The following is a 42,466-nucleotide window of genomic DNA, read 5'->3' on the forward strand; positions in this document are numbered from 1 at the left end:
CGTTTATTTGGCACAACAACATTATCTACATAATATTGTTGGTTTGTGGGAGTAGAGACGTTGCATACAACGTCCCTACGTTTATTTGGCACAACAACATTATCTACATAATATTGTTGGTTTGTGGGAGTAGAGACGTTGCATACAACGTCCCTAGAAACTTTCAATTTTCTCTTCCTATATTCTTACCCCTTCCTTCGTTTAAAGATTTTACCATCAACATAGACTCAGACCGAAAACCTAACTTCTGGTAAAGATTAAGAGCGGGTTGGTTAGAGACAAACACTTGCAAACCAATTTGCCGATCGCCCCTAGCTTTTGCCCAATTTTCTGCATGGGTAACTAAAGCTGTACCGATACCAAGTCGTCTATGGGATGGGGAGACATACAGCAGAAATATATGAGTTACCCGATCGCCCTCTACCTGGTCTATGGCATTCCCCAACCACAGACAACCTATTGGTGAAGTTACAGGTTTATCTATGACCTCAACCCACCAAATAGGAGTTTGAGTTGATAAATAGCGATCGACTGTTTTAGCAAGATGGCTAAAATTTTGCTCTGGGAAAAGTTCTTGATAAGTCCAATGCATAAATTTAACCAGAATTGCTCTGTCTATACCGGAACCCTTACGAAGTTGGTAATTTGGAATTAACTTGCTAACCACTGAATATTACGAGAAATGAACATTGGGTGTGGATAGCATTGCCTCTTCTTGAGGATAACTTAATTCCTCTGTGGGAGCGGGTGCTGCTAGATCCCCTGGTAAAAAGATACGAGCGCTGACTGCTACCATAGCAATTAAAAATATGACGACTACGAGAAATGGAGCAATATATTGACGAAAAATTTGCATGGTTTTTGTATTAAATAGGGAGTAGGCAGTAGGCAGTAGGCAGTAGGGGAAAAGAATTGATAATTTTTGTAAGAGGGAGTAGGCAGTAGGCAGTCATTTCAGTTATCAGTTATCAGTTATCAGTACCTCTAGCTGTTTCGCAGCATTCCGTAGGAAAGCAAGAGGCTTGAAATACGGAATTCTATTTTCTCTTGGTCGATTAGATATGGCGAGGAAACCTCACCATCTCTCGACCGCTTTTTATCCCCTTAAAAGGGGAGGCGCCTATACCACGATTTTTCGGTAACTGCGCTTGATCTGTCGCTCCGCGACAAAAACTTTCTCCTCCTCTTCTCTCCCGACTCCTGGCTCCTGACTCCTGACTCCTGACTCCTGACTCCTGACTCCTCCCTAGACAAAATCGTCATCATCTAATCCTGGTCTTGGCATTGGCAAAATTTTTGATTTATTGAGCTGTTGCAACCAAACCCAACCGAGAACTCCAATAATTAGGAAGATCCAGCCAATGTTTGGCTTGAGCAACAGAAAGCCACCAGTTGCCAAAAGTGCCCCAAATAATAATAGTATAGATGCGAGTACCTTTTGTAAATCTTTACCTAAATCCTGTGCTGGAGATAAACCTGTTTTCATCCTTTGCTGTTTCCAACCAGGGCCACCGGGAAGTGTTCGTCGATAAAATTCGTCTAAAGTTGTATCAGACTCTCGTGGGGTTAAAAACATTGCTGTTACCCAGAGTAATGTTACGGTGCCAGTAATAAACATAATTCGCAAACCAAAGTCTTCAATTTTGAAAGCGGGAACTAAACTTGTTGTCATCCCTACGAAAAAACTAGCGACAATAGCGGTTAATTCTGCTGCTGCATTCACCCGACACCAAAACCAACGTAATATTAATACTAATCCTGAACCTGTTCCGATGGCTATTACTAATCTAAATACTGTTGCTACATCTGTTGCTAAAAATGCGGCAATTGCTCCTAAAACTGTTACTAATAGAGAAGAAAGTCGCCCCACTAAAACTAATTGTGGTTGAGTTGCATCAGGTTTAATAAATCTTCTATATAGGTCGTTAGTAATAAAAGAAGCACCCCAATTAATTGAGGTAGAAACTGTACTCATAAATGCGGCGACTAAAGAGGCAACAACTATACCTAAAATTCCTGGGGAAAGAAAGTCAATCATTAATTTGGGATAACCCAATTCTCGGTCTTCTAAATTAGGGTAAATTACAATGGATGCTAGAGCTACTAAAATCCAAGGCCAAGTTCTAATAACATAGTGCATGATATTAAATAACCAGGCTGCTTTTTCTGCTTCTGTTTCATTTTTCGCTGCTGCAAATCTTTGTACAAATTCTCCACCTCCATCACTTCGTCGCCAAGACCACCATTGAAGGGCAATATAAGCAAAAAATGTACTGGCAGTTATGCCTGCTGTTTTACTAAAATTAATCAAAGTATCGCCATTTTTACCAATAGTTAAAGGTGAAAGGGATAAAATATCTTTGTCTGGCATTACTTCAGGAACTTTTGTTATTAATTCTTGGATGCCACCGACACTATTAACAGCAAAAAAAGCGACAATAATTGCTCCAAATAGTGCTAAGAAAAATTGGAAAAAGTCTGTGGCAACTACTCCCCATAAACCGGATAAACCTGCATAAATTAATACAAATATACTGACACCTATAACACTTAGTAATTTGAGATTATTTTCACTAGCATCAATGCCTAAATTTTGCCAAATTTCTAATGCTTCGACAACTTTAACCATGGCTAACATAGCATAACCAATGGCAATACAATTCATGGGAATAGCAAAGATAAAAGCTTTAACTCCCCGGAGAATAGCAGCCATATTTCCACCGTAACGAAGTTCAGTTAATTCCGCATCAGTAATAACTTCCGAACGTCGCCACATTCTGGCAAAAATATAAATCATTATTACATGGGAAATACCAAAAATCCACCATTCCCAATTACCAGCAATTCCTCGGTTAGCTACAACTCCAGTAATATAGAGAGGAGTATCTATAGAGAAAGTTGTCGCTGCCATACTTGTGCCAGCTAACCACCAAGGAAGCGATCGCCCAGAAACAAAGAAGTCTGCTAAACTTTTTGAACCTTTGCGAGAAAGATATAGTCCCATCCACATTGTTAAGATGAGGTATATTAAAACAATCAGCCAATCAATTAGTTGCATAAATTTGTGTTTAATTGGGAGTCTGTGTGTGTGTGACTGTTTTTTGAGCACATAGTTTCAAACTTAAGAATATCATGGATTTTATAGATTAATTTACTGTTTATATTATTTATAGCAATCCTAAATAAAAAGATTAGAAAAAAAGGAAGGGGTTAGTATCATATAAAAAAATGCTAAAAAGCCAAGCTGAACCTAAATTATATAGCAGAATAAAGAAGGAAAAATATTGCTTTGTCTGAGTTTTAAGCTTTTTATATGTCCGCGCCCTTTGCTTCTACTGCTATATGAGTAAAAAAAACGCAATTAAGGGAATAATAGATTTATATTATGTGGATGAAAGCGGATTTAGTTTAGTGCTATATTTACTTTAACCACAGCAAAAAAAAGGATAAAAAGTATAAAGTAATATGAGTATAAGGTTAAATATTTTATAATTTATCAAAAAAAATAATCAATTTAAAAGTTATGTATTTGAAGGTTTTTTTAATAATATAATGATGATATTCTGCATATAAAAATTAAGTAATAACCTCTAAAAATTAACATTATTAGTAATAAATAATGCTTCTTTTTAGCATGTTCAAAAACTCTATAAGTGACAAACAGAATAGAAAAATAAGGATGAATAATATTATTTTTATCTACAGCTTAAAACTCAGACAACGCCAGATTTTTCCTTCTGCCTTTCCTAGGTCATGCTGGGCAAACAGCATAGCTGCTTTCTTCCTTCTTTCTTCTTTCTTCTTTCTTCTTCCTTCTTCCTTCTGCTATATCTTTACATCTGTAAAACTGGTGGGGACTTTCCATGAAAAGTCCCTACTACTTTGCCAGTTGGTAAACTCTAATCACTACCTAAAAGACTTACTAATAAAGCTTTTTGAGCGTGCATCCTGTTTTCTGCTTGATCCCAAACTCGCGATCGCTCTCCTTCTATCACTCCATCAGTAATTTCTTCATCCCGATGAGCTGGTAAACAATGCAACACGATCGCATCATCTGCTGCACTTTCTACCAACTTTTCATTAACCTGATAAGGCTGAAAAATAGGTATTCGACTATTAGCTTCCTCTTCTTGTCCCATACTTGCCCAAACATCAGTATAAAGTACCTGAGCACCCTTAACTGCCACTTGGGGATCTTCAGTAACTATAACTTCACTCTTACCATTAGTAATAGCTTTTGCTTGCTCCACAATTTCCACATTTGGTAAATAATTTGGTGGAGTTGCTATCCTGACATTCATCCCTACCATTGCACAACCTAACAGTAAAGAATTTGCCATATTATTACCATCACCAAAATAACTTAAAGTTAATCCATCTAGTTTGCCAAAACATTCTTGAATGGTCAATAAATCAGCCATTACCTGACAAGGATGTTCCCTATCTGTGAGAGCGTTAATTACAGGAATTTTTGTATAACTTGCAAAAGTTTCTAAATCTTTTTGCTCAAAAGTACGAATAGCTAAAATATCCAAATATCGGTCTAAAACTCTAGCAGTATCAGCCAAAGGTTCCCCACGACTAACTTGAGTAACATTAGGATTCAAATCAATAACTTGACCTCCCAATTGATACATTGCCACGGTAAAACTTACCCTAGTTCGTGTCGAAGCTTTAGAAAATAATAACCCCAAGACTTTATTACATTTGAGATTTATTTTACCTGATTTAAGTTTGCTTGCCAGTTGTAAAATTTCTTTTAATTCATCAGAACTCAAGTCTGCTAAACTTAATAAATTTCGTCCTTTTAAACTATCCATAATTTATCACTAATGTCAGGTTACCACTTATATTGTTTCAGTTAACATTGGAATTATTCAAAAAGTTGAAGCAGGTTTCATAACTGGGGTGAAAATTTTTACACCAAATTATTTATATTTCAAACCCGCCATGACAAATTCCAAAGCTACTAGAATTAATACTATTTCTTGATAAGTATAGTTTTACATTTACCAACTATTTAGAGCTAAGACTTTATAATGTCTTTACTCTAGTAAGTTAAAAGTTAATTTGGTTCAATCTATAACAATTTTTCCTCAAGTCCCAAAACAGCCGTCGAAGCATAAAGGCCACAGTCAGATACCTAATACCAATTTGATCAGTGTTTGTTACAAATAGTATCGGCAAAGAAGAAGTAAGAAGTAATAAACAAATCATAAAAAATCTAAATAGGTAGCTTAAAGGATTGGAGAGGTTCTTTTTAGGCATAATTTTCAGCCTTTTTTTTGTAGCATTCTATTTTTAAATTGGTATAACTAGGTTCATAAATTTTTGACTATTGGTTGAGTCTTGATGTAGCTGCTATTTGTCCTGCTAAAATTTGGCCACTATCTTCATACCTACTCTGGATGTTAGTCTTTTTCCAGCCACCAGAGGTATAGTTCTAAATTTGCTAATGGTTAACTAGCAGTAAATAAGAATGTATGAAATTAACTATGCAGAATATTTACTTGTCGGTATTCCTGATGTTTCAGTGCTGTAAAAAAAGCCAAATTAAGGATCAAATTTTACAGAATCTTAAGTTGTAGTCACAGCAACTCCTATAAAATCTAAAAAAATAAATTTACATTTTCAAAGACCATAAAAAATATTTACCAAGGACTACTAATAAGAGTAAAACCTGACCAATAGAAAGGATGAGAAAAATCTGTTTCTCCCAATATTTGTAAACTCTGAGGTAAAGAAATTTATACTCTAGAAAATTTCAATTTTTTATTTGTTAAATACACATCTCCTTGAATCATTTTAATTTGAGTTTTCCTAATTGTTTCGGCTTTCGTTGCTGCTGTTTTTAACTGTTCATAAAATTCACTCATTAAAGCTAAAGTACCAAGATCGTTAACATACCACAAACTTGCTAATGCAGATTGAACTCCCGCTTGTAAAGCTAATCCAGCAAAACCTAACTCCACATCTCGATCTCCAACGGCTGTTTTACAAGCACTTAAAACTAATAATTCTGCAGGAGGATTGTTCCAATTAATCTCTTGAATTTCGTCTAAATGGAGTTGAGTATCCCACAATTGAATATAAGAATTTTCGGGTTTTCCGGGTTTAAATTCTGCATGAGTTGCTAAGTGAATAATATTAAAAGATTGATAAGAAAGTTGATTTTTTAAGTTTTTTAAGGTGAAGTCTTGATTAAGAAATAATTTTCCAGGCCAACCTCTAGAAATATTTTTAGCTGAGATATTTTTTATGAGGTTTCTATTAACAATTGTTGATAGTTCAATTGGAACAGCAGGTAAGGGATTTTGGGCAGGAAATTCTGAAGCACCCATTGCCAAAATTCTGGCTTTTTGAATGGGAGTATAATTGGAATCGATTAAATTAAATGCAGGAATAATTGCTAGGCTATATTTCTCTACTAAAAATTGTTTTCCATCATGTAATGCTGCTATTGGTAGAGTACGCAAACCTGTTCCGAAACAAAACAATATTGTGTCTATTCTTTCTTCTTGAAGATTGGCTTCAAAGGGTTTAATTATCGATTTATAAAGTTGTTGGGTCAGACTTAAGTAAGAATTTGTGAAAAGCATCTGAGGATTAGTAATTTCATTATTAAATAATTTGACTTTACGAATGAGGCTTTCACGTTTGAGGGAGTCAATATCTTGAACTAAAGGTTTTTTTCCAGGATAAATTCAAAACAAAATGTAAATATTTTGATTCAGGAATTGCCCAAAATACGGCAGGTCTTATATTACTTTTTTGGCTAATTTCTAACAATTTTTGAGCAATGTCATTACCCGTTTTTGAAACTTCTGAAATTTCTCGGTCAAAATAATCTTCAAATTCTTTTTCTAGTCTTTGTTCCATTTTCATGACTTTTTCTGACAGGGTGAGATTAGAACTGATATTGTATCTATCTGTCTGACTTATATTGACATCTTCAGAAAGGATTTTGTCTGAATTAAAACTAAGCATAATAATTAGGGAAAGAATTAACCAAAAAATTGTTAGACTAACTTTGTATTTGCTCTTAGGAGAGAAGAATTTTCGGAACATATAATACTTGGTTTAATGAATTGAAGATTTAAAACTAGATTTAAGGTATTTGTCTACCCTTGGAAAATAATATAGCAATTCCCAAGAAGAGTGAGGTACAAAATTCCTTGATTTTAGGGAGTAGGGAGTAGGGAGTAGGGAGTAGAGAGTAGTAGTTCTAGTTCCGTAGGAATCTATAAAGAAGAAAAACAACTGTACCTCATTAGTTTGGGAAACGCTATATTAGCCAAGTAGGAAAGTATATTTGATGGCACATTCCGGATATTGCATAGATGATTAAATTCCTACTCTATCTACTCTCCTCTCTCCATATTTTACTAAACCCATCTACGACAAATAAAGATAAATTACTACATAAAAAATGGTATCACACCTATTCCCATAGGACTCCTGACTCCTGTCTTCCCCTCCTGAGAGGGGGAGGGGCGAGGGGTGGGTTGACTCCTAAGCAGTAACCTAAATATTTGTAGCAAAGATTTATCAAACTGGTAGAACTCAGTTTATATTTCTCTTTACTAATACCAAATTCAAAAAAGGCAGTTATACCAATTTTATATGAGGTTGCATAGAATGATGAAATTTATTAAATCGATCTATCTTTATCTACGCTTACCTACGGTCTATTCTGCTTGAAATATTATTCTATGCAGCTTCATCTCAATTTGGTATTACATCTTAATTTGTGATTTCTTCCTAAAAGAAAAAATTATAAATTCCATAAATTATAAAATTTCCTCTTTTTTCCTCTTTAATATTTATGTTTTTCTTTCCCTGTTCCCTGTTCCCTGTTCCCTGTGTCGTCACTGTAGCAATATTTTATGAAATTGGTATAACGATAATTTGGTTTGTTTTTACTGTGGATACTTCAGCCTGGTTAAAGTTGATCAACGTGGTATTCTATTTAAGACAAAATAAATATTTATATAAAAGAATGACAAACATTACTCCCACAGAAACTACTCCTAAATTGCTAGTTGTCGCTACTGGTAATCCGGGGAAATTTCAAGAAATGCAGGAATATCTAGCAGATTTGAATTTACAATTACAACTAAAACCAAAAGATTTAGAAGTTGAGGAAACTGAGGAAACTTTTCTAGCTAATGCTCGCCTCAAAGCTAGTGTTGTGGCCAAAGCTACTGGAAAATGGGCGATCGCTGATGATTCCGGATTGGCAGTAGATGCTTTGGATGGCAGACCAGGTATTTATTCTGCTCGTTATGCTCCTACTGTTGCCGAACAAATAGAGCGAGTATTAACAGAATTGGGAGATAATTCTAATCGTCAGGCACAGTTTGTCTGCGCTCTTGTCATTGCCAGACCTGACGGCACAATTGCATTAGAAACAGAGGGAATTTGCCGTGGAGAAATTCTATATAGTCTCCGTGGAAATGATGGGTTTGGTTACGACCCCATTTTTTATGTTCCTTCACAAGAAAAGACTTTTGCGGAAATGTCTGCTGAAATGAAGCGATCGCTATCTCATCGCGGTCAAGCTTTTCAAGTATTACTACCTAAGATGAAAGCTATTTTTGCCTAGTTTTCTGGGATACTATTTCTTTGATTAGCAGGGAACAGGGAAAAGTGGGAAAAAAAATTTCCCTGTCTTGCGGTTCATAATCAGTCTATACCAATCGCCTATCTTAAGACCATTTCACAATCCACCATCAGGTGATTTTTCTGAATATACCCAATTTTCTTCCCTATTCCCTGCTTGTAGTGCTATGCTTTCTAATAAGTATCGACGAACCGTATCAGCCTCTGTCACCGAACCAGCTAACGCCTTAATCAAAGCTGCTTGAGGGCGATAACGAAGTAACTCGGAAGTTGATGTAACCCAAATAGGTATAGGTCTAAACGTTCCTTGGGCTTTATCTAGAAGAATATTCATTGCCTCTACATTACCCATTTTGTAGAAAGGTCGCTTGGACATCACCTGAGATAAATCATCAAGGACGGTGTATTCTAAGGTTTCTCCTTCACGTTCAACCGCAAAATGTTCGCCACGAGCGAACTTCTTATTAACAAGAAAGGAATATTCTGGGTGAGCATAGGCAAATAACTGTAGACTCTCTTTAGTAAAAGAGGCATCACTCCGAAACCACTTCCCATCTAAATTTACCAAACAAAAATAGTGCCGAATATTTTTAGTAACCTTAAACCGATAAGCAGGTGGTAGAAATGGTATCAAGTATTTCGCTGCCACATTAGCTTCACCGTACTTAGCTTCAATTCCTAGTGCCCGTAATAATGCTACCTGTAAATTAGCTTTAGTCGTACACATTCCAAAACCAAATTCAAACGTTTGGGAAGCTTTGACAAACCAAAAGCCAAATCGGTAAGGCATTGTTCTCACATAATCCCAAATATTGATAGCTGATTCCCAATCATCCTTACCTTTCAATAGGTTAGCTACATAACGAATAGAAGGATGGTCAAAATCGCAATGATTAGTAACAATATCCTTTGCTACTTTAATCTCCTCGGTAAATTCCATCATTCTAATTTCCATATAAGGAGCAATTCCAATTAAGAGGTGAGACATCAAAATAGTTGTTTCTACATCATCTTTTTGAAATAATTTATCTCGAGTAACACACCACAAAGTGCAGCCATTTTCTCCGGCTTTTACTGTGCCTACACGCTCAGTTCCCAAAATAAAACCATTTTCGCCAATAAAATCTCCTGGGCCAATCCAAATTTCCGTGTCACCATAGTATAAAAAGACTTCACCTTCAAGTGTTATGTAGAGATGTTCTGATTTATCCCCATGAGTATACAAAACTTCATTTGGTCCTAAAACTACTTTTTTACCTAACCACTGTATTTTAAAAAGGACTTGTGGGGAAATCATCGTCGATAACTTTGTATCTGATAGCATTTTTAATTTTTGTACTAAACTATAACGTCTTAGTTTTTGTATATAATTTTCTAGTTTAAATTATAGCAAGTTTTTAGTTAAAATGAATTTATACTTAGGGCTTGATTTTGGCACTTCGGGAGCGCGTGCTGTGGTTATTGACTCTAACTTTCAAGTTAAAGCACAAACACAATATGTCTGGGAAAATACTCAACAAAATAAATTGCCTCATGTTTGGCAAACGGCTTTATTTAATCTAATTTCCCATATTCCCCAAGAAATGCGAGGGGAAATTCGAGCGATCGCTATTGATGGTACTTCGGCAACTGTACTATTGTGCAATAGTTATGGTGAACCTGTGACTGAAGCGCTTCTTTACAATGACAGTAGGGGAGTGGCAATGATGGATAAGTTGAAAAGTATTGCTCCTTCTAATCATCCTGTTATTAGTGCGACTTCTAGTTTTGCAAAGTTGTTATGGTTGATTGAAAATATTTCTCTGTCAAATCAAACTTATTATTTTTTGCATCAAGCTGACTGGTTAGGGTTTTTGCTGCATAGAAAACTAGGAGTGAGCGACTATAACAATGTTTTGAAACTAGGTTATGATGTCGGCGACTTATCTTATCCAGACTGGTTGACTGATTTTGTTAATTCTGAAGTTGGGGGAAATATTCTTTTACCTGAAGTCGTCACACCAGGTGCAATAGTGGGGAATGTTACTCCAGAAGTTGTTAATAGTCTTGGTCTCTCTCCTGAATGTGTTGTCTGTGGGGGTACAACAGATAGCATTGCTGCTTTTATCGCTAGTGGTGCTAATACTCCGGGAGAAGCAGTAACTTCTTTGGGTTCGACTCTGGTGCTAAAACTGTTGAGTCGCACTAGGGTTGATGATGCTAAATATGGAATTTATAGTCATCGTCTTGGAGATTTGTGGTTAGTCGGTGGTGCTTCTAATACTGGAGGTGCTGTTTTGCGACATTTTTTTACTGATGCTGAGTTGTCAAGTTTGAGTAGTCAAATAGACCCTAATACTGAAAGTGGGTTAGATTATTATCCCTTGCTACAAAAGGGCGATCGCTTTCCGATCAATGACCCAGAATTACTGCCAAGATTAGCGCCTAGACCAGAAAATTCTGTAAAATTTATTCATGGTTTGCTTGAAGGTATTGCTAAAATTGAATTACGAGGCTATGAATTGTTGCAAGCATTAAGCGCAGCTACACTCACCAATGTCTATACTGCTGGGGGCGGCGCTAAAAATCCTATTTTTACAGCGATTCGGGGACGGTATTTACAAGTACCTATTACGAAAGCTGTTTATACAGATGCAGCCTATGGTAGTGCTGTTTTAGCAAGTCGTCAGTTTATTGCACAATAGTTTTGAAATTTTTAACCGACCCACAAAAGCGATCGCCTTGGGGAATGGAATTTTACTTACACAGAGGGTAAATTAAGGTTTTTGCCTGATTCTAGCAATAGAATAGATAAATCAAAAAAAACTCCAACGTTATAGTTTTTCAACGGAATTCTTACCCACAAAAGCGATCGCCTTGGGGAATGGAATTATTGCACCGACGGTAAATTAAGACTTTTGCCAGACTCTAGCAATAGAATAGATAAATCAAAAAAACTTCAACGTTATAGTTTTTCAAAGGGGTTCTTATTTATCTATTGTACAATAGTTTTGAGATGTTTAACCGACTCACAAAAGCGATCGCCTTGGGGAATGGAATTTTACTTACACAGAGGGTAAATTAAGGTTTTTGCCTGATTCTAGCAATAGAATAGATAAATCAAAAAAAACTCCAACGTTATAGTTTTTCAACGGAATTCTTACCCACAAAAGCGATCGCCTTGGGGAATGGAATTATTGCACCGACGGTAAATTAAGACTTTTGCCAGACTCTAGCAATAGAATAGATAAATCAAAAAAACTTCAACGTTATAGTTTTTCAAAGGGGTTCTTATTTATCTATTGTACAATAGTTTTGAGATGTTTAACCGACCCACAAAAGCGATCGCCTTGGGGAATGGAATTATTGTACCGACGGTAAATTAAGGTTTTTGCCAGACTCTAGCAATAAAATAGATAAATCAAAAAAAACTCCAACGTTATAGTTTTTCAAGGGGGTTCTTATTTATCTATTGTACAATAGTTTTGAGATGTTTAACCGACCCACAAAAGCGATCGCCTTGGGGAATGGAATTATTGTACCGACGGTAAATTAAGGCTTTTGCCAGACTCTAGCAATAGAATAGAGCCATCAAAAAAACTCCAACGTTATAGTTTTTCGAGCTATCTTTGATATCAAATCCATTTAATTAGGTATAAAAATAATGTAGCAAACATTTATCACACTTGGTATAACATCATATCCGGATGATTAAGTATCATAAAAATATTCTCCCCTAAATATTGAAGAAATATCTCACATTTTCGCTCCGTTTCCAGTGTTCCCTCTTGAATTTACACCTATAGCAATGTTCGCTGGCATATTTACAAATTGCAGGAGTTGTCCAATAGCTAAAATTCTTATATTATCAGCTTTTTATTCCCCCTTCCGGAGCTGTTCCCAAATGAGCTGTTGCCTGCGCGCAGCGCTATACCATCGCGCCACCTAAGAATTTTATGTTCGCAGCGCGGAACGGAGTTCTATCGCGCTACCCGAGCTGACATGATATAACATGGTCATAACCTACACTCAAAAAGACCGTAATTTATCTTCATATTTTAGGAAGGTCTTGCTAAGATTTAAGTCCAGGTAGTTATTGCTAAAGTTTGTACTTTTACAAGTTGATCGGGAAAGTATTGATAGATTATTTCTTACTAATTTACTAATTAAATTAGAATTTATAGTATTTTATTAGGACTTATTAGTTATTTATACTTATTGAATTTTCTTGAAGAATTATTGAGAAATTGCTGGCAATATTAGGTCAGGATCAATTTTAAGCTTCAAACTCACCCATCTGGATGAGGCAAAAATCATCTAAATGAATGGGTTACTTTTTGAGTAATTTTAGGAGATAATAAAAAGTATCGAGTTGAGATGAACTTTATGAACAATGTTGTACTTTGCGAAAACAACAAACTCGTTGCTCAGGTTGCTAAATTAAGCGGAATGAGTTCTATTGAAGCAGCAAAATCATTATCCGCACTTGAAAGATTTACTACTTCAGATTTTCGTAAAATTAGACGGGCAGATAAAGAAGGAAAAAACGAAGGGAATGTTAAAATTCTTAACAATTTTATGCACAAAATGCCCGCTTATGATGGTGATATTTATCGGGGTATGTCTTTTAGTGAAAAATCAATAAAATCTTTTATTAAACAATTAAAACCCCACGGAGATTATACTTTAGATTCAGTCACCAGTTTTACTTGCGATCCAAAGATTGCTGAGACTTATTCCGGTCATTGTTACCAAGTAGTGATTCGGGTAAAGCATAATCATTCGGGAGTGTCTATTAGTGATTTTTCTGCAATGTATAGTGAAAGCGAAGTTTTAGTTCCCAAAGGTACTAAATATGAGGTAACTAATGTGCCCAAGGAAGTTAAATTAGGGAAAGTAAATTATGTTGACCTAGAAGAAATTTCCATTGAAGGGAATAATTTTGAGCATAATTAACCTTTGACATCCTCCCCGGCCTAAAGGCAGGGGGATTCCTACCGAGCCGTAGCTCCTCGGCGGGTTGACGTTTTGCTGGCGCAAAGCTCCGCTAACACAGGCTGCTGCACCCACCCCTCTTGCTCCCCTCCCGGGAGGGGATGGGGGTAGGTTACGCTTGCCTCCGCGTCCGTTTTTTGTCTCGGACTGCCCGCCCGCAACCAATATATTGATTGCTGCATTTTCATCACGGTCGTGTTTTGTACCACAGTTGAGACATTCCCACTCCCTTACTGAAAGGTCTAACTTTCCACCCTTGAATCCACAACATGAACACTTTTGTGATGTTGGTTCCCACTTGCTAATTACTCTAAAATCACGACCGTATTTTTCAGTTTTTCCTTCTAACAGTGTCCTAAATTGTCTCCAACCTAAATCTGATATGGCTCTGGATAATTTACGGTCTCTTGGTGCGCGTTCCGCAAGCGAGCTGTCGTCGTCGCGGGGTCGCACCGCTTTTTCACCATACCAGAAACGTTTAAATCTTCTAAAACAACTGTTTGGTTTTCACGAATTATTTTAGTAGATAATTTATGCAGAAAATCTGTCAAGCGTATCTTTTAGTTTGGCATGTTTGCGTAGCATTCTGTAGGAAAATTTGGCAACTCTTACTCTCGCTTTCTCATACCTTCTAGACCCCTTAGTTTTATGAGATAATGACTTACTTAACTTTCGATGCTTCTTAATTCTTTTCTTAAGTGGCTTAGGAGCATCAACTTTTGTACCGTCACTAAATGTAGCAAAGGTTGAAATGCCTAAATCTATACCTACTGAATTATCAGTTTTAGGTAAAGTTTCTGGTTGTATTTCTACTACAAAACTCAAGAAATATCTATGAGCTGAATCTTTGATTACTGTTACTGATGATGGGGCAGCGGGTAACTCTCTTGACCAGACTATTTTCAGCTTTCCAATCTTAGCCAAATAAACTTTATGTTGACCAACTTTAAATCCTCCTTTTGTAAACCTAGCAGTTTGCTTTGACTTTCTACTTTTAAATTTAGGAGGTTTTATAGGTCTACCTTTCTGTTGACCTTTTGTCGATTTGAAAAAATTTTGATAAGCCTGGTTTTAATCATTTAAAGATTGCTGCAATGGTATAGCAGAAACTTCTGATAACCATTCTCTGTCTTCAGTCTTTTTCGATTGAGTGATAAACTGTTTTTGTAGTTGAGAATTTGTGGGTTTCTTTTCTCCCGATCTATATTTTTCTTGACAACAAGCTAGGCTATCATTCCAAACCACACGGACACAACCAAATAGCTTTGCTAATCGGTATTTTTGTCCCGGTGTTGGATAGATACGATACTTAAATCTAGCTTTCATAATTCCTATCTAAACTAAACAGCACGATAACATATTTATTAAAAAAAAACAACTAAAAAGTCGCCCGCTTATGGGCGAGGCGTTAAACCCAATTTTTTGGTAAAAGTTATTTTTTCTTACTGTCTAAACCCCATAAATAAATTTAGGATAAACATTACTAGCAACTTAGATTCATATATGGATTTTTAGTAGTCATATTAATCTGATTTTTATCTATGATTTTCTCATATAGTTGGGAAAATTACTGGATTCATATCAGTTCCTAAGATGAGTTCCTTACCTTAGCGAGCAAGATGCCCGCACTAGAAACATTTAATTGTTAATATCTGTACTTCATCTACTTGGAATCTGCTGTATCAATTACTCCAATAAAAGTTTAGAAGTGTATTGTTGCATCCATTGCTAATGCTAAAATATCGGATGAATAAGAGCGAATATCACAAGCAAAAAAAGCAAGAATCATTAATACTTTTTCCTCGATTATCATAGGAATAGCAAAGCCAGTTATAACTCCAAAAGCTTTAGCAATTTGATTTCTCAAAAAATATCCTTCCGATTCAACCGAGACATTTAGTATCCATTCCGGCTGTTTGTATAACCAAACTCGTCCAGGTAATCCTTCACCTTCAGATATGATAAAGTCTTGACTACAGAGGTGAAATTTTTCTAAATTATCTTGGTAATTACCCCCAACAATATGGTAATAAGGGCTAAGTTCTAATAAATTATTTTCCCGGTTAGGCAACCAAATTTCACCATAATGAAAATCCGTCAATTTGCATATTTTACTTAGAGTATCTTCCAGATGAGTTACAGGTATTTGCCTGATTGATTTCTCCATATTTTAAATTATCAATTAACCTCAATTAGCAACTAATTTCAGCATTTTTTCTGGCATAAAACCACCAATTAACAATTAAACAACTGAGGTAATAAACCGCAAAACCATACAGTGCATATTCAGGATGACCAGCTTTGATTTGACCACCAAAAACTTTAGGAATAATAAACGCACCATAAGCAGCAACCGCTGAAGTCCAGCCTAAAACTGGTCCGGCTTGATTTGGTTCAAAAATAATGGGAATCATCCGAAAAGTTGAACCATTACCTATACCAGTAGTAATGAAAAGAATGAGAAAAAGGATGAGAAATGGCATGAAATAAACTTCAGGAGTTTGAGAAACACTTGCTTGTTTAACATAATAAGCTACTCCCAAAGCTGAACCAATCATCACAATTGTATCCCAATGGGTAACATTTGCACCTCCTAGTTTGTCAGACAACCAACCACCTAAAGGTCGAATCAATGAACCTACTAAAGGACCTAACCAAGCATAAGCAAAAGGATTAATAGCATTGGGATTTACTGTACCATCTGGTAACTCTCCAAATACAATTCTAATTAATAAAGGAAAGGCTGCTGAATAACCAATAAATGAACCGAATGTCATGGTATATAACCAAGTCATAATCCAATTATGCTTATTCTTAAAAATCCGGTATTGGGGAGTGAGGGAAATTTGGAAAGGCTTTTGCACCATACCCATAATTACCACAGTCAAGGCAATTGTGATTGGTAAAACAATCCACATATTAATATTTACTACCAGAAGCATATATAACCCGATTGCTGCACTAACAAAAGCACAGAAAATTAGGGCAAGAGACTTTAATAAAGCTGTTAAAGTCTCTTTTATTGTTGAACCAACATCGGGACTAGCTGTTACTAAATTATTCATGTTAAACCAAGCATTAATCACTAGGATGACCAAAATAGGAACCCAAACCAGTCCACAGTTTTGTATCCAAACTAATGTTCCGGCAGTTTTATCTCCTATGTCTGTAGGTAAGGGAATTCCCTGTCCACTCAAGGTTCCGAATAATGGAATTGTCATTACAAAAGGTAATAAAACCTGCATGACGCTAACACCCACATTCCCCAAACCTGCATTTAAACCTAAAGCTGCTCCTTGATTTTTCTTGGGAAAGAAGAAGCTGATGTTAGACATGGAGGAAGCAAAATTTCCACCTCCAAAACCAGACAAGGCAGCTAAGATAATGAAAAGACTATAGGGAGTATTAGAGTTTTGTAGAGCTATCCCTGTACCTAATGACGGAATAATTAGTAATGTTGTGGTGATAACGATTACATTTCTTCCCCCGGATATAGCAACTAAGAAGGAATTTGGAATGCGTAAAGTTGCACCAGTAAGTCCAGCAACTGCACTCAAGTTGAAAAGTTGAGCTGTCTCAAATGGAAAACCTAAGTTCTTCATTTGTACGGTAATAATACTCCAATAGAGCCATATAGCAAAAGCACATAATAAACAAGGGATAGAAGACCAAAGATTACGATTTGCTATTTTCGATCCTTGTTGTTGCCAAAAATCTATATTTTCTGGATTCCAATTAGCTATTTTACTCATCAATAATTTACCAATAATTATGGTCTAATAGAATAGAAAGGAGATAGTAGGTTATGTTAAATAAGTCAGGTTATTTCTGTATGAAAACTCCGAACTGTGACTGCTTGTAAAACTTTAATATCTCTCAAGAGACTTATAACCATCAGTCTCAACTTTATTCAGCCCTTCCTACTTAGCTCCTAATTGATTATTAGTTTATTACCTTAAATTTCTTGGAAATGCAATGGCTTAAAAACATTTCTTTACTAAAACAAATATATGTTTAGAAATATATATAAATCTTATATAGCAATATGAAATCATTCGTGAGAAAAAATTGTAGGGGTTTGGTCTCTAAACCAAAGCGCCAAGGGATTTGGAGACCAAACCCTGCATTTAGAAAATCTGACAACATAAGCGCGGATTGCTATACCAATTACTGAATAATTAACAATTAAATAATTCATGTTTAAAGCTTCCCTTTTCAAGGGAAGAAACGGTAGTTTTGCTGGCGCATAATATCAAATCCGGTAGCATTGGTGTAATTTGTGGGGAGTTTGGGGAGTTTGGGGAAATAAGCTTCATATTTGGCAATAGCTGAAGATGGAACATTTTTTATACCGAACCCGAGCGGATTTGATATAACCCTCTTAATAGCTATCGCCGACATACAAAGGGGAAGTACTCTGTAAGAGCGAGCGTGTTATACTTTATTAACAAAAAAGATTCTAAGCATTTAGTTATTCGTGGTCAACTCTTCCTGCTGAATGCTTACTAAAGATTAGCTATAAATTATTGAACTGGCAAGAAAATAGTCATTATTTCTCCTTCTAAAGATTAGCTATAAATTATTGAACTGGTAAGAAAATAGTCATAATTTCCCCTTTTGTTGGTCGTTGTCGCACTACTAATTTTCCTCCCATTGCTTGAAAAAGATTTTTAGTCACCTTTAAATTTAAACTAAGATTACCTGTTTCTGGTTGAAACATTAATAAAGGACCGATAGATTTAAAGGGTGTTTTTGTGCAACTTGTAAAAGGTGAGTGACTTTTTCCACCCATATTAGAATCAGATTTAAGCTGTAATTTTAACTGACTTCCAGCTAACATTACTTCTACCTGAATAAGACTGCCAGGAGGTAAATTTCGCGAAAAGTTTTCAATCAAATTTCCTAATACTTGGTCAAGCATAACAGGGTCACTAACAACCGTTGGCATATTAGGAGGTAAAATAACTTTTAGAGTGTGATTTCTTTGAGTTGCCTTTTGTTGCCAATGAGGTATACTATTTTCAAATACTTGAGCTAGAGGAATAGTTGTTAATTGTAGGTATGAATGTTTTTCTTTTAAGAGTTGCTGAGTTTCTAATTCTGTCGCTCTAAAAATTAGATTAAAGCGGTTTATTTGGGAAGTACATTCAGCATCAATCATTTGTAAACGCTTTTTTATTACTTCTTGATTTAGATGAGGACGTTTTAATAATAGGCGAGTTAAAGTCTGAATTGTGGCTAAAGGAGTTTTGACTTCATGAGCGATCGCTTGTAACAATTCTACATCAGGAGATTTGAAATTTTCAATGGGAGATTTTAGCGATACAGTAATTTCCCGGTCTTTTAGACTTTGGTCATCAGTATTGAGTTCTAATATTTTATTTTTACTATCTACAGTTGGTAAATTATCTAATAATAAACGACTAAATTTCATAACTATTTTATAGTCTGGTTCGCGGGGTGTAAATTTATCAAAAACACCGTCTAAAATTGCTAAATTTTGAGAATATTGATCGATTATTTTTTGATGTTTATCGACATTTTGAGAATAAAAATGGGTAGGTAATACTATTCGTTGACGTAAGATAATCCATGCTCTTTCAACTACTTCTGGGTCAAAAGAAAATTGAAAAGCTGGTGTATTATTTATGCTTTTTCCTAAGACCATAACTAAACTAAACTCAGCAGTTAAAACCAAACAAAACTGCTCATTTGTTATTGGGTCTTTAGTTGATAAAGGTAGTATTGGTATAACAGTAGATAAGGAATTAATACTATCTGCTGCTGGTAATAGAGGCAAACTTTGTCTTCTAAAAATGGATAACCAGTCTGAATTTTCCTGTATTTTACTGGTAAAAACTGAAGTATAAAAATTATTAGTTAAAGCAGGATTTGTTAAGATAGGAGTAGGACTAGATAATACTAATCCACGATATGATTTGATATCAGAGAATAACGAATTAGGAGTAGATTTTTTTGAATTGTCGATAAAATCTCTCTCATTTAATGAATAAATAGTTTTTGTCATCTCTTGATTTTGAAAATCTTGAGAACCAGACTTTTTTGATGAATTTTCCAATAATTGATTAACAGTAGCGATCGCACTATACCATTCCTTTTGAGCCTTTGAATACAAATTTTGATTTCTCTGTCTCATAGAAGGAGGAGAATTTTCTTTTGCCAGTTCCATTGTTTTTTTAGGCAAATCATCACTTGACATTTCGAGGGCAAAAATGTCACTTACAGTTGGTAATATATAGTTATAGTTGTCCATTTTTTTCATAATATAAATAAATAATCTTAATTTATTAACTGTTGAAGAAGGAAGAAGGAAGAAGGAAGAAAAAATGGATGGGGATAGTCTTCGACAAGCCGCTCCGCGTCTACAACCTCCAACCAATTGTAAACACCCCCGTTGACGGTGGGGTATTAAACCCAAAATAAAAAGATAAATTTAAACTTCTACAGAAACTTTAACTAGCTTTGCTAAAAAAAATAGTAAAATAAAATGCAAAACTTTCAATATTTTTTTCTTGTCTTATATCTTAAATTTTGTGTATTAAGTTTTCCGCACAAGAAGAAAAAATTGGATCATATTTAATTAATGGGAAAATTGCTCCTCTTCCTTAGTTATAGTCTTTCCCAAGCTAATGAGGTACAGTTGTTTTTCTTTTTTATCGATCCCTACAGAACCAGAATTACTACTCCCTACTCCCTAATGCCTAAAACCAAGGAATTTTGTACCTCACTCTTTTTGCGAATTGCTATAGATTGAAGCATTCCCCGATTAGTTGTCCAAAAAATAAGTAAATCATTAATACTTAGGGTATCGGTATTTATCCGTTACTGATGTTGGTAGAACCGAACTAAATAACCGCAATCTCCGCTTATTATGAAAAAAGTCAATAATTTGATTGTTGAATTGATAGAAAACTTTAACTAATAGCAATTCAATTGAAAGATTTCACAAATAATTTTGCTTCTGACTATCTGAAATAATTATTTGAAATTACTATAATATTAAAGTTTTTAGCTGAATCGGCAGCAAATTGAATAAGTTCGATGCCCATTCAATTTGTCAACATCCCACCTTTTTTAACTTATCAAAACCTCTAATGCCTGTATTACTGACTGACGCAAAAAATATGTTATCCGACTTGCTCGCTAATTATAGTTCTCAAGTGGATTATTTGGCCATTCGCCTAGAAGAATCTCAAGGAACAGATATTCTCTTGCGAGGCAACAAAATAGAAACCTTAAGCGAAGGTCTTTCCATAGGTGGTCAAGTTCGAGCTTGTTACCGAGGAGGTTGGGGTTTTGCCAGCTTTAATCAACTCTCAACCTTGAAAAACAGAATAGAAGAGGCGATCGCTGTGGCCAAATTGATTGGAGAAGAAGAAACAATTCTAGCTCCCATCCCCATAATTCAAGCAACTCATGCAGTTCATCTCACAGGTACAGATCCACGCCATATATCTTTGGCCAACAAAAAAGAACTATGCGAACATTATGGCCAAATATTGCGGAGTGTTGATGGTCGAATTGCCACCGTATCTGTTCGTTATGGGGATAGTACCCAAAAAGTAATTCTCGCTACTTCCGAAGGCACTATGCTAGAAAAATCTTGGGTAGATATGGAAATACGTTTTGCTGCCACCGCCAGGGATGGGGAAACCGTACAAACAGGTAGGGAAACTACTGGTTCCCGCAAAGCTTATGAAGATTTAACTAATTTAGATAATTATGTTCGCAGTGCTGCGGAAAGAGCTGTAAATTCTCTAGCTTTACCAATTGTTCAAGGTAATACTTACACTGTAGTTATTGACCCAATTCTTACAGGTCTATTTGTTCATGAAGCTTTTGGTCATCTCTCGGAAGCAGATATGGTCTACGAAAATCCTGATTTATTGGAAGTAATGACAATTGGTCGGAGGTTTGGTCCAGAAAATTTACAAATATTTGATGGTGCTAAGGTGTCGCCCTTCCTAAATAATAATGTAGAAGAAGAAGTACATCGGGGTAGTTATATATATGATGATGAAGGTACTCCAGCAACTACTACCCAGTTGATTCAAGATGGCGTTTTGGTAGGACGTTTACACTCGCGGGAGACTGCGGGAAAATTGGGAGAAGCACCGACGGGTAATGCACGCTGTCTTGACTATCATTATCCACCTATAGTCAGGATGACTAATACTTGGATAGCACCAGGAAATACTCCTACTTCAGATTTATTTACTGATATTAAGGAGGGAGTTTATGCTCGCAACTGGTTGGGTGGAATGACTAATGGGGAAATGTTTACTTTCAGTGCTGGAGAAGCTTGGATGATTAGAAATGGTAAGTTAGCTGAACCCGTGCGGGATGTGACTCTTTCTGGAAATGTGTTTGAGACTTTGGCTGATATTGAGGCGATCGGCGATGATTTTTATTGGGATGAGTCAGGGGGTTGTGGTAAGGGTGGGCAAGATGGTTTACCTGTTGGTTGTGGCGGTCCGAGTTTGCGTATTAGGAATGTTGTTGTTGGTGGAGATGCTTCTGAAGTCTGAAGTCTGAAGGAAGAGGGAAGAAGGAAGAAGTCTGAAGTCTGAAGGAAGAAGGAAGAAGGAAGAAAGAGGGTGGGAAGTGTGGGGAGTGTGGGGAGTGTGGGGAGTGTGGGGAGATGGGGAGATGGAGAGGTGGGGATATCGAGAAAGATGTGGCAATGGCGCTCAGATGGAACATTTTTTTATACCGAACCCGAAAGGATTTGATATAACCCCTACTGAAATGACTCCTTTGCCAAAAACCCGTACCCCGTGCAAAGATACCATAAGGATTCTATAGCAATCGAAGCAAAGGGGGCGGACATATCAAATGCTTAAAATTCAGACAACGCCAGATTTTTCCTTCTGCTATATAAAAAACAAAAATATAGCAATCACCGAATCAGATGTGAGAATTGAGGTGTTCCTTTAAAGGAAGGAATATAGCAGTTATCTTATTGATATATTTTATTTTTTTCTTCTTCCCTGTTCCCTGTTCCCTGTTCCCTGTTCCCTGTTCCCTGTTCTCTAAAAGTATCCAATATCTCACAACTAAAATCATATTACTATACTAAGGATAAAAATCTCATGACATCTCCGCCTTTACTTCGACGAGAAATTGGTGTGTTCGGCGCTACCCTCATGGGTTTAGGTTCAATTGTGGGTACTGGAGTATTTGTCAGTATTGGTATTGCTGCTGGTATTTCGGGTCCATCGGTAATTATTGCGGTGGCAATAGGTGCTGTTGTTGCTATCTGCAATGGTTTTAATAGCGCCCAGTTAGCAGCAAATCATCCTGTGAGTGGTGGTACTTATGAATATGGTTATAAATATCTGAATCATTGGTTGGGTTTTATTGCGGGGTGGATGTTTCTGTTGGCGAAAAGTGCTTCTGCTGCAACTGCTGCTTTGGGTTTTGCTGGTTATTTGCTGAATGCTTTTGGTATCAATAATCAAACTTGGTTGGTGTTGACTGCTTTAACTGCTGTGGTTGTATTAACAATAGTTGTGTTAAGTGGAATTCGTCGTTCTAATTTTACTAATATTATTATTGTTTCGATTACGTTATTTTCTCTGGTTATGTTTATCTTGGTAGGGGTGCCTCAAGTAGTATGGTCTGCTGGGGAAAATTTAATGCCTTTTTTTCCTGGGGATAAACCTATAGCATCTTTACTTCAAGCTGCTGCTTTAATGTTTGTTGCTTATACTGGTTACGGTCGTATTGCAACTTTGGGGGAGGAGGTTAAGGAACCACGACGTACTATTCCGAGAGCGATCGCTTTAACTATGATAGTTACTTGTTTGTTATATATGTCGATCGCTGTGGTTACTGTGGTGGTTGGTCAGGAAGTTATTAATAAATTGTCTCAAGCAGATGTTAGTTTAGCTGCTCCTCTGGAAGTTATTGCTAGAGTGGGAGGTTTAGGTGTTCCTGTGATTCCGAAGTTAATTGCTATTGGTGCTGTGACGGCAATGTTGGGAGTGTTGTTAAATTTAATTTTGGGTTTGTCCAGGGTTTTGTTAGCAATGGGGCGTCGTCGAGATGTACCGAAAGTTATTGCTAGATTGAATAGTGAGCAAACCACGCCTTATATAGCTGTGATAGTGGTGGGAGTAGCGATCGCTTTTTTGGTTTTAATTGGTGATGTGAAAACTACTTGGTCTTTTAGTGCTTTTAATGTTCTGATTTATTATGCTATTACTAATTTTGCTGCTCTGAAACTTTCTTCGGAAGAAAGACTTTATCCTAAGTGGTTAGGTTGGTTAGGTTTAGCTGCTTGTTTGTTTTTAGCTTTTTGGGTAGAACAGCAAATTTGGTTAGTTGGTTTAGCGTTAATTCTTGTTGGTTTAATTTGGCATAGTTTAATTCATAGATTAATTAACGAATAACTTAAATTTTCCTCATTAACATCTACTTCCAAATTGATAATCTCTTGTCAATTATTAATTTCTTGAATCAATCCTATTTTCGTCTTTTTCTACTCGTTCATAACTCACCGAAAAATTGGGTAGTTACACCTCCTCGTTTTAAGAGGATAAAAAAAATAATATTCCGTAGTTCAATCCTAATACTTAAGCTAGAGGTACTGATAACTGATAACTGATAACTGATAACTGAAATTACCCTTGTCCTAAAATCTTGTAAAGCTGACAAAAAATCACTTACCTTTTTAATTTCTACTAAAACCTCTTGATTATCAGGAAAATCTACCTCCTCCAATAACTCAATAATTTTACCTTTTTTGATTCCTTTGACAAACATAAATTTACTCCATTTTTCTTAAAAATTGCTGATTAAATCTTGCTCGACAATAATAATTTAGGCTTCTATAGTTATTTTAAGTCTTCTTAGCTCTTTTTTTATTTCTTCTTTTGAAAATAATAAAAGCTTACAGAATTTGGAATCATAATTTCTCCTCCCTCCAGTTTTTGCGAATTGCTGCTCAAATAATCCAGCAGTACTTGTAATTGGGAAGGAGAAAAATATGTCGTATTAGCACCAACTATAAAATCTAGTAAATGTTTACCCAACTGAGAATCTTTCTGAAAACATTTTGTAATATTAACTGAAAACTCTATAATTTCTTGACTAAAAGGAATTTTTTGTTCGGAAAAGAATTGATATAAATCCTCGCTAAAAAATCTTGGTCTTTGATAAAGTCGCTGACTTATATAGTGGTAAGGTTCGTTTAATTTTGTTTTTACAGCTATGGCAATAATTGTCATTCCTTCTGCTCCCATAAGTTCGTAAACCTTATTAACAGAGGATTCAATTTTTGGAAAATAATAAAATGAATGAATTAATAAGATAATGTCAAAAGTTTGAAGCGGTTTAAATTCTTCTAAGCTCACAGGATGAATTTCAAACCCAAATTTATTTGGTGTAAATGTGCTAAGTTTCTGACACCATTCTTGTGTTATTAAACATTCTGCCTTCTTTGGATCTATTCCAACAAAATGAATAGATTTGTTCAACTCAAGCAGCTTTGTTAAAAAAGGTTTCTCCAAAAGTCCACTGCCACAACCTATACTCAAGATAGTGTAACTTTCTTGTGAAGACTTATATTTTTGTATCGACTGAACTGTAGCGTCAATAATCATCTCTTGTTCATTTTGTTGACTGCGATAAGCAATTAGTCCCTCCATATATTCTTGCTCATTAAGTTTAACAAGCTTGAGTTTTGGGTCTGAGATAAAGTTAGTGATCGCAGACTTTTGTGAACTATCTATCATCATTTTGTTTCTTTTTTTCCTCTGGCTTTGATTATTGATTAGATTCAAAATTTTTCATTAGTTCCCTTTTTTTTATTTCTTCTTCCTTCTGCTTTTGAAAATAATAAAAGCTTACAGAATTTGGAATCATAATTTCTCCACCCTCCAACTTTTGTGAATTGCTGCTCAAATAATCCAGCAATACTTGTAATTGCTCAGGAGAAAAATATGTCGTATTAGCACCAATTATAAAATCTAGTAAATGTTTACCTAACTGAGAATCTTTTTGAAAGCATTCTGTAATATTCACTGGAAACTCTATAATTTTTTGATTAAAAGAAATATTTTTTTCAGAAAGTACTTGATATAAATCTTCACTATAAAACCTTTGTCTTTGATAAAATCGCTGATTTATATAGTAGTAAGGTTCACTTATTTCTCTTTTTATACCTATTGCGATAATTGCTATCCCTTCTTCCCCAATAAGTTCGTAAACTTTCTCAACAGAGGATTTAATTTCTGAAAAATAGTAAAATGAATGAATTAATAGGATAATGTCAAAAGTTTGAAAATATTCAAATTTTTCTAAGGTCACGGGATGAATTTCAAACACAAATTTATCAAGTTTAAGTGTGCTAAGTTTCTGACACCATTCTTCTGTTTTTAGACATTCTACTTTGTTTGGATCTACTCCAACAAAATGAATAGATTTGTTTAGCTCAATCAGCTTTTTCAAAAAAGGTTGCTCAAAAAGTCCACTGCCACAACCTATACTAAGGATACTGTAGCTTTCTTGTAAAGACTTATGTTTTTCTATTGCCTGAAATGTAGTTTCAAGCATCATCTCTTGTTCATTATGCTGACTGCGATAAACAGTTAGTCCCTCCATATATTCTTGTTCATTAAGTTTTACGAGGTTGAGTTTTGGGTCTGAGATTAAGTCAGCGATCACCGATTTTTGTGAACTATTCATAATAAAATTTTTCTGGTTTTTATTAATTATTAATATTTACAAATTTTCCTTAGTTTTATTAAATAACTATTCGGGAATAGCGTGTTCTTTTTCGTACACATAATTATATTTTTGCTCAATTTTTTGCCAATCAATTCTGGTATCTGATAAAACTTCTTCAGAAAACATATTTAATACTTTACCAGATAAACCTTTTTCCAGACATTTTTTCATCATCAAGCGACTTTCATAAATTTCACCAATACATTCAAAAGGAGTATGAGTTGATAAACCTATCATTGCTTTAAAAGTCGGCATTAAATCTTCATCATCAAATAAATTTGCCTGAAAAACCTCATCAACAATATCCTGTTCACAAAAAGTAATTAATCCTAACCAAACATAAGCACATTTAGGGCATTTTTTACACCAAGGTTTTTTAATATTACAGGAATGAATTTTCGGAATAACTTCAGGATATTTACTCAAGTTTTGAAAAATACGAAGGTCGTAAATAGGTTGTAGGATACTAAAATATTTAAAGTTATATAAAAGATTATCCCGAATAAATTGGTCTAAAAGTTGTTCTGCTTCTAGACCTTTTCCCCATTGATGGTTAACTTCTCTGCCTATTTCTTCCCAAAACACATTTCCCGTATTAGCACTTTTTTCGTGAGCCAAACATAAGTAATTGTATCTTTTATCTAGCATTAAAAATAATGATTCAAAGACAGATACTGGAGTTTCTGGAGCGGTAATTCCTGAATTTTCTGGGAAATATAATTGGAAAAAAGGAAAATCAACAAAATCATCAAAAATAGAGATTTTATGACTTTTAACTGGATTCACTTCTGCCACTACTCCAGTAATTAAATTATGTTGTAAATCTGCTTTTCCATAAATACTATGAGAATATTGCATGGAGGCAAAAGGAATATTTGTTTCTTCTAACATTTTCATGGCGACAATACTATCTTTGCCACCGCCACAACCTGTCAGAATAGTATGATTATCTCCTAATATTGATACAGGATTAGTCGCTCCTAAATCTTGTTTATAAATAAATTCTGGTTGCTGATAATCTGTGACATTATTTTCATACCAATGCTGACCAAATACTCCTTGATAAATTTTGACAAAAAGTTCTAAAACTGATTTTTATAAATGTGCAGCTATTCTAGAAATATCATAATATTTCGGAAATAACGAACATAATTTCATCCCTTCAAATAAAGCAATATAACTTGCTATTTTTTCGATAAGTTCTTGAGAGTATTTTTGTTGTAGGGAAGAGAAAGATACATCGTGATCAAAAACTTTTGTCGAGAATTGAAATTGATCGGCACTATAGATAATATTTAGATGGTGTTCGTGAACTGTAAAATCATCTATTTTAATCACTTCTATTCTCACGGAATTTATCTCCTAAATATTGCGAACTTTGTCAATGATAAGGAAATCAACTACCTGGTCAAATTTATATTGATTACTTTCCGCATCAAAACATTCTTGTAATATGGGTCTAAAAAAACTTAGGACATCTAAGGTATTATCATAAATACATTTTTTTAAATATATTTCTAGTATCTTTTTACTTTCAAAATTTATCCTGTGGGTAAATTCAAATCTAATATTTTCATAATTTATTCTTAATCTATCTAAAATTTTTTTGTGTTCTTCAGATGTTAGAAAATCTGTAGTTTTTTTTAGTTCTGGATAATGGCTCAGATAAAAACTATATAAATTGTTGTAAGAAGATTTTTCAGCAAGTTGATAAATTAAAAACTTACCACGATCGCCTAAGAAATCTAAACAATAAAGATAGACATCTGTCATTCTATTTGGATTGACAGTGCAAAGATAATGAATCGCCCATATAATATCGTAACTATTAGTTTTTTCAACTAATTGGTGAAGATTTTCTGTGGCAGATAAGTAAGTTTTATTTGTACTCAAATATTGACAACTATCAAATTGTTTTTTTGCCTCCTGTAAACAGTACTCTGAAATGTCGAGTAAGTCTGCTAATAAATGAATATCGCCATCAAGTTTCTCGTCTAACAAACTAGGAAACTTAGCAGTACCACACCCTACATCTAGAAGCTTGAGTTGATTTTTTGCAAATCCTTTAAATAGATTATTAAATGAATATTCTTCAATTAATTTTTCGTAATCTATTTGAGCTACCTGAAACCATGAATCTATGTCTAGTTTATTTTTTTTACAGTAAGACTTTGAAGGATTTAAATTACGAGTTATTAAGCTCATATTAGTTGACATTTTGGTAGCGGTCATTTCAGTTATCAGTTATCAGTACCTCTGGCTTTAGTCGGAGGCTTGAAATACTGAACTGAATATTCTCTTGGTCCATTGGATATGGTTAGGTAACCCATCCATCCCTCGACCGCTTTTCATCCCCTAAAAAGGAGAGGATTTGTACCTCTTTAATTACTTATATTTTCATTATTTACCAACCCCATGTACCTGGTTCACCTTTAAATGGTCCAACAATATCAGAAGTAATCCATCCTCCGTAAAGATTACCAGCTTGAGGCTTTACTAACTCATTGTTCACATAACAAGCATCCATTAAATTAGCATAGAAACTATAATATCCTTCTATGGCAAGAAAACTAGGGGTTGGCTCCAAATATTGCCAGACTGGATGATTTACATATTTATCACCTACTGAAACATCGTAATAAGAAGCGTAACCTTTCCACTCACAAAAACTTTTCCTGGAGTTAGGAATTAAGTACTCTATTTTAACATCTTCAGGCGGGATGTAATAACAAGGAGGATGACTAGTTTCTAATAATCTTTTTGCTTTATTTGTTTCTGCCAAAACTACATTATTAAAAATCACTCGAATAGATTTATCTGTATCTTCTAAACGAGGTGGACGTGGATAATCCCAAACTGATTCTTGACCTGGTTTAGGTGGAATTGGATTAGGTTTCATTGTAAATAATCTCCTAGTTTTAATATACCTATATATCTTGCTATTTTAAAAGCAGAATATTAGAAATTATTATATACCTAAAGCTAGTATAAAAATATAGTAAAATTGTATATTTTTTAGGTTTACTTATCTATAATTTTACTTTAGTTTGAGTTAGTATTACCTGATTAAGCTATCAGCAATTATTAATGAATAATTACTTCTAAGATTTAGTCTGGGGACTTTGGCAGTAAACTTTTATTATTTCTCAATTTCAAAGCTTACCTTTACCTTCCTCAAAATTAATAGCTGATAGCTGATAGCTGACATATTTACCGAATAATTAAGTTTTCAAGCCTCTCTTTTCAAAGAGAAAAAAGAGAAAGCGGTCAAGGGATGGATGGGTTTCCTAACCAGATTCAATCGAACAAAAGAAAATAAAAAAGTAAGCATTCATCAGTCAGCCATCAGCTATCAATTTTATAGAATTAGAAGTATGAGTATAAAGAAAAGCAAAAGCCCATTACTTAACCTTAGCAGTAACGGCGAGCCACATCTACATTTTCCTCCATAGAGTTGAAAATTTAGTAGAAGTTAAATGAGTATTTGCTTCATTTATTTTTATTGTTGATAGCTGACAGCTAATAGCTGAATGCTTACATCAAAAATTTTCCTTAAGCTTAAATACTCTTCTTTTCAAGGATAGATAATTAATAATTATTAATTATTAAACACCTACTACTTTTCTGATTCTTGACACCAATTAGACAAATCTTCTAAACTACTAAAATTATCAATTGCTCTTCCTAAATTTTCTAACTTTTCTAGAGATAACTGTTGAATATTCTCTATAATTATGGCAGGAATTTCTGCTGAAAATTTTCTCTCCAGTTGTTCTAATATTAGTCTTTGCATTGACAACTTACCCGTTTCTAACCCTTGCTCTATTCCTTGTTGTCGTCCTTGTTTTCGTCCCTCTTCTCGTCCTTCCTGTCGAGCTAGCATAATTTGACCCGCACGGTCTTCTAAAAATATTTCCCGTTTGCGTACTTCCTCTAATTCTTTTCTTGATAGATTTGCCATGTTAGCAATATTTAAAGCTTTTTCTATCTCCTTTATTTCTGCTAAATTTGTGGGAATTACTTCTAAACTTGGAGCTGATTTCACAAAATAAATCCATTGATCTGCGATAGTTTCTAACTCTTCTAATTTTTTCGGAAACTTTGGTAATTCAACAAATATCATTGCTACTTCTTCATCTGTATACTCAAATGATTTCTCTTTCTCCTTAAACACAAAATAATTAATATATCGATCTGTTTTCTCAAACATTTTAAAATCTGTAATTGTTAAAGCAATTACTGGTTTTAATCTTCGATATCCCTCTCCAGTATCTAATTGATTCCCATAAGTTTTACATAGATTATAAATTACTCGTTTTTCAAATGCTGGAACATTTAAAACTAGCATTTCAATTATCACATTCGAGCCATCATTTAACAGAGCTTTTACATCTAGATAAGTATCTTTTAAACTAATGGTATCTCCAGGATGATAGGGGTCGATTATTTCTAAATCTTGAATTATTGATTTACCAGAATAGATTAAAGCATTCAAAAAACTAATTAAGATATCTTTACTCTCGGTGGAGCCAAATATTTTTTTAAAAGCAAAGTCTGTTTTTGGGCTAATAAATCTCATGGTTTTACTATGTTGATTAACTCAAGTTAAAAGTGATTTTATGGTCATCGAACTAATTACATCTTAATACTTCTACCCCTGAACTATTCTAAAACCAATGTGTTGATAAAAGTTCGGACGTAAACAATTAGGATAATATTTCAATATTAAGTATCGAATTATTTCCTAGACTTTTTCTCAAAACTTATCTAAGAATCAAACAAAAGTTTCACCATCAGGATATTCATTAATATTGGTGTATAAAAGGGTAACTTCCTCATCAGTTTTAATATGTTTTTGGGATATTAAATGTTACCAGACACCTACTTCATCCTCAATCCATTCAACATAAGAATTAGGGTCTTCTGCATGATTACAAAGAGAAGCTAAAACCAAGACAAAATATCCTTTTATTTTCTTAGTTGTAGCATATTCTAATGGCTGTACAAAATAATAATCTAAGACTTTCGTCTGATTCAGAATCTGCAGTTGTTCAGATGGCAAGACTATGGCAGGAGCAACTTCAATTAATGTTCCTTTGGGAATATCCTGTACAGCAAAAATACCCCGCCCTTTATCTGGTGTTTTTTTAACTTTAATCATTGATTATTTCTCATCTACAAATTTTCAAACCTATAAGAAATATTTACCGAATAATTAAGGTTTAAAGCCTCTCCTTTAAAGGAGAAAGGAGAAACAAGAAAAATTTTCATGATTAGTCAATCCTCTTCTTTTCAAGGAGAGGTAATTATTAATGATTAATTATTCATTATTCATTATTAATTGTTGAATTAGCTTACCTTAAGTAATAGAAGGTTTTCGCCAGGAATTTTTCATCCATAAATAAGCATCTTCTGCTTGTTTTTGTTTCTCTGGAGTAAAGTTTTTGATCATAAAATTAGGACCTAGCAATTTAGGATCTGGTGCAACTCCTGCAGGAATAGTTTGATTGTTGCTCAGAATATCTTGGGTAGTTTTCACATATAAATCAAATTCGGTAACATATAAATATCCTTTTAAGTCCCAAATTGAATTAAAGCAAAACGGATCTACAATTCTTTCTGTTCTAATAATTGAACCTGTATCTACCCCTTCATCAACATAATGTATAGTCACCCCTGCTGCTTGTCTAAACTGATTAATATTTTTGTTAATTGCCATATTCTCAATAGCGTACATTCCACGAGCATAAGGTAGAACAGCTGTATGACTATTAAAAACTTGATATTTAGTTATTTCTAGCCACCAAGGTTTTAGTATTTGAGTAGCACAAACAAAAATGTATACTGATGAATTTTCAGCGACTTCCATTAACCAATTCTTGGCATATTTTCCATTCAAATTATTTCCAAGAAAAATGGTTTGAGAATGCTCAGTAGTAGAATACTGAGATACTCCATATCGCTCAATCATCGCTTTTTCAGTCTTATCTAAATCAGCATACAAATCAATTAATAACTTGTACATTTCATCAGTCAAATGTTTTTGACCAAAGTATTTTTGATGAAAATTTTTTCTCTCTGTAATTACTTTGTTTGATTGAACCTCCTCTTTAACTAATATCCCTTGAAATTCTGGCATTTTTTCAAAAGCTTCAATCCATTTAGATACCAGATAAGAACAAATAATACTTGAGTCAGTTAATAGGTAGAATTTTTTCTGAGTCATAACTTATGTGAATCTATAATTATGTCGATTTTTACCAAGACCAGAGGAATGTTTTATTCAAGAATATTGAGAGCTTATTTACCTATTTATTACCGAATAATTAAGGTTTAAAGCCTCTCCTTTAAAGGATAAAAACGGTCGTTAGCCGAGCTTCTTTTGTTCATATAAATTATTTCATTTACTGGTATTCAATTCGTAGCCCACTAAGGATTATTTTGTTTTGGATACCTACTCTATTTATTTCTTATAATCTTGGAGTAATAAAAATTTTACTGTTATACTGGTTTATTCCCTATCTATTTATATTTCCAGTAATTTTGTATTGGAATATTATTGTTAACCACTATCATACAGAAACAGGAACTAGAACAGTTATAAATCCTATAAGTAACTGGATTACTCACAATAACGGATATCATTACATCCATCATCTCTTTCCTAATATTCCTTGGTATAAACTTCCAAAAGTACACCAAGAACTTTACCCTGAAGGAGCTGAAGTGACTAATAATTTTTTTGACTCATTTAAGCAGTTGCAATCTAAATCACATGAATCAGCTTGAATGCCATATTTAAAGTAGAGCAGGGGAGTAATTTTTTTGCCCCTCTGCCCAAAATCTTAACTTTACCAGGATTTAATTTTTTATTTATACACCTTCTTAGGGCTTATTTATCTACTCTGAACTATCCCTGAACTATTCTAAAACCAGCGTGTTGATAAAAGTTCGGACGAAACCAATTACGATAATATTTCAAAGCTTCTGTTCCATTAGTTATCCAACATCCCCCTAACATCATATTATGTTGACTATCAAAAAATGGAGCTGAACAATCTTGATATAGTTGATGAGTTTTATATCCCGAAAGAGGGTTTAAATTATCAGTTAACCATTCCCAAACATTACCCCGCAAATCATATAATCCTGATTCATTTTTGGCAGTTTCTAATAAACCAACGGGAGAAGGAGAACCAAATTTAAAATTCAGATTATAATTCTCTGCTTCTGCTTCTTTACCATTTCTATAAGTTGCTAAATTATATTCAGCTTCAGTCATTAACCGAGTATTTTCACCTTTCCAACAACAATAAGCCATTGCTTCATAATGATTAACTTCTACAGGCCAATCTAAAGGTAATTCTATTTCATCAAACATGGCTCGATATCTATATTTATAGTTACCATTTTCAGGTATCCAAAATTTAGGATTTTTGATGTTATTTTGAGTTTTCCAATGCCAACTTTCTTGAGTCCAATAATCTTGATTTTCGTAACAACTAGACTTAACAAATTCTAGAAATTCTGAATTAGTAATTAAATATTTACTAGCAACAAAAGACGATACTTCTACTTGGCGATCGCCATATTCTATATCCCAACCAAAAGTAGGATAATCTGCGGGTTTACCTATTTTTACTACACCACCAGGAACTTCTATCATTTCATTATTAATTTGCCTAGCATTAGTAGGAGCATATTCCCAGTTACTAGGACGTTTTAGTTTTTCTACAGGTAGTTGCCGAAACAACATAGATGAAGTTTCGATATGGATGCGTTGATGTTCGATACCCATCATTAATCCCCACAGAGGATGATTTTGATGGATGGGAAGATTTAAAGGAGTTTTCTCAATTAGGTCTAATATGATTTGATAGACTTTTTCTCTATACTGCCAAACATCTTCAAGTTTAGGCCAGTTGATGTGGGCGATCGCTTGGTCTAACTCTTCTGGTATTTCTGGATCTACTCCTAGCTCAAATAATATTTCGTAGTTAGGGTTGAGGCGTTTTTCTAATAATTCCACACGAATTAATTTATTGATGTAGAAAACCGCTGAATGTCCGAGATAAAAAATTAAAGGATTTCTCAAAGGGTCGGGATTGGAATAAAATGTTTCTTCACCGACTAGACTGTTCATCAAAATATCTTCAAGTTGCCAAGCATTATTAAAGTAATCAAGGATATCTTGGCGTAGTTTATTGTTAGTATTACTATTATCAAGTTTTGGTGGAGTAGTAGATTTTATCTGGTTCATAGTGTTATTAACGGGAAAATAATTTTAATTGTTTACTTTTGCAAGGTGTTTAAGATTTAGGATTCAGTTTTTTTGTGAATAAGTAATAAAGAAAGTAAAGGAAAACAACATTAAGTAGTAGCTTTCCACAAGGATTAGTAGGCACTCAAGACAGGATTATTTTTATGATAAAAAACCTCAATCTAGATTTACACTTCATTTGAAAACGCTATAGGTTTTAATATTTTACCGTAGGAATTTGGAAACCAAAACCCTACAGTTTTTTCCCACTAATTGCTGAGACATGACCTCTCTTTGGGCAACATTCCATAGGAAATGTTTACCATATTTTTTTTCTTCCTTCTTCCTTCTTCCTTCTTCCTTCAAATTAAGCTTGACAAAGAATTAATCCAAACCACTGTTTAGGGTCTGTCCAAACTTTTTTAACTTTAAGTCCTTTTTTTTCCAGCTCTACTTTAATAGCTGCTAAATCAAACTTGCGAGAAACTTCAGTCAGAATACTTTCCCCTTTCTCAAAATCAACCTTTAAATCTAGAATTTCCAAAGAGAATGTGACATTTTCTTGACAATAAAGACGCATTTCTATTTGCGATTTTTCTTGATTATAAATAGCTTTATGAGTAAATAAATCGAGGTCAAAATTGCCTTGGAAACGCCAATTTAAATGGGATAACATATTCAAATTAAAAGCAGCCGTAACTTCTTTACTATCGTTATAAGCTGGTTCTAAAATTTCTTTGGGTTTTTGTAAATCAATACCAAGTAAAAAATAATTTCCTGGTTTTAAAGCATTAACAACTTGGTTCAAAAAACAGTCAAATTCTTGTGGTGGAAAATTGCCAGCAGAACTTCCCAGAAAACAAATTGTTCTAGTTAGGGAAGTTCCTTCAAAAGAGGTTTGTGTAGGGTGTGACTTTAGATGAGCTAAAGTTTCATCATAAGTGCCAATAAATCCCTCAATAGAGAAATTTGGATATTTTTCTTGTAGCTCTAATACGCTATTTTTGAGTATTCCCCCACTTACATCAGTAGGTACATATTTAAACGAACTACCTATTTTTTGATAAGCATCTAACAACAGGCGAGTTTTAGTCGAACTACCACTGCCTAATTCTACTAATTCACAACATCCAGTTAGTTGAGCAATTTCATCTGCATATTCTTTTAGAATGGAAGCTTCTGTACGAGTGGGATAATATTCGGGTAACTGACAAATTTCTTCAAATATTTCTGAACCGCGATATATAAATCTTTTAGTTATTTTATGGATTGAATGGTAGATCGCGCAAGTAGGGAATACCATAAATGGGAACAGGAATAAGGAAGAGGGAGGAAAGCTTAAAAGTCTGAAAAAAAACTTCAATTTATTCTAGATATTCACTAGATATTTACGCTTAGGTTTACACCAACTATAAAGTGCGGACATTATATAAATGGTAGAAGTAAGGAAGAAGAAAGAAACAAGAAGGAATAAGGAATAAATATTGAAAAAGATATAAAACGATAGATATAATTATCTAAGAATAAATTTAATTAGCTATTTTTAATACCAATTTCATGGGTGCATCTCAATTTTGAATAAAGCAAAAAAATTATCGCTTTTAGGGAACAGGGAACAGGGGACAGGGAACAGGGAATATATAGGAAAAAAGTATTTTTGCTTGCTATGAGATGCACCCAATTTCATATACTTAAACAACGGTTTTCAAGAATTAATAATTTAGAATTAATAATTTAGAATTACCTCTCCTTTAAAACGGATAGGATTAACTAATCATGAAAATTTTTCTTCTCTTGGTCGATTGGATATGGCGCAGGTTTCGGAGCCATCCCACCCTAACGGGAAGCTCCGAATATCAACCGCTTTTACCCTCTTAAAAGAGGAGGCTTTCAACCACAATTTTTCGGTAAAAGTAATCTATCAAGCTTAAAAACCAAGATGTCAAGTTATATGTAGTTTTACTTGAGGAAATTGGTATAAGCATATCTGAATTAATATATACCTTATTTTGAGCATTCTTTTTTAAAAGTGATCTTAGATAAAAACAATAGACATTGAATATTATTTACAATAAAACCAGCTTTTTCCCAAAAAAAATTTGGGCTTAATTAACTAACTATAAAACTATAAATTTAGATAGATTATTTTGTTGACGAAGAGTGATTTTTTGCTATTGTTATAATATTCAGTATTTATTGAATCCTTCAACGAGGAAAAAACATGAACAATCTTATGACTAAGTTTTTCAGCAGTGTGTGGCATAAATTCCCACAACAAATATCTAAATTAGTAGCTACATTAGTAATAACATTTGTTTTTCTGTTTGTCGGCACAATTTTTCTACCAGTACCTTTCGCCCAGGCAGCAATGGTCTTATACTGTGATGGATTGGATGCTGGTGGCAATCCTTATACAGCAACCTATCTAGATGGATTGTTTACTCAAGTCCGGTTTGATCGTTCTCCAGATTTACCCCCTGTAGTCTCGGAATTAACCTACGATACTGTAAATGGGCAAGGTCAACCAATTTACCGAGGTGGTTACTTGGGAGCAGCAGATGTAGTTCTTATCGATATATCAGGAGGTAATGTCAAACCTGGTTCAGAAGTATCAGTATCAGTTGACAACCAATGGAACTTAGAAAGGGGTATTTGTGGAGTTTAATTAATAATACCATTTCTTTGTAAGAATACCCTTGATAATTATTACCGAATAATTAAGGTTTAAAGCCTCTCCTTTAAAGGAGAAACAAGAAAAAATTTTCATTATGAGTCAATCCTCTTCTTTTCAAGGAGAGGTAATAATTAATAATTATTAATTATTAATTGTTGAATCAGACCTTAATTGTGCTGACGATTTTCATTTTTTATTAAGTAAAATTTCATATAGAAGTGGTGTTAGTTGTAGGGTGTGTCAGTTTCTTGCACCCTAAAATTATTATTAGATTAAATATCTAAGTTTTTAGTAGTAATAACCCACATCAAGTTAAATAAAATAGTTTTAATTAGGGTGAGCTGAAAAAGTTTTCTGATGTCTGGTGAAAGTAGGGAACGCCACATATGGAAATAGGTAAGAGTTTTCCCATCCTTTTTATTCTCTAAAAGTTGATAAATTTTGATAGCATAAAAGTTTAATTGTAAACATTCAGCTATTAGTATTCAGCATTTTCGTTTGTCATGTTGTGCAAACAGATGCATGAAAATACAGGACTTACTAAGGTTAGCTAGTGACCTTTTTCTTTCCTGTAGAATGCTGCATAAACATAATTTTGAATTCTCCTTCTCAGATAATAAGTTAATAACTGGTAAGTAATAGCTGATAGCTGACTGCTAACTGCTGTTTGCGCAGCATTCCGAAGGAAATGCTTACGCTTCATGTATAATCCTTTTAATTTTATTCAGTCAGTTCTAATTAGATTTGATTTGACTTAAATTTGAAGATTTGATGCCAAATTATTTCAGACAAAAACTTCCACACTATAAATATACAATTTTGCTCCTTTTAGTCCTGAATAGTAATTGTGGATCTCGCTGAAATGCAAACTATACTGTTACCAAAATAATTACCGAAAAATTAAGGTATAAAGCCTCTCCATTCATGGAGAAAAAAGTGGTCGTTAGCGCAGCTTCCCGAAAGGTGGGATGGTGAGGTTTCCTTGCCATATCCAATCGACCAAGAGAAGAAAAAAAATCCTTTTAGAGCTGATTTATTAACTGAGCTGTTTGCGCAGCATTCCGCAGGAAAACTCTTATGCTATCTAGGTCTCATAAATTTCTACTTTACTGGCCGACAATCGGTAAAACCTTTTTCCTGTAAGAAATTCAGCCTCTTAATATTTACTTTATAAATCAGCTCTTAGCCAATCCTCTTTTTTATAAGAAGAGGTAATTATTAATTATTAATTGTTGAAAATACACCACTACCTACTCCTTTTAGTTATGTATGTTATGTATAGTAATGATGAATGGTGGCTGAGATGCAAACTATACTGTTACCGAAATAATTACAATGCACCACTACTAAATTTTAATCTTAATAAAAATTAACTCTAAGAGGGATATATTAAACACAAATCAATTAATTTATCATACAATGCTAAATGAAGTTAAAGTCACATTTAGCTCGGGAATCTTCACATAAGTTAATCAAAAAATAACACTAGGCAATTACTGTACTTAATAGTTATATTGTAAAGGAGTTAAAATATAATTTTAACCCACCCTTGACGCTTACTCTAGACTCAAGTCCTCAAAATATAACTGTTATAAAAGGAGAACTTTATGAAGTGGCCTTGGTATAAATTTCCTACTCCCATTGCATTGTTAAAATTACTTGAATTTCGGAACAAATTAAGAGAAGAAAACCTTCATAATACGGCACAATTACCTACTCAAGATGATACCGAGTTACCTTTACCTCTACCTGACGATCGCCATTTAGTTGTGCGTACTGCTGATGGTAGTTTTAATGACTTGGAAGACCCCAAAATGGGTATGGCGGGTACCCGCTTTGGGCGTAATTTTCCACTTAAGAATGTTTATCCTAATGAAGAGAATTTACTTAATCCTAACCCTCGTATTATTAGTCGAAAGTTATTGACGCGAGAGGAATTTGTACCAGCGACTACCCTAAATCTATTAGCTGCTGCTTGGATTCAATTTCAAACCCATGACTGGTTTTCCCATGGAGATAACCAACAGGATAATAAGTTTCAAATTCCCCTGGAAGAAGGCGATCCTTGGCCTGAAGAATATCGACCTTTGGAAATTAAAAAAACTTTATCAGATACAACTCGTAGCGATGATAATACCCAAGGTCCTCCTACTTATATTAATAAAGTTACTCATTGGTGGGATGCTTCTCAAATTTATGGTAGCGATCGCGAAACAATAGATAAATTACGCTCCCATGTAGACGGCAAAATGTTAATTGAGGATGATGGTTTATTACCTATTAATTCTGAAAATGGTATCGATCTAGTAGGCTTTGACGATAATTGGTGGATTGGACTGAGTATGCTCCACACTATATTTGTCAAAGAACACAACACAATTTGCGACCATCTTAAACAAAAGTATCCTGCATGGACAGATGAAGACCTATTTGACCATGCTCGTTTGATTAATGCTGCTTTACTAGCAAAAATTCATACTGTGGAATGGACTCCGGGAATTCTAGGACTTCCTGCTTTGCAAATAGCAATGGATGCTAACTGGTGGGGTTTATTGGGTCAACATTTCAAGAAGATTTTTGGCCGTGTGGGAGATAGCGAACTGCTGAGTGGTATTATTGGTTCTCCTACTGACCATCATACAGCTCCCTACTATTTAACTGAAGAATTTGTCTCTGTGTATCGAATGCACCCATTAATGCCAGATGAATTTGAATTTTATTCGGTTAAAAACGGGAATTTATTACAAAAGAATAATTTATTTGAAGTTGCTGGTAATCGTACTAGAAATCTTTTAGAAAATTTAGAAATGTCGGATTTATTTTACTCATTTGGTATTAGTTATCCAGGAGCGATTACTCTATATAATTATCCGAGTTTTCTCCAGCAACTTGTAAGAGATAATGGTGAAGTTTTTGATTTAGCTGCTGTAGATATTTTGCGAGACCGGGAGCGGGGTGTTCCTCGTTATAATGATTTTAGAGAATTAATTGGTCGTGGACGAGTAAAATCTTTTGAAGAGATTACTGATAATGAAAAATGGGTGAAAGAATTACGAGAAGTTTATCAGAATAATATTGATAGTGTAGATTTAATGGTGGGTATGTTTGCGGAAAATCCTCCCACGGGATTTGGTTTTAGTGATACTGCTTTTCGTGTGTTTATTCTTATGGCGTCTCGAAGGTTGAAAAGCGATCGTTTCTTTACTGAAGATTATCGAGCTGAAATTTATACCCAATTTGGTTTAGATTGGATTGATAATAACAGTATGTTGACTGTTTTGCGTCGGCATTATCCGAGTTTAAGTCTGGCTTTATTTAGTGTGGAAAATGCTTTTGCACCTTGGCGAAAGGTGGGGTTTCAATAATTAATAATTAATAATTAATAATTAACAATTACCTCTCCTTGAAAAGAAGAGGATTGACTCAAAGGAAATTTTTTTCTTATTTCTCCTTTAAAGGAGAGGCTTTAAACCTTAATTATTCGGTAATAACGAAGTTAGAAGTCAGAAGCTATAAGGGTTATCATTTTAGTTAAACACACAACTTTCTAGATGTTTTAAATGCACAACAGTTTACTATTTCTTAAAAGTCTTGCTACATATTCTTGAGAATAGAGAGCAAGGAGTAGGAAGTAGGGTTTCACCGAATAAGATATTTTTGCTTAATGCCTAGAAAAAATTCTTGACGCTTACTTATTACTTAATATTTGACTTGGGTGTATCTCAATATTTGCAAAAATACTTTTTTCTTATTCCCTGTTCCCTATTCCCTGTTCCCTGTTCCCTAAAAGCGATAAATTTTTGGCTTTATTCAAAATTGAGATGTACTCTTTAACTTTTAACTTCCGCGTAGCGACACTAGCTATTAGAAAAGCAATAAAACCTATATTTAGGAAACAGAAAAAATGTTAGATATTATCAGCTTTAATCCATTTCGAGTAAAAATTCCATTTTTACTAGACATCATTATAGTTTCTGATTCAGAGCAAATAAAGAAAATTGAAACTTCGGGAGATGTAGACCGTTTACATACATACGATACTACTTCCTTACCTTGGTGGGCAAAAATTTATTTTAGAGCTACTAAATTTCACGATCAAGAGCGTGACTTATGGTTTTGTCCTTTCGAGTCAATTTCTAATCCTACCTATCAACAAAGAAGAGCATATCTTGAGGAAAAAGTGGCAACAAGTTATAGTGAAGCAGATGTCAAAAGAATTGCTGAACTTTTAAATAAAGATACAGAAGATGAAGTTCTTGCTTATGAAATGGTGCAAATAGTTAATCAAAGATTTTTTGATCAAGAAATTCCTCTACCTATTACTAAAACTGCCAAAAATACAGTACAAAGTTTAGGCGAAGCTATCTTGCCGTGGAAATATATAGCTGGTAGAAAAGCACAGAATCAACTGATGAATTACTGTGCAAAAAATCTTCCCAATGATGTTCATATTTTAGATGTCGGACATAATATTGGGGAGGTTGTGCAAGCAACAACAGGTGGATTAAGAACGTTAAAAAATAACCTAGATAAATCAGTAGAAGAAATTTTTACATCTAATCCTTTGACTCCTCAAGCACCACGAATAGCTGTGAAGGAATCAAATTTTGATGGGTTATTATCATCTCCTACAATTCCAGGAAAAACAGTTTTCATGTTTCAAATTGGAAAAGCTGCTATTGAAACCCAGGATATAAACTTTACTTTTAGCACTGGAACTTCAGAAAGAGTTTGTGTATTTAAAGATTTTTTTCTGGAATTTATGAAGGATTTACAACAAGAGTTGCGTCAGACAAAATCTCAAAGTTAGGATTAGGGTATTAGTAGTTAGTAGATATTGCAAAAAAAAATATTAATGGGTTGAGTTACTGAAAAAAAATTAAATACTAGGGATTGATTTGGAATTTATTTGGCTTTGTACTAAAACTCTAGAACAAAGTTAAGAACTCGATATTTTTCCCAGTAAGCATTTCCTAGATAAATATTTGGCGCAACTTCTCTAATTTCATCCCTAATTTTTTGAGCAATAAAAGATGTTTGAGAATAGTCAAGAATGATAGACTCTTCCTGATCAAGCCAACTTTTGCCTAAATAAACTTCTGCTTTAACAAATTCTAAACTTAGAGGAGTTATTTTATTGAGTAAATAACCTTTTTCTCGATAAAATATTTTACCTTGCCAAG

The 42,466-nt window shown here is 34.2% G+C and carries 39 protein-coding genes; 12 read left to right on the top strand and 27 right to left on the bottom strand.

The features are described 5' to 3' along the window. Window positions 1-163 precede the first annotated feature (163 nt). The 6 genes from D5R40_RS10245 to D5R40_RS39415 form a co-directional block, all read right to left on the bottom strand. Entirely contained in the window at window positions 164-667 is a 504-nt protein-coding gene (locus D5R40_RS10245) for a GNAT family N-acetyltransferase (protein WP_205127263.1), read from the bottom strand. Between the two features lie 6 nt (window positions 668-673). Continuing rightward, complete coding sequence (locus D5R40_RS10250; protein ID WP_124143773.1) at window positions 674-856, bottom strand: DUF8624 family small hydrophobic protein; 183 nt, start codon at window positions 854-856, stop codon at window positions 674-676. Between the two features lie 390 nt (window positions 857-1,246). After that, complete coding sequence (locus D5R40_RS10255; RefSeq protein WP_124143772.1) at window positions 1,247-3,058, bottom strand: sodium:solute symporter family protein; 1,812 nt, start codon at window positions 3,056-3,058, stop codon at window positions 1,247-1,249. Window positions 3,059-3,899: 841 nt separating this feature from the next. Beyond that, entirely contained in the window at window positions 3,900-4,820 is a 921-nt protein-coding gene (gene argF, locus D5R40_RS10260) for an ornithine carbamoyltransferase (protein WP_124143771.1), read from the bottom strand. Window positions 4,821-5,747: 927 nt separating this feature from the next. Continuing rightward, on the bottom strand, window positions 5,748-6,599 hold the full coding sequence (locus D5R40_RS39410) for a CHAT domain-containing protein (RefSeq protein WP_240038817.1): 852 nt from the start codon (window positions 6,597-6,599) through the stop codon (window positions 5,748-5,750). A gap of 67 nt (window positions 6,600-6,666) precedes the next feature. Further along, complete coding sequence (locus D5R40_RS39415; RefSeq protein WP_240041572.1) at window positions 6,667-6,885, bottom strand: hypothetical protein; 219 nt, start codon at window positions 6,883-6,885, stop codon at window positions 6,667-6,669. Window positions 6,886-7,999: 1,114 nt separating this feature from the next. Here D5R40_RS39415 and rdgB point away from each other — a divergent pair. Continuing rightward, on the top strand, window positions 8,000-8,605 hold the full coding sequence (rdgB, locus tag D5R40_RS10270; RefSeq protein WP_124143770.1) for an RdgB/HAM1 family non-canonical purine NTP pyrophosphatase: 606 nt from the start codon (window positions 8,000-8,002) through the stop codon (window positions 8,603-8,605). A gap of 114 nt (window positions 8,606-8,719) precedes the next feature. Here rdgB and D5R40_RS10275 read toward each other — a convergent pair whose 3' ends face one another. Then, window positions 8,720-9,946, bottom strand: coding sequence for a cyclic nucleotide-binding domain-containing protein (locus tag D5R40_RS10275; RefSeq protein WP_124143769.1), 1,227 nt, complete (start codon window positions 9,944-9,946; stop codon window positions 8,720-8,722). An 82-nt stretch (window positions 9,947-10,028) separates the two neighbouring features. On the opposite strand from D5R40_RS10275, the gene D5R40_RS10280 reads away from it, so the two are divergent. The 3 genes from D5R40_RS10280 to D5R40_RS10285 all read left to right on the top strand — a co-directional run bounded on the left by D5R40_RS10280 (window position 10,029) and on the right by D5R40_RS10285 (window position 13,557). After that, a complete protein-coding gene (locus tag D5R40_RS10280; protein ID WP_124143768.1) occupies window positions 10,029-11,306 on the top strand; it encodes an FGGY-family carbohydrate kinase in 1,278 nt (425 codons plus the stop codon). A 517-nt stretch (window positions 11,307-11,823) separates the two neighbouring features. Next, entirely contained in the window at window positions 11,824-11,982 is a 159-nt protein-coding gene (locus D5R40_RS34985; RefSeq protein WP_161564969.1) for a hypothetical protein, read from the top strand. Between the two features lie 1,005 nt (window positions 11,983-12,987). Further along, entirely contained in the window at window positions 12,988-13,557 is a 570-nt protein-coding gene (locus D5R40_RS10285) for an ADP-ribosyltransferase (protein WP_161564375.1), read from the top strand. On the opposite strand, the gene D5R40_RS41925 is transcribed toward D5R40_RS10285, so the two are convergent. The 7 genes from D5R40_RS41925 to D5R40_RS10305 all read right to left on the bottom strand — a co-directional run bounded on the left by D5R40_RS41925 (window position 13,513) and on the right by D5R40_RS10305 (window position 19,870). After that, window positions 13,513-14,049 (bottom strand): RNA-guided endonuclease InsQ/TnpB family protein, encoded by a 537-nt coding sequence (locus D5R40_RS41925; protein WP_205127631.1) that lies wholly within the window; start codon window positions 14,047-14,049, stop codon window positions 13,513-13,515. The two genes, D5R40_RS10285 and D5R40_RS41925, sit on opposite strands and share 45 nt — an antisense overlap. Then, on the bottom strand, window positions 13,968-14,147 hold the full coding sequence (locus D5R40_RS42520; protein WP_287274869.1) for a transposase: 180 nt from the start codon (window positions 14,145-14,147) through the stop codon (window positions 13,968-13,970). The genes D5R40_RS41925 and D5R40_RS42520 overlap by 82 nt, the downstream gene beginning before the upstream one ends. After that, window positions 14,128-14,610: an RNA-guided endonuclease InsQ/TnpB family protein gene (locus D5R40_RS41930; protein ID WP_338043136.1), complete on the bottom strand. Its 483-nt coding sequence runs from the start codon at window positions 14,608-14,610 to the stop codon at window positions 14,128-14,130. Before D5R40_RS41930 ends, D5R40_RS42520 begins: the two co-directional genes overlap by 20 nt. Before the next feature lie 57 nt (window positions 14,611-14,667). Next, on the bottom strand, window positions 14,668-14,922 hold the full coding sequence (locus D5R40_RS41935; RefSeq protein WP_339379522.1) for a helix-turn-helix domain-containing protein: 255 nt from the start codon (window positions 14,920-14,922) through the stop codon (window positions 14,668-14,670). 376 nt (window positions 14,923-15,298) lie between these two features. Then, a complete protein-coding gene (locus tag D5R40_RS10295; RefSeq protein WP_124143766.1) occupies window positions 15,299-15,763 on the bottom strand; it encodes a GAF domain-containing protein in 465 nt (154 codons plus the stop codon). A 25-nt stretch (window positions 15,764-15,788) separates the two neighbouring features. Beyond that, the gene (locus tag D5R40_RS10300; protein WP_124143765.1) at window positions 15,789-17,348 is read right to left on the bottom strand and encodes an MFS transporter; all 1,560 of its coding nucleotides are present in this window, start codon (window positions 17,346-17,348) and stop codon (window positions 15,789-15,791) included. A gap of 827 nt (window positions 17,349-18,175) precedes the next feature. Then, complete coding sequence (locus tag D5R40_RS10305; RefSeq protein WP_124143764.1) at window positions 18,176-19,870, bottom strand: sensor histidine kinase; 1,695 nt, start codon at window positions 19,868-19,870, stop codon at window positions 18,176-18,178. Between the two features lie 41 nt (window positions 19,871-19,911). Between D5R40_RS10305 and D5R40_RS40915 the strand changes: the two genes are divergently transcribed. The 4 genes from D5R40_RS40915 (at window position 19,912) to D5R40_RS10320 (ending at window position 24,011) form a co-directional block, all read left to right on the top strand. Further along, window positions 19,912-20,040, top strand: a complete 129-nt coding sequence (locus tag D5R40_RS40915; RefSeq protein ID WP_275670304.1) for a hypothetical protein — start codon at window positions 19,912-19,914, stop codon at window positions 20,038-20,040. Window positions 20,041-20,711: 671 nt separating this feature from the next. Next, entirely contained in the window at window positions 20,712-22,145 is a 1,434-nt protein-coding gene (locus D5R40_RS10310) for a TldD/PmbA family protein (RefSeq protein WP_124154597.1), read from the top strand. Between the two features lie 76 nt (window positions 22,146-22,221). Continuing rightward, a complete protein-coding gene (locus tag D5R40_RS10315) occupies window positions 22,222-22,422 on the top strand; it encodes a hypothetical protein (protein WP_124154598.1) in 201 nt (66 codons plus the stop codon). A gap of 287 nt (window positions 22,423-22,709) precedes the next feature. Continuing rightward, window positions 22,710-24,011 (top strand): APC family permease, encoded by a 1,302-nt coding sequence (locus D5R40_RS10320; protein ID WP_124154599.1) that lies wholly within the window; start codon window positions 22,710-22,712, stop codon window positions 24,009-24,011. Between the two features lie 97 nt (window positions 24,012-24,108). Here the strand turns inward: D5R40_RS10320 and D5R40_RS10325 are convergent, their stop codons facing one another. From D5R40_RS10325 to D5R40_RS10365, 10 genes are all read right to left on the bottom strand, one after another. Continuing rightward, the gene (locus D5R40_RS10325) at window positions 24,109-24,384 is read right to left on the bottom strand and encodes a hypothetical protein (RefSeq protein ID WP_124154600.1); all 276 of its coding nucleotides are present in this window, start codon (window positions 24,382-24,384) and stop codon (window positions 24,109-24,111) included. Window positions 24,385-24,482: 98 nt separating this feature from the next. After that, entirely contained in the window at window positions 24,483-25,403 is a 921-nt protein-coding gene (locus D5R40_RS10330) for a class I SAM-dependent methyltransferase (RefSeq protein WP_124154601.1), read from the bottom strand. After that, window positions 25,387-26,223, bottom strand: a complete 837-nt coding sequence (locus D5R40_RS10335; protein ID WP_161564970.1) for a class I SAM-dependent methyltransferase — start codon at window positions 26,221-26,223, stop codon at window positions 25,387-25,389. The genes D5R40_RS10330 and D5R40_RS10335 overlap by 17 nt, the downstream gene beginning before the upstream one ends. A 150-nt stretch (window positions 26,224-26,373) precedes the next feature. Further along, window positions 26,374-27,246, bottom strand: coding sequence for a MurL C-terminal domain-containing protein (locus D5R40_RS10340; RefSeq protein ID WP_205127632.1), 873 nt, complete (start codon window positions 27,244-27,246; stop codon window positions 26,374-26,376). A gap of 198 nt (window positions 27,247-27,444) precedes the next feature. Then, window positions 27,445-27,699: a hypothetical protein gene (locus D5R40_RS37680; RefSeq protein WP_205127633.1), complete on the bottom strand. Its 255-nt coding sequence runs from the start codon at window positions 27,697-27,699 to the stop codon at window positions 27,445-27,447. Window positions 27,700-27,711: 12 nt separating this feature from the next. Continuing rightward, window positions 27,712-28,581 carry a class I SAM-dependent methyltransferase gene (locus D5R40_RS10345; protein WP_124154603.1) on the bottom strand — a complete coding sequence of 290 codons (870 nt, stop codon included), beginning with the start codon at window positions 28,579-28,581 and terminating at the stop codon, window positions 27,712-27,714. A 172-nt stretch (window positions 28,582-28,753) separates the two neighbouring features. After that, window positions 28,754-29,248, bottom strand: a complete 495-nt coding sequence (locus tag D5R40_RS10350) for a DUF427 domain-containing protein (RefSeq protein WP_124154604.1) — start codon at window positions 29,246-29,248, stop codon at window positions 28,754-28,756. Window positions 29,249-29,965: 717 nt separating this feature from the next. Then, window positions 29,966-30,928: an Rpn family recombination-promoting nuclease/putative transposase gene (locus tag D5R40_RS10355; protein WP_124154605.1), complete on the bottom strand. Its 963-nt coding sequence runs from the start codon at window positions 30,926-30,928 to the stop codon at window positions 29,966-29,968. Window positions 30,929-31,219: 291 nt separating this feature from the next. Further along, window positions 31,220-31,510: an SET domain-containing protein-lysine N-methyltransferase gene (locus D5R40_RS10360; protein ID WP_240041573.1), complete on the bottom strand. Its 291-nt coding sequence runs from the start codon at window positions 31,508-31,510 to the stop codon at window positions 31,220-31,222. A 198-nt stretch (window positions 31,511-31,708) separates the two neighbouring features. Then, a complete protein-coding gene (locus tag D5R40_RS10365) occupies window positions 31,709-32,575 on the bottom strand; it encodes a formyltransferase family protein (protein ID WP_124154606.1) in 867 nt (288 codons plus the stop codon). A 212-nt stretch (window positions 32,576-32,787) separates the two neighbouring features. Between D5R40_RS10365 and D5R40_RS42525 the strand changes: the two genes are divergently transcribed. Beyond that, window positions 32,788-33,138: a fatty acid desaturase gene (locus D5R40_RS42525; RefSeq protein ID WP_511035258.1), complete on the top strand. Its 351-nt coding sequence runs from the start codon at window positions 32,788-32,790 to the stop codon at window positions 33,136-33,138. Between the two features lie 121 nt (window positions 33,139-33,259). Here D5R40_RS42525 and ovoA read toward each other — a convergent pair whose 3' ends face one another. Further along, window positions 33,260-34,609 carry a 5-histidylcysteine sulfoxide synthase gene (gene ovoA / locus D5R40_RS10375; protein WP_124154607.1) on the bottom strand — a complete coding sequence of 450 codons (1,350 nt, stop codon included), beginning with the start codon at window positions 34,607-34,609 and terminating at the stop codon, window positions 33,260-33,262. Between the two features lie 367 nt (window positions 34,610-34,976). After that, on the bottom strand, window positions 34,977-35,912 hold the full coding sequence (gene egtD / locus D5R40_RS10380; protein ID WP_124154608.1) for an L-histidine N(alpha)-methyltransferase: 936 nt from the start codon (window positions 35,910-35,912) through the stop codon (window positions 34,977-34,979). Window positions 35,913-36,830: 918 nt separating this feature from the next. Between egtD and D5R40_RS10385 the strand changes: the two genes are divergently transcribed. From D5R40_RS10385 to D5R40_RS10395, 3 genes are all read left to right on the top strand, one after another. Continuing rightward, window positions 36,831-37,274: a hypothetical protein gene (locus tag D5R40_RS10385; RefSeq protein WP_124143758.1), complete on the top strand. Its 444-nt coding sequence runs from the start codon at window positions 36,831-36,833 to the stop codon at window positions 37,272-37,274. 1,616 nt (window positions 37,275-38,890) lie between these two features. Continuing rightward, window positions 38,891-40,648 carry a peroxidase family protein gene (locus D5R40_RS10390; protein ID WP_124154609.1) on the top strand — a complete coding sequence of 586 codons (1,758 nt, stop codon included), beginning with the start codon at window positions 38,891-38,893 and terminating at the stop codon, window positions 40,646-40,648. A 539-nt stretch (window positions 40,649-41,187) separates the two neighbouring features. After that, window positions 41,188-42,093, top strand: coding sequence for a hypothetical protein (locus D5R40_RS10395; protein ID WP_124154610.1), 906 nt, complete (start codon window positions 41,188-41,190; stop codon window positions 42,091-42,093). Window positions 42,094-42,203: 110 nt separating this feature from the next. On the opposite strand, the gene D5R40_RS10400 is transcribed toward D5R40_RS10395, so the two are convergent. Further along, window positions 42,204-42,466, bottom strand: a 263-nt coding sequence (locus tag D5R40_RS10400) for a hypothetical protein (RefSeq protein WP_205127634.1), incomplete at its 5' end; no start/stop codon positions are given.

Source organism: Okeania hirsuta (assembly GCF_003838195.1).
Classification (GTDB): domain Bacteria; phylum Cyanobacteriota; class Cyanobacteriia; order Cyanobacteriales; family Microcoleaceae; genus Okeania; species Okeania hirsuta.

What these genes read in the sequence shown, in the direction of transcription:
- D5R40_RS10385 (WP_124143758.1), top strand. Translation starts at nt 36,831, where the DNA reads ATGAACAATCTTATGACTAAGTTTTTCAGCAGTGTGTGGCATAAATTC.
- D5R40_RS10360 (WP_240041573.1), bottom strand. Translation starts at nt 31,510, where the DNA reads ATGATTAAAGTTAAAAAAACACCAGATAAAGGGCGGGGTATTTTTGCT.
- D5R40_RS39415 (WP_240041572.1), bottom strand. Translation starts at nt 6,885, where the DNA reads ATGAAAATGGAACAAAGACTAGAAAAAGAATTTGAAGATTATTTTGAC.
- D5R40_RS10355 (WP_124154605.1), bottom strand. Translation starts at nt 30,928, where the DNA reads ATGAGATTTATTAGCCCAAAAACAGACTTTGCTTTTAAAAAAATATTT.
- ovoA (WP_124154607.1), bottom strand. Translation starts at nt 34,609, where the DNA reads ATGAACCAGATAAAATCTACTACTCCACCAAAACTTGATAATAGTAAT.
- D5R40_RS10340 (WP_205127632.1), bottom strand. Translation starts at nt 27,246, where the DNA reads ATGAAAATGTTAGAAGAAACAAATATTCCTTTTGCCTCCATGCAATAT.
- egtD (WP_124154608.1), bottom strand. Translation starts at nt 35,912, where the DNA reads ATGGTATTCCCTACTTGCGCGATCTACCATTCAATCCATAAAATAACT.
- D5R40_RS10305 (WP_124143764.1), bottom strand. Translation starts at nt 19,870, where the DNA reads ATGGACAACTATAACTATATATTACCAACTGTAAGTGACATTTTTGCC.
- D5R40_RS10255 (WP_124143772.1), bottom strand. Translation starts at nt 3,058, where the DNA reads ATGCAACTAATTGATTGGCTGATTGTTTTAATATACCTCATCTTAACA.
- D5R40_RS10390 (WP_124154609.1), top strand. Translation starts at nt 38,891, where the DNA reads ATGAAGTGGCCTTGGTATAAATTTCCTACTCCCATTGCATTGTTAAAA.
- D5R40_RS10295 (WP_124143766.1), bottom strand. Translation starts at nt 15,763, where the DNA reads ATGGAGAAATCAATCAGGCAAATACCTGTAACTCATCTGGAAGATACT.
- D5R40_RS10320 (WP_124154599.1), top strand. Translation starts at nt 22,710, where the DNA reads ATGACATCTCCGCCTTTACTTCGACGAGAAATTGGTGTGTTCGGCGCT.
- D5R40_RS10285 (WP_161564375.1), top strand. Translation starts at nt 12,988, where the DNA reads ATGAACAATGTTGTACTTTGCGAAAACAACAAACTCGTTGCTCAGGTT.
- D5R40_RS10325 (WP_124154600.1), bottom strand. Translation starts at nt 24,384, where the DNA reads ATGTTTGTCAAAGGAATCAAAAAAGGTAAAATTATTGAGTTATTGGAG.
- D5R40_RS41935 (WP_339379522.1), bottom strand. Translation starts at nt 14,922, where the DNA reads ATGAAAGCTAGATTTAAGTATCGTATCTATCCAACACCGGGACAAAAA.
- D5R40_RS10300 (WP_124143765.1), bottom strand. Translation starts at nt 17,348, where the DNA reads ATGAGTAAAATAGCTAATTGGAATCCAGAAAATATAGATTTTTGGCAA.
- rdgB (WP_124143770.1), top strand. Translation starts at nt 8,000, where the DNA reads ATGACAAACATTACTCCCACAGAAACTACTCCTAAATTGCTAGTTGTC.
- D5R40_RS10275 (WP_124143769.1), bottom strand. Translation starts at nt 9,946, where the DNA reads ATGCTATCAGATACAAAGTTATCGACGATGATTTCCCCACAAGTCCTT.
- D5R40_RS10280 (WP_124143768.1), top strand. Translation starts at nt 10,029, where the DNA reads ATGAATTTATACTTAGGGCTTGATTTTGGCACTTCGGGAGCGCGTGCT.
- D5R40_RS10310 (WP_124154597.1), top strand. Translation starts at nt 20,712, where the DNA reads ATGCCTGTATTACTGACTGACGCAAAAAATATGTTATCCGACTTGCTC.
- D5R40_RS39410 (WP_240038817.1), bottom strand. Translation starts at nt 6,599, where the DNA reads ATGCTTTTCACAAATTCTTACTTAAGTCTGACCCAACAACTTTATAAA.
- D5R40_RS10395 (WP_124154610.1), top strand. Translation starts at nt 41,188, where the DNA reads ATGTTAGATATTATCAGCTTTAATCCATTTCGAGTAAAAATTCCATTT.
- D5R40_RS10250 (WP_124143773.1), bottom strand. Translation starts at nt 856, where the DNA reads ATGCAAATTTTTCGTCAATATATTGCTCCATTTCTCGTAGTCGTCATA.
- D5R40_RS10350 (WP_124154604.1), bottom strand. Translation starts at nt 29,248, where the DNA reads ATGAAACCTAATCCAATTCCACCTAAACCAGGTCAAGAATCAGTTTGG.
- D5R40_RS10345 (WP_124154603.1), bottom strand. Translation starts at nt 28,581, where the DNA reads ATGACCGCTACCAAAATGTCAACTAATATGAGCTTAATAACTCGTAAT.
- argF (WP_124143771.1), bottom strand. Translation starts at nt 4,820, where the DNA reads ATGGATAGTTTAAAAGGACGAAATTTATTAAGTTTAGCAGACTTGAGT.
- D5R40_RS10335 (WP_161564970.1), bottom strand. Translation starts at nt 26,223, where the DNA reads ATGGAGGGACTAACTGTTTATCGCAGTCAGCATAATGAACAAGAGATG.
- D5R40_RS10365 (WP_124154606.1), bottom strand. Translation starts at nt 32,575, where the DNA reads ATGACTCAGAAAAAATTCTACCTATTAACTGACTCAAGTATTATTTGT.